The 57,671-nt window shown below is 51.9% G+C and carries 59 protein-coding genes (2 of these 59 cut by a window edge); 27 read left to right on the forward strand and 32 right to left on the reverse strand.

The annotated features are described in order from the left end of the window. From WCS52_04720 to WCS52_04745, 6 genes are all read right to left on the reverse strand, one after another. Nucleotides 1-22, reverse strand: partial view of a penicillin-binding protein 2 gene (locus WCS52_04720; protein ID MEI6166476.1) — the 5' end (the start) only. 1,667 nt of this gene lie to the left of the window's left edge; only the first 22 of its 1,689 coding nucleotides appear in the window; the start codon lies at nt 20-22; the stop codon falls past the left edge of the window. Between the two features lie 342 nt (nt 23-364). Further along, nucleotides 365-2,785: an Hsp70 family protein gene (locus WCS52_04725; GenBank protein MEI6166477.1), complete on the reverse strand. Its 2,421-nt coding sequence runs from the start codon at nt 2,783-2,785 to the stop codon at nt 365-367. Further along, nucleotides 2,782-4,512 carry a dynamin family protein gene (locus tag WCS52_04730; GenBank protein ID MEI6166478.1) on the reverse strand — a complete coding sequence of 577 codons (1,731 nt, stop codon included), beginning with the start codon at nt 4,510-4,512 and terminating at the stop codon, nt 2,782-2,784. The genes WCS52_04725 and WCS52_04730 overlap by 4 nt, the downstream gene beginning before the upstream one ends. Then, a complete protein-coding gene (locus tag WCS52_04735; GenBank protein ID MEI6166479.1) occupies nt 4,512-4,769 on the reverse strand; it encodes a hypothetical protein in 258 nt (85 codons plus the stop codon). Before WCS52_04735 ends, WCS52_04730 begins: the two co-directional genes overlap by 1 nt. A 210-nt stretch (nt 4,770-4,979) precedes the next feature. Then, complete coding sequence (locus WCS52_04740; protein ID MEI6166480.1) at nt 4,980-6,884, reverse strand: dynamin family protein; 1,905 nt, start codon at nt 6,882-6,884, stop codon at nt 4,980-4,982. A gap of 11 nt (nt 6,885-6,895) precedes the next feature. Then, entirely contained in the window at nt 6,896-8,014 is a 1,119-nt protein-coding gene (locus WCS52_04745) for a hypothetical protein (protein MEI6166481.1), read from the reverse strand. A 460-nt stretch (nt 8,015-8,474) separates the two neighbouring features. On the opposite strand from WCS52_04745, the gene WCS52_04750 reads away from it, so the two are divergent. Further along, the gene (locus WCS52_04750; protein MEI6166482.1) at nt 8,475-9,476 is read left to right on the forward strand and encodes a DUF3150 domain-containing protein; all 1,002 of its coding nucleotides are present in this window, start codon (nt 8,475-8,477) and stop codon (nt 9,474-9,476) included. Between the two features lie 111 nt (nt 9,477-9,587). On the opposite strand, the gene lepB is transcribed toward WCS52_04750, so the two are convergent. The 4 genes from lepB to WCS52_04770 form a co-directional block, all read right to left on the reverse strand. Continuing rightward, complete coding sequence (gene lepB, locus WCS52_04755) at nt 9,588-10,127, reverse strand: signal peptidase I (protein ID MEI6166483.1); 540 nt, start codon at nt 10,125-10,127, stop codon at nt 9,588-9,590. Nucleotides 10,128-10,271: 144 nt separating this feature from the next. Next, nucleotides 10,272-10,769, reverse strand: coding sequence for a cupin domain-containing protein (locus WCS52_04760; GenBank protein MEI6166484.1), 498 nt, complete (start codon nt 10,767-10,769; stop codon nt 10,272-10,274). Then, nucleotides 10,766-11,236, reverse strand: a complete 471-nt coding sequence (locus WCS52_04765; GenBank protein MEI6166485.1) for a DUF4190 domain-containing protein — start codon at nt 11,234-11,236, stop codon at nt 10,766-10,768. Before WCS52_04765 ends, WCS52_04760 begins: the two co-directional genes overlap by 4 nt. A 158-nt stretch (nt 11,237-11,394) precedes the next feature. Then, nucleotides 11,395-11,676: an HU family DNA-binding protein gene (locus WCS52_04770; GenBank protein ID MEI6166486.1), complete on the reverse strand. Its 282-nt coding sequence runs from the start codon at nt 11,674-11,676 to the stop codon at nt 11,395-11,397. 169 nt (nt 11,677-11,845) lie between these two features. Between WCS52_04770 and WCS52_04775 the strand changes: the two genes are divergently transcribed. Then, nucleotides 11,846-12,316 (forward strand): hypothetical protein, encoded by a 471-nt coding sequence (locus WCS52_04775; GenBank protein ID MEI6166487.1) that lies wholly within the window; start codon nt 11,846-11,848, stop codon nt 12,314-12,316. A gap of 15 nt (nt 12,317-12,331) precedes the next feature. Then, complete coding sequence (locus WCS52_04780; protein ID MEI6166488.1) at nt 12,332-13,195, forward strand: DUF72 domain-containing protein; 864 nt, start codon at nt 12,332-12,334, stop codon at nt 13,193-13,195. A 1-nt stretch (nt 13,196) separates the two neighbouring features. Here the strand turns inward: WCS52_04780 and WCS52_04785 are convergent, their stop codons facing one another. The 7 genes from WCS52_04785 to WCS52_04815 form a co-directional block, all read right to left on the reverse strand. Beyond that, nucleotides 13,197-13,958: a M90 family metallopeptidase gene (locus tag WCS52_04785; GenBank protein MEI6166489.1), complete on the reverse strand. Its 762-nt coding sequence runs from the start codon at nt 13,956-13,958 to the stop codon at nt 13,197-13,199. Beyond that, nucleotides 13,959-14,459, reverse strand: coding sequence for an O-acetyl-ADP-ribose deacetylase (locus WCS52_04790; protein ID MEI6166490.1), 501 nt, complete (start codon nt 14,457-14,459; stop codon nt 13,959-13,961). 369 nt (nt 14,460-14,828) lie between these two features. Beyond that, nucleotides 14,829-15,149, reverse strand: a complete 321-nt coding sequence (locus tag WCS52_04795; protein ID MEI6166491.1) for an Imm74 family immunity protein — start codon at nt 15,147-15,149, stop codon at nt 14,829-14,831. Nucleotides 15,150-15,156: 7 nt separating this feature from the next. Beyond that, the gene (locus WCS52_04800; GenBank protein MEI6166492.1) at nt 15,157-16,896 is read right to left on the reverse strand and encodes an RHS repeat-associated core domain-containing protein; all 1,740 of its coding nucleotides are present in this window, start codon (nt 16,894-16,896) and stop codon (nt 15,157-15,159) included. Then, nucleotides 16,880-17,218 (reverse strand): hypothetical protein, encoded by a 339-nt coding sequence (locus WCS52_04805; protein ID MEI6166493.1) that lies wholly within the window; start codon nt 17,216-17,218, stop codon nt 16,880-16,882. Before WCS52_04805 ends, WCS52_04800 begins: the two co-directional genes overlap by 17 nt. Next, the gene (locus tag WCS52_04810) at nt 17,215-25,731 is read right to left on the reverse strand and encodes a LamG-like jellyroll fold domain-containing protein (protein MEI6166494.1); all 8,517 of its coding nucleotides are present in this window, start codon (nt 25,729-25,731) and stop codon (nt 17,215-17,217) included. Before WCS52_04810 ends, WCS52_04805 begins: the two co-directional genes overlap by 4 nt. A gap of 796 nt (nt 25,732-26,527) precedes the next feature. Continuing rightward, nucleotides 26,528-26,953 carry a hypothetical protein gene (locus WCS52_04815; GenBank protein MEI6166495.1) on the reverse strand — a complete coding sequence of 142 codons (426 nt, stop codon included), beginning with the start codon at nt 26,951-26,953 and terminating at the stop codon, nt 26,528-26,530. 283 nt (nt 26,954-27,236) lie between these two features. Between WCS52_04815 and WCS52_04820 the strand changes: the two genes are divergently transcribed. From WCS52_04820 to WCS52_04905, 18 genes are all read left to right on the forward strand, one after another. Further along, entirely contained in the window at nt 27,237-27,614 is a 378-nt protein-coding gene (locus tag WCS52_04820; GenBank protein MEI6166496.1) for a DUF1257 domain-containing protein, read from the forward strand. Then, nucleotides 27,611-27,796, forward strand: coding sequence for a DUF2997 domain-containing protein (locus tag WCS52_04825; GenBank protein MEI6166497.1), 186 nt, complete (start codon nt 27,611-27,613; stop codon nt 27,794-27,796). The genes WCS52_04820 and WCS52_04825 overlap by 4 nt, the downstream gene beginning before the upstream one ends. After that, entirely contained in the window at nt 27,793-28,035 is a 243-nt protein-coding gene (locus WCS52_04830) for a hypothetical protein (protein ID MEI6166498.1), read from the forward strand. The genes WCS52_04825 and WCS52_04830 overlap by 4 nt, the downstream gene beginning before the upstream one ends. 180 nt (nt 28,036-28,215) lie before the next feature. After that, the gene (locus tag WCS52_04835) at nt 28,216-28,440 is read left to right on the forward strand and encodes a hypothetical protein (GenBank protein ID MEI6166499.1); all 225 of its coding nucleotides are present in this window, start codon (nt 28,216-28,218) and stop codon (nt 28,438-28,440) included. After that, entirely contained in the window at nt 28,437-28,712 is a 276-nt protein-coding gene (locus WCS52_04840) for a hypothetical protein (protein ID MEI6166500.1), read from the forward strand. Before WCS52_04835 ends, WCS52_04840 begins: the two co-directional genes overlap by 4 nt. A 130-nt stretch (nt 28,713-28,842) precedes the next feature. Then, the gene (locus tag WCS52_04845; GenBank protein ID MEI6166501.1) at nt 28,843-29,658 is read left to right on the forward strand and encodes a hypothetical protein; all 816 of its coding nucleotides are present in this window, start codon (nt 28,843-28,845) and stop codon (nt 29,656-29,658) included. Between the two features lie 49 nt (nt 29,659-29,707). Next, nucleotides 29,708-30,151, forward strand: a complete 444-nt coding sequence (locus WCS52_04850) for a hypothetical protein (GenBank protein MEI6166502.1) — start codon at nt 29,708-29,710, stop codon at nt 30,149-30,151. Between the two features lie 2 nt (nt 30,152-30,153). After that, complete coding sequence (locus tag WCS52_04855) at nt 30,154-30,384, forward strand: hypothetical protein (protein MEI6166503.1); 231 nt, start codon at nt 30,154-30,156, stop codon at nt 30,382-30,384. 8 nt (nt 30,385-30,392) lie between these two features. Next, nucleotides 30,393-30,560, forward strand: coding sequence for a hypothetical protein (locus WCS52_04860; GenBank protein MEI6166504.1), 168 nt, complete (start codon nt 30,393-30,395; stop codon nt 30,558-30,560). A gap of 263 nt (nt 30,561-30,823) precedes the next feature. Beyond that, nucleotides 30,824-31,138, forward strand: coding sequence for a hypothetical protein (locus WCS52_04865; protein ID MEI6166505.1), 315 nt, complete (start codon nt 30,824-30,826; stop codon nt 31,136-31,138). Beyond that, nucleotides 31,135-31,326 (forward strand): hypothetical protein, encoded by a 192-nt coding sequence (locus WCS52_04870; GenBank protein MEI6166506.1) that lies wholly within the window; start codon nt 31,135-31,137, stop codon nt 31,324-31,326. The genes WCS52_04865 and WCS52_04870 overlap by 4 nt, the downstream gene beginning before the upstream one ends. Then, on the forward strand, nt 31,323-31,712 hold the full coding sequence (locus tag WCS52_04875) for a hypothetical protein (GenBank protein MEI6166507.1): 390 nt from the start codon (nt 31,323-31,325) through the stop codon (nt 31,710-31,712). The genes WCS52_04870 and WCS52_04875 overlap by 4 nt, the downstream gene beginning before the upstream one ends. Then, nucleotides 31,709-31,921, forward strand: coding sequence for a hypothetical protein (locus tag WCS52_04880; GenBank protein MEI6166508.1), 213 nt, complete (start codon nt 31,709-31,711; stop codon nt 31,919-31,921). The genes WCS52_04875 and WCS52_04880 overlap by 4 nt, the downstream gene beginning before the upstream one ends. Beyond that, nucleotides 31,918-33,414, forward strand: a complete 1,497-nt coding sequence (locus WCS52_04885) for an AAA family ATPase (GenBank protein MEI6166509.1) — start codon at nt 31,918-31,920, stop codon at nt 33,412-33,414. Before WCS52_04880 ends, WCS52_04885 begins: the two co-directional genes overlap by 4 nt. A 72-nt stretch (nt 33,415-33,486) precedes the next feature. Continuing rightward, complete coding sequence (locus WCS52_04890) at nt 33,487-34,017, forward strand: hypothetical protein (protein ID MEI6166510.1); 531 nt, start codon at nt 33,487-33,489, stop codon at nt 34,015-34,017. A gap of 225 nt (nt 34,018-34,242) precedes the next feature. Further along, nucleotides 34,243-34,704 (forward strand): JAB domain-containing protein, encoded by a 462-nt coding sequence (locus WCS52_04895; protein ID MEI6166511.1) that lies wholly within the window; start codon nt 34,243-34,245, stop codon nt 34,702-34,704. Between the two features lie 15 nt (nt 34,705-34,719). Continuing rightward, nucleotides 34,720-34,905 carry a hypothetical protein gene (locus WCS52_04900; protein ID MEI6166512.1) on the forward strand — a complete coding sequence of 62 codons (186 nt, stop codon included), beginning with the start codon at nt 34,720-34,722 and terminating at the stop codon, nt 34,903-34,905. A gap of 53 nt (nt 34,906-34,958) precedes the next feature. Beyond that, nucleotides 34,959-35,534, forward strand: coding sequence for a hypothetical protein (locus tag WCS52_04905; protein ID MEI6166513.1), 576 nt, complete (start codon nt 34,959-34,961; stop codon nt 35,532-35,534). 97 nt (nt 35,535-35,631) lie between these two features. On the opposite strand, the gene WCS52_04910 is transcribed toward WCS52_04905, so the two are convergent. After that, nucleotides 35,632-35,802 (reverse strand): hypothetical protein, encoded by a 171-nt coding sequence (locus WCS52_04910; GenBank protein ID MEI6166514.1) that lies wholly within the window; start codon nt 35,800-35,802, stop codon nt 35,632-35,634. A 15-nt stretch (nt 35,803-35,817) separates the two neighbouring features. After that, nucleotides 35,818-36,309, reverse strand: a complete 492-nt coding sequence (locus tag WCS52_04915; GenBank protein MEI6166515.1) for a hypothetical protein — start codon at nt 36,307-36,309, stop codon at nt 35,818-35,820. A gap of 160 nt (nt 36,310-36,469) precedes the next feature. Here WCS52_04915 and WCS52_04920 point away from each other — a divergent pair, with 160 nt between their 5' ends. The 3 genes from WCS52_04920 to WCS52_04930 all read left to right on the forward strand — a co-directional run bounded on the left by WCS52_04920 (nt 36,470) and on the right by WCS52_04930 (nt 37,928). Beyond that, a complete protein-coding gene (locus WCS52_04920; protein MEI6166516.1) occupies nt 36,470-36,985 on the forward strand; it encodes a hypothetical protein in 516 nt (171 codons plus the stop codon). 6 nt (nt 36,986-36,991) lie between these two features. After that, the gene (locus tag WCS52_04925) at nt 36,992-37,294 is read left to right on the forward strand and encodes a polyhydroxyalkanoic acid system family protein (protein ID MEI6166517.1); all 303 of its coding nucleotides are present in this window, start codon (nt 36,992-36,994) and stop codon (nt 37,292-37,294) included. 61 nt (nt 37,295-37,355) lie between these two features. Continuing rightward, complete coding sequence (locus WCS52_04930; GenBank protein MEI6166518.1) at nt 37,356-37,928, forward strand: DUF2585 family protein; 573 nt, start codon at nt 37,356-37,358, stop codon at nt 37,926-37,928. 119 nt (nt 37,929-38,047) lie between these two features. On the opposite strand, the gene WCS52_04935 is transcribed toward WCS52_04930, so the two are convergent. After that, a complete protein-coding gene (locus tag WCS52_04935; GenBank protein MEI6166519.1) occupies nt 38,048-38,455 on the reverse strand; it encodes a hypothetical protein in 408 nt (135 codons plus the stop codon). A gap of 16 nt (nt 38,456-38,471) precedes the next feature. After that, the gene (locus WCS52_04940; GenBank protein MEI6166520.1) at nt 38,472-38,843 is read right to left on the reverse strand and encodes a calcium-binding protein; all 372 of its coding nucleotides are present in this window, start codon (nt 38,841-38,843) and stop codon (nt 38,472-38,474) included. Nucleotides 38,844-39,041: 198 nt separating this feature from the next. Here WCS52_04940 and WCS52_04945 point away from each other — a divergent pair, with 198 nt between their 5' ends. Then, complete coding sequence (locus WCS52_04945; GenBank protein MEI6166521.1) at nt 39,042-39,926, forward strand: DNA/RNA non-specific endonuclease; 885 nt, start codon at nt 39,042-39,044, stop codon at nt 39,924-39,926. A 75-nt stretch (nt 39,927-40,001) separates the two neighbouring features. Beyond that, nucleotides 40,002-40,184, forward strand: a complete 183-nt coding sequence (locus tag WCS52_04950) for a hypothetical protein (GenBank protein ID MEI6166522.1) — start codon at nt 40,002-40,004, stop codon at nt 40,182-40,184. Nucleotides 40,185-40,192: 8 nt separating this feature from the next. Here the strand turns inward: WCS52_04950 and WCS52_04955 are convergent, their stop codons facing one another. From WCS52_04955 to WCS52_04970, 4 genes are all read right to left on the reverse strand, one after another. After that, the gene (locus tag WCS52_04955) at nt 40,193-42,598 is read right to left on the reverse strand and encodes a UvrD-helicase domain-containing protein (protein ID MEI6166523.1); all 2,406 of its coding nucleotides are present in this window, start codon (nt 42,596-42,598) and stop codon (nt 40,193-40,195) included. Nucleotides 42,599-42,845: 247 nt separating this feature from the next. Continuing rightward, nucleotides 42,846-43,445 carry a hypothetical protein gene (locus WCS52_04960; protein MEI6166524.1) on the reverse strand — a complete coding sequence of 200 codons (600 nt, stop codon included), beginning with the start codon at nt 43,443-43,445 and terminating at the stop codon, nt 42,846-42,848. A 23-nt stretch (nt 43,446-43,468) separates the two neighbouring features. Next, complete coding sequence (locus WCS52_04965) at nt 43,469-43,759, reverse strand: hypothetical protein (protein MEI6166525.1); 291 nt, start codon at nt 43,757-43,759, stop codon at nt 43,469-43,471. 820 nt (nt 43,760-44,579) lie between these two features. Next, nucleotides 44,580-45,386, reverse strand: coding sequence for a hypothetical protein (locus WCS52_04970; protein MEI6166526.1), 807 nt, complete (start codon nt 45,384-45,386; stop codon nt 44,580-44,582). Nucleotides 45,387-46,540: 1,154 nt separating this feature from the next. Here WCS52_04970 and WCS52_04975 point away from each other — a divergent pair. Continuing rightward, the gene (locus tag WCS52_04975) at nt 46,541-47,869 is read left to right on the forward strand and encodes a hypothetical protein (GenBank protein ID MEI6166527.1); all 1,329 of its coding nucleotides are present in this window, start codon (nt 46,541-46,543) and stop codon (nt 47,867-47,869) included. A 63-nt stretch (nt 47,870-47,932) separates the two neighbouring features. On the opposite strand, the gene WCS52_04980 is transcribed toward WCS52_04975, so the two are convergent. The 7 genes from WCS52_04980 to WCS52_05010 all read right to left on the reverse strand — a co-directional run. After that, the gene (locus WCS52_04980) at nt 47,933-48,433 is read right to left on the reverse strand and encodes a hypothetical protein (GenBank protein ID MEI6166528.1); all 501 of its coding nucleotides are present in this window, start codon (nt 48,431-48,433) and stop codon (nt 47,933-47,935) included. Continuing rightward, on the reverse strand, nt 48,426-48,566 hold the full coding sequence (locus tag WCS52_04985) for a hypothetical protein (GenBank protein MEI6166529.1): 141 nt from the start codon (nt 48,564-48,566) through the stop codon (nt 48,426-48,428). Before WCS52_04985 ends, WCS52_04980 begins: the two co-directional genes overlap by 8 nt. 58 nt (nt 48,567-48,624) lie before the next feature. Then, nucleotides 48,625-50,712: a DNA polymerase gene (locus WCS52_04990; GenBank protein ID MEI6166530.1), complete on the reverse strand. Its 2,088-nt coding sequence runs from the start codon at nt 50,710-50,712 to the stop codon at nt 48,625-48,627. Beyond that, complete coding sequence (locus WCS52_04995) at nt 50,709-52,895, reverse strand: hypothetical protein (protein ID MEI6166531.1); 2,187 nt, start codon at nt 52,893-52,895, stop codon at nt 50,709-50,711. The genes WCS52_04990 and WCS52_04995 overlap by 4 nt, the downstream gene beginning before the upstream one ends. Then, nucleotides 52,892-53,530: a DUF3854 domain-containing protein gene (locus tag WCS52_05000; protein MEI6166532.1), complete on the reverse strand. Its 639-nt coding sequence runs from the start codon at nt 53,528-53,530 to the stop codon at nt 52,892-52,894. Before WCS52_05000 ends, WCS52_04995 begins: the two co-directional genes overlap by 4 nt. Next, nucleotides 53,527-53,817 carry a hypothetical protein gene (locus WCS52_05005; protein MEI6166533.1) on the reverse strand — a complete coding sequence of 97 codons (291 nt, stop codon included), beginning with the start codon at nt 53,815-53,817 and terminating at the stop codon, nt 53,527-53,529. Before WCS52_05005 ends, WCS52_05000 begins: the two co-directional genes overlap by 4 nt. 425 nt (nt 53,818-54,242) lie before the next feature. Then, on the reverse strand, nt 54,243-57,671 hold the 3' portion of the coding sequence (locus tag WCS52_05010; GenBank protein MEI6166534.1) for a hypothetical protein. 2,604 nt of this gene lie beyond the right edge of the window; only the last 3,429 of its 6,033 coding nucleotides appear in the window; its start codon lies off the right edge, out of view; the stop codon is at nt 54,243-54,245.

The following is a 57,671-nucleotide window of genomic DNA, read 5'->3' on the forward strand; positions in this document are numbered from 1 at the left end:
GGCGTACGATCAGTCCAATCATTGCCAAGCCCAACAGAACCACAATGATCAAAAACCTAGTTAAAGAACGGTCATTCATTTATCAACGGCCTGTCCGCCCGGGCCAAACACAAGGCCGGAGGCAATTCGGAACAACAGAGGAAATGCAGTGAACCATCATCCCAGAACCGCACAGTTGCGCCTCTGCGTCGGGAAAACGAACCTACGTGACAGTAGAGGCACTGATTATGACTTGTACAGGATCGGGAAATAGACCGCACGTCAGTTCCAAAGGAGGGCTGTACGGGGTGGGGATGACGGGCGCACCAAGCCTGAACAACAAAAACATTCCTGAAAGAAAACATATGAGTCGTTTTGATCATCATCATTTACCTGATAGCTGCTGGTCACGTAAGCCGTCTTTCATCGCAGCAAAAATGGGAGATTTCAATATGCTGACAAAATGCATCTTTAAATCGAGAACCTGACAACCATCAGGAACATCAATTGGTGATATATTCGCAAGAAATCCTTTAGAACTGGCAGAAAGAGCAAGAGGTTCACATCCACAAGGAATTGAGAGAAGTGAATATAAACGAGGAAGATCAACACCATCAAACAAAGGGAAATATTTCCCAAATATTCTTTCGATTAATTTCATTTGTTCATCGATAATCGACTGCATCGTTTTACTTTGCGCAACAACACTCAGTAGCAATTTCTGCCAAGCATCCGTAATGGGCTCGGGCACTCCGCAAGAAGTTTCGCTATATGCGTAATCTCTAGCAGCAAGGGCTATCGCTTTATTGCCAGTAGCTAAAGCTCCGACAACACCCGCTGCAATCAACCCACCTTTCAACCATGGGCTACGAACAGCTGGTTTTGGCTGAATAGCCTCATTGAGGCGCTGATAGTCCTGACTAATGGCGTCAAGTGCGGCCTGCAAAACGCACATTTCCTTGCGAATTTCATTACGCCCTTGGTCAATACAATTCAAAAGAGGACCGCGATATTTCGCACATACCCAATTATTAATTACAGCTATTAAGAATTTATCTGCATTATCAACAAGATAATTATTACATCGTGCAATGATAACTTTGGCCGTATCGCCCTGACCGAATACAGACGTAATGGGCAATAACTGACAAGCCAGCAAAGATCGACAAAAGTCTTTTTGCAATAATTCTTCGGCATAAAATTTCGGTGTCCGATAAGACTTATGAATTTTATCCAGTGATTCATACAGGATTAAACTATGTTCCTTGGCAAGGCAGTATTCGACTTGGTCGAAACTGATTTTATTTCGGCCAGCGCAAAGCCATCTAATACATTTCCATTCAGCACTCCATCGTCCAGAAGAGGAGTCCGAGAGACAAACTCGCGAAGCTGACGCCAGCAATCCCTTCTTACCAGTGCCAAACCATGTATCATCATGCTGGACGAGCGCATCTGACACGGGGATTGCTCGCGCATATTCACTCCACGCATTAATTATATTTGAACCCGAGATGGCATCTCCAACTGCTATTTTTCCCGCTGCCAGTTTGCCTGCATTCAACGAAAGAAGTTTTTGCGCGAGCCTTTCTTTCGAAATGTCAATGAAGCTTGGCTCTAACTGAACAGTCGTTGACTTGTATGCATCAGATTCTATTTCTTTACACGACAGATCGTTTGATTGTTGAAGGCTAGTAGTATTTTGAATAATACAATTCGGCAACTCAGTCCCTCCGCTCAATGTCACATTAGCTAACGCCCCCAACACCGTCGCATATTCAGAACGCTCCCACCAAACGGCATTGCACTTACATTGCTCTGTAATAGCTTCCTTAAATCCGCGCAACTTCGCACTACCACCAACAAGAAGTACAGCTGGAGTATCGAGATTGATTTTAGTTCGAACCTTTTCCAGATAGGAACTCAAGGTCAAGCAAGCTTGAACGATGTATCGTTTGTTAACAATATCGCCAAGAATTTCAGAAGATATCTCAACATGTTGATTGCCAATACTAATCCTTCCGCCCGAGCCAGTCCGGGAAAACCTTTCTTTAATTAAACGAATTTGATCTAGGACAAGTGAGTGTTTTGACTGAAGTTCGGCCCGCACAGCCTTATCACTGATCGCATCGTCAATTAAAGCGTAGATGGCCTCGTCAATGTCAAATCCCCCAAGTCGATTATCTCCTCCAGGCGGAAGGTCAGGTATAATCGAAAAAGAGTTGCCATCGGTACGATGCAGGCATGCCCAATCCAAAGTGCCACCGCCACAGTCCAAAACAATGACATGCTCTTCTTGCCCACCTAACTCAGTCAGCCATGCCTGGGCTGCGGCTATCGGTTCATCCACAAAGCTAATTCGATCCTCGGTAAAACCTGCATTGCGGGCTGCCTCCGCGAGGATTTGCTTAGCGGGCGGTCCATACTGTGCCGGAATCGTGAGGGACAATCCGACCGGCAAAGTGTCTCTAAAATGCGGAATTTCCTTTGTGCGGTTACGAAGACCCGCAAAAAGTAGAGAAAGAAGTTCGATCGGTGTTGCTTTCTCCCTATTTCCAGCGCGTACCCATTGCTCCTGCAAATCCCTTTTTAATGGGCGACGCAAGAAAGCCTGCGGGTCTGAATCACGGTACTCAGCTGCTTCGTCACCGCACAGTCGGCGCCCGTCTTCGCCTAGAAAGAATATAGAAGGAATAAAAGAACGTTCATCCTGTCCCAAGCGCATAAGTTCGACGGAGTTGCGTTGGGGGTCAAGGTATGAAAGTTTAGTGCGCATGGTTCCAAAATCAATGGCTATCGTGTCATTCATTGGGCTTCTGCCTCCAGAAGATTAAGAATATTATCCAGAATATCGCCAGCGTGCGTGCAAATTGCAGCCTTATCACCGTAGTTGCGCTGTTTCTGAAGTGACCAAAAAGCAAAGCGCTCTCTGGCCTTGGTGATGGCCGCCGTGTTGTCTGATGTGGTGACGACCAGCCCGAGGCGTGACCACAAATCAGGACCTTGTTGCCCGAAGAGACGGTCGAGTTCGACGGCCTCTTCCGGGGCGAATGTTGCACGTTTTGTTTCCAGTACTTTTAACGATTCGATGTCCGCATCGAAAAGCTCAAAATTCCGTGTAACTCGATATTTCAAGGCGTCCACCTCACGATGGATTTCTGTCAAGGCCGAGATATCCCGCTCTAGAACGCAAAGCGAATCCTCTATATATTTCTTTGCGTCGATTAATCCTGCATCGCTGGCACAACGCGCGGTGACTGCGTCTGCCGCTTCACGGCCTTTTTCCACCATTGCAGTTTGCATTTCGGATTCCCTGCGGAGGGTTTGCAGCGAGATCTCACATGGCTCCCATGCCTTTCGAAGTATCGTACTGGCTTTGATCAAACGAGCACGAGAAAACAAGTTCTTCTGGAGCAGATCACGGAGTGCTGGGATGCCGCTGGCTGTATGGAGTCTGGCGCGAAGCGTCTCGCCGTCTGTCGTTTTGTGTTGGCACGCAAGCCTGATACAAATCGGGAGAATATCCCATTTGAGTGCTTGTCGAATTCGACTTCTTTGCTCCACCGAAAGCGGAATATCAGATGCTTCTTCAAGGAAGTCGTCTTTGTCACCGAGAAGTCGGTTCACCGTATTTACCGGTGTTTCTTGCGCAAATCTTACGACCAGATTCAATATATCCGAGGGTGTGCTAATACTCTTGATCGCCAGTAATCCGCTCGTTGGGATTATCGCCGCCACTTGACCGTCAAGATGCACCTTTAATCGCTCGCACTTTTTATAGGCGTTACCAACCGGATCCCAGTCATCAAAATTGGCTGCAACCCCCTCTTGATTCATGTCCCACTTTTGAATTATCCCGATGCTATTGTACGCTGACGCACCCGGCAGACGGGAATCCTGCCCATATTTAGTCAACAACTTAAGATCGTCCTCACGACCTACGGGATTCACCACGTATAAGACCGCGTCAGCACTTCCACCATATCGCAGTGTGTCTTCCTCTAACTTCGCAGCAAGGAATCCCTGAGTCGCCTCCTCATGCGCTTGGATCACGCTTCTTGTTCCAGGGGTATCCACGACGTTGGCGACACGCAAGAAATCCGTATCGGCGAAAAAATCGAGACAACGAGTCTTGGACGCGTTCTCGTCCGTGCCGATCCATTCGGAAGCTTTTTGAAGAGGAAAGTCGGAGGTGCTACCATCCATCCAATGAACTCTAAAATTGTGACATTGGTCTCCCTGACCATGCCGAAACCAATTAATCGTTGCTGTAGTCTCGGTTACGCCGGTGGGTGCAAGATTCTCCCCAATAAGCGCATTCAACAGCGTTGATTTCCCGACGCGCATTTGCCCCACAATAGCAACTGTAAAGCGCATATCTAATGATTCAAGAAGTCGGAGCCGCTGAAGTTCAAAGGCAAGCGGGGCAGTTGACTTGTGCCGGAGCAGGAATTCCGGCATGGAGGTTGCGAACCGCTTTACAACATCATCGAACTGCTCATAAGAGAAGACTGTATTATTCTGTAAAGCAGTCATTAGTCTGCTTCTTCCGCCGCTACGCAAATTCGAACCGTTTCCAGAATTTGATCTCCTGATTCGATATGTGTGTAGTCGCCGCGAACCACCATAATACCGAAGATTTTCAGCTCTTTTTCTAGCGTTACTACATTTCCATTGCCGTAAAACGAAAGATAATCCTCTTCACACATAACAAACCGCCGTGGCTTTACACCCCGGTGCTTTCTTTTGAAAGTTTTCAGAATATCATGTATTCGATTTCGAAAATCATTCACGAGAAAGCCTCACCTCTTTTGTGCTCGGACAGTATATCGCTGACATATTTACAGGTCAGACATTCCATTTTAAATGTTGCCGGCCGTAAAATATCCCTTGTTTGGCCTCCAATCGCGGGGATTTCTTCATCATTATTCTTCCAGACTATCACGGCAGTTTCTGTACTGCCGCATTTAGGGCATTGATCCCCGACCTTTCGCCACTCTTTATTACACATGCGGCAACTCCGTCTGTTCAGAGGTTAGTCTCGCAAGATTTCGAAGAACGATATCTGCTTGCTCCAACATTCGGCGCAAGCCATCTGCCTTTTGTTTAGCCTCATCACGGGATCTTTGCCGCTGCTCAGAAATGGACTCCATTTTGCCTGCAATTTCCTGTTCGACTTCCGCGGTGGCCTTGCGGAGTGCGTCGCGAACACCTTTTTCGTACTCTGCGGCAATGTTCTCAAACTGACGGATAGACTGTGACTGTGCACGGCGTACAGTATCGGATAACACCTTCTCGAGTTGGGCAAGTGCTTCCACTTGCCGACGGGTCTTCAAACCGTCGCTGGCCTTCCACCCACCCACGGCCGCACCTACAAGAGCTGCAATCCCGGCGGCGGCGGCCAGTGGCGGAAACACCAGGCCGAGTATGCTGACCCCGATATTTGCCATCATTGCACCTGCCATTCCGCCATATAGTGAATTTCGCGCTTCCTCAAATCCGCTGAACTGCATATTCAGACTGTCTATGTGCATCCGCGTACCTCCAGAAATCGGAGTATGAATCTGCACGGGAAGGCTCTTGCCGAGAGCGGACGAGAAGTCATTGACAATAACGAACATCTGATCGTTGTAGTGACCTTGTACATCCAGCACGATCTGTGAGCACTTATCAACGCAAGAAGCCAAAACCGAATCCGCTTGCTCGTTCATCTGCTGCGGGTCAAAACTCACCCCTCTCAGGGGACTCACGATTTCAGAAACAAGCGGACTGAACGGGGAAGGATCTAATTGTTCCTGCAGATTTTCGCGTGTCTTGCGTTTGAGTTCCGCTACCTTGTCTTGAAAAGTCGTCACGGCGTTTTGGAAATCGCTATTTTTCCACTGTCCATACTTAGTCTTCGTCTCGATGAAGGTTCTTTCGAGATTATCCAACCCTTCTTTAGTCTCGGTTGCGGCAATTTGTACACTGTCAGTGAGTTTGCGGTGTATGCCAGCAGCCTCGACCGAAAGGGCCGAGAGTAGCCGCCGCCCTAATTGGTCTTCTTTTTTTGCAAGTAGTTTATTGTACAAGAAATAGATGAGTGCCGAATATCCGCTACGATCCAGATGTTTTGATGAATGGTTCGCATCAGCAGCGAATTTGAGTTTCGCGCTGACAGGGAAATAGATGAGTTTTTCTGTCGGCACATTCAATTTGTCAGATATGATCTGCAGATTACGTTCCCGCCACTTCTTCCATTGAGTTTCCTCGACAAGGTCAATCTTCGTTTGCACGAAGAAAATGAGCGGGTTCTTCTTTCGAAGATCAAGCAGCATGTCCACTTCAGCTTGACTAATGACCGCTTCGACGGAATCCAGAACAAAGAATACAGCGTCGGCGTTAGGAATGTACCGCCATGTGATGTCACGGTGTTTCCTGAATAGGCCGCCAAGACCCGGGGTATCGATGATGGCAACCCCGTCCTTGAGTAATGGATGAGGCAACTGCATTCCGATAAAATCAACACACTTTGTGTTGTTTGGGTTACCCGCTTCTGTACCGAAGTCAGGAAGTTGCGCTTCAGTAATTTCAATTGGCGGAGGTGTGGTCTTGGCACTTTCTATATCAGCGGCCGATGGAAACACCTTTATTTTTTTCGGTGTGCCATACATTAATTTGTATACAGTTGAGGTAGCAACATCGCTCGCTGTTGGCAAAAGCCCGGGCTCACTGAGCAGAGCGTTGATAAATGATGACTTACCCTTTTTCACCTCGCCGACAACCACGATACGGAAGAGTCCTAATCTATATTGGGCAATTTGCGCCTGAACATGTTCAATTGCAGCCGTATCCTTCACATCTCCGGCAAGACCGATAAACTTTGTAGCGACATCCAGAACTTGGTCTTTCGTAATGAGATTTGCCATTATTTTCTCCTTCAAATGATTCGAAATAGTGTGTCTGTTGCTGACTCATTAAGTGATGCCATTCGACTTTTGGGTAAATTTTCGATGAAAGCCCGGACAGCGGCATCTGTTAGTAAAGAGGTTGTTTCCCCAGGCCCCACCTGAGTACTATCAGCAAGACGCTCCTGTAGATGTGACCTGAAGTCATCGTAAACACCGCCAAAATACGACGAGATGGCTGGGAATACACCTGTTGCTTCGTCAAAACCATGCCCTGCGGCAAAGCTCATGTCAGATGGCGCATTGTCAGTCGCAACATAAAAGAATCCGGAGTCTTGCCACGCATCCTTGAACTGTTCTAAATCATACGCTTTACCGGCCCCACCTGTGGTATCTCCAGAATCATTGATGATAACCTGCGGGTGATTTGGATCTGTTGCGTCAACACCTGTTACCCAGATCGCATGATCAGCAGATTGGTGAAAGAAGTCTTTAAGTGGTGACGCGTCATGCCAGAGCTCATCAGAATCAACACCTACAATGACTTTGTGCCCTTGAGCCAATTCGGCCATTAAATCCTGTATGGACGCCCCCATTTCCGAATGACAAGGGATGCCATGAAGCTGGAGTAAATCCCCCACATCTGAAGGGGCCATACCACGGTCCGTAAGCCAGCCATTGGACGTTGCTTCATAAACAAGAGCGGCTTCAGACACATCGTTGCCCGTATATTCCTCAATTATGCCTCTCTGGGCTTGCACTGCACATGTGAAGGGCGTCGTCTGGGGCTGCCAATAATACGCATCGGTATCGGGTGAACCAACAATCCCGGCAGTTGCATCCGGAGAATCATGGGCACTCCAAGGCATATGCACATCATTGATCTTAAAATCAAAACTATCGAGCACATCGCCCATATTTACATCCCGCGAACTCCCAAATGATTGCATATGATAACCACCTGGAATGGCGAGGTTAGGAGCGATTGTGGCTATTCTGTTCCCGCCTTCGAAAATCCCCCCTCCCGGCCCGAACTGACTTGGAACAAAATCCATGGATGCACCATAGGAACTTTGCTCCATGTTAACTTGCCCCTCATCAGGAATGTCATTCTGTATATCCAATGCAGTATCAAATATGTCGTCACTCATTTCTACCTCCATCCCGGGTTTCAATACAAAAAAGAAGGCGCGAACTCCAAGTTCATGCCGTCCTGAAGGCCCGCCAAGGCCCGTGAAACGAACATGCACAAGAAGCCGCGCCCCACACGGGACGCGACTCTCGGCAGTGTTGTTCATTTCACGTAAAAAACTTGGCGGTTTTCAGGACAACATCAACTGCACAGAATCGCAGAAATTAAATTGTAAGAGAATTTACGTTATATCGATCATTCCTCCATTAGCGGCATTAGCGCCGCTTTTGCCTGCAACTATACGCCGTCTTATTGAGCGCGCAACCTGAAACATTCAAATATTTACCGGCATCCTCGCATAACCGAACGGTCAAAACGTGTCCGTGCGGTTAATACTTCCAAGTAAAGGGTTATAACTCTTGTGGAGCGTTTACGCTTCATCTTTTTCCCATGAGTTACCCCACCACAGAAAGGATCCGATGAGCAACCAACTATTAGACGTACTGACCCGCGAAGGAGTTTTGATTAACGTCAGCATCCGTTACTGGCGCGCAGCCAAAAAGCTCCGTGCTGAAGACCTCGGCCTCGATGCCGCCAACGTCACCGACCTAATCAGCCTGGGCCACAAGAAACTACTGCCGAGGCAGGCCCTTCAGCGTTTCTCCCTGATAGAGTCGAGGGCCCACGCCCTGGTTGAAGCCGCCACCTTCCCGTTCCTGAACGGCCTGGGCCACTTCCTGCCCAACCAGAAGCTTAGCGAAACCACCCAAGCACTCAGAAGGCTCGAGCAGGAGTTCGATGCAGCGAGACAGGACTTCATGTCCGAATACGCTGATCTACGCGTAGAGGCCGCCCGGGAGTGGTACGAGGCCGCCCGGAAGCTCGTCCAGGATCCTGACCGGCTGGTAGCGACCATTGAGGACGCGTTCCCCCAGCCCTCCAGGATGGACCGATATTTCGGCTTCACCACGGATCTGTTCCAGATCGCACTACCAAAACGGCTGGAGACCCAGTTGGTGGATATGGCGGAGCATCAGGGCATAATCAGCGCCCGTCAGGCGGCCGCCTCGGAATCGAAACGTAAGATCACGGCCGGCGTTGATCGGTTTGTCCAGGACTGCGTCGCCAGTCTGAGGGAGCAAACCGCGCAGTTGTGCCAGGAGATGCTCCAGAGCATGCGTGACGGGAAGGCGGGCGTACACCAGAAGACGCTGAACCGCTTGAAGGGGTTCATTGACCAGTTCCGGCAGTTGAACTTCGCCGGTGACCAGGAACTGGATGCGCAACTGGAGAAGGTCCGGAGTCAGTTCCTCGGCAGCACTGCTGAACATTACCGGGATGACGCCACCGCCCGGACCCGTATGACGGAGGGGATCCAGCGGCTGGCGGAGACTGCGCGTGTTATGGCGCGGCAGGATACCCGCGAAGTCGTTGAGCGATTTGGCCAGTTGGGCGTAAGGCGTTTCAACCTGGCAGCATAATGTCCCGCGAAGAACCTGGCCTCGTATCGTTCCTGCTTAGGCGGGGCGGTACGGGGCCATCTTTTACGAAGAACAAAAAGAGGGCATTTCTTTAGCTAATGAAGACCATTTCTACCAGATCCACAAACGCCCTACCAGTTGGTCGCGCCCCACGGCCCCGAACGTACGGCTGTCGGCACTGATGGGACGGTTGTCGCCTAATACAAAATACGCATTGTCGGACACCCTGAATGCATTCGTGCCAAGCGACTTCCCTTCAGTGGTCATCCCCTTTGGCAGATAGGGTTCCACTCGCACCTTGCCATTCACAATGACATGCCCATCCTTAATCTGGACCACATCCCCTGGAGAGGCGATGATCCGCTTCACGGAAAAGTCCCCCGAGCCAGGCATGTTGATCTCGACAATTTCGTCCGGCTGCGGGTCACGGAAGCGGTAGACCATCCTATTGATCAAATGGCGTTCGCCATCATGAAGCGCGGGCAGCATGCTGGTGCCTTCAACTTCCCCAATCATAATGACATATCGTACGAGAAGGAAATAGCTGAGGACAGAACCAAACAGCATTGAGGCAAGAATAAGCGTCCTTTTCTCTCGAGGCACCGCCCTGTAGTCAAACAGGCGGCGTGTTCTGCCATTATTTTTAAACATCCGCCCTCCAACCTGTGCAGCATTGAGGCGCGAGCGGCTCAGCAGTTCGAGAAATGGCGCCAAAACCCAATCACTTAACCATCAATACTGCATCCCTGTTCAGTTTGAATGTATTCCTCGCGGCTGAGTCGAACAAGCGAATATTCATGTCAGCCGCTTGATAAGGGAGCTCTTCGTGGGACATAGGGCGACAAGAGTATCCTGATCAGCCAGCTCAAAGTCCGCAAAATCAAATCCAGGGGCCACCGTACATCCCATGAGGGTGTATTGCCGGGGATTATCCACTGTTGCAGCAAACCAATCCCCTCTCGTTATGACCTGTTGAGGCTGTTGCCTCCGGTGACCCTCAACGCCTAGATGAACCGCCTGATAGCACCCCTGTGGGTCAATGACATGCAAAGTCAACGGACTCCCCGCATAGAAATGCCAGATTTCATCGGAGGCAATACGGTGAAACCTGGAAACATCCTGACTGCGTAACAGGTAATAGATAGATGTCGAGAACGCTCTGGGACCGTTATAGCGGGCAGGCAGGGCTTTACCACCCACCCCTTCATCGGAACGATATACCTCACGATAAAAGCCGCCCTCGGGATGAGGGATGAGCTGAAGACGTCGAATCCAATACCGTGCAGATTTCATTGGGGCATACCAGCCATCAGCGCCTTGAAGATCGCCACTAAGAAAGCCAAGCCAATACCTGCAATGGCGCCAAAGATCAGGATCACGAAAACCGACAAGCTGAGGCCAATAATTCCCGTAACGAGCCCTGCCGTGGCAAGTCCCTGACCGTTGACACCTGGCTGGGCCTTGATACGCGTCACAGCCATTCTGGAGAACACTATGGCAAGAATACCCATGACGATGCCACCCAAGTACACACCGGGCACAATCGAAAGTATCCCGAGCACCAGGCTGGCGATGGCGAATCCGCTCGTTTGGACCTCAGTTGTGACCGGTGCAGGAAGGGAAGACGGAAGGGCCGGAGGAATGTCACGCCCCATACTGACCAAGATAGGCGCACCGCAACCCGGACATTCCCCAGTCCGGCCGGCATCAATAGGCTTTGCCTTAATGATTTCCCCGCACTTATCGCATTTCTGCGTCATATCATGTGCATCTTGCATACTGGTAGAGTGCCGAAACCGGGGCGAAAGTTCAAGCGCGTTACGGGGAGCGCGAGGTGAGCGTACGGTTTTGCTATTGCCGCCTAAAACAAAAAAGGCCGCCAACCTTTCGGCAGCGGCCTTCTGAATCATGGTTCCGATTAACCCAGGATCGCATCCTTGCAAGCCTTAGCAACGCGGAACTTCACCACGCGCTTAGCCTTGATCTTGATCGTCTCGCCCGTCGCGGGATTACGACCCATGCGTGCCTTGCGGTTCACCAACACCAGCTTGCCCAAGCCGGGAAGCGTGAAGCTGTTCTTGGCATTCTTGTACGCCAAACCAACCAATGCCGCAATCACCTCTGCGGCCTGCTTCTTGGTGATTTCGGTCGCCTCTGCCACTGCGGTTACGATCTGCCCCTTCGTCATTGCTTTTGCCATACGATATCTCCTGTCGAGTTTATGGGGCAGACCGTTGTGGTACGCCCTCAATGCGTCACAATATCACATATATACGCAGGAATAGGCCACAGGAATAATGTAATGATCAGAATCTTTTTAACTGCCAGTGAGCTCCTCTATGATAGACTGAATCAAACAGGAGGACGTCATGACATCATCACATCCATGGAAACAGTCACTCGATCACCAGGCCAAAGCCTTGCAAGAATTGATGAAGCCCCACAGGCTGTCCGATGCTTCACTGGTCAAACTGGAGGAAACCACCGTGCTCGGCTGTTACACGATACGCCGCCTGATCAACGGGTTTCTCCTTCCTGAATCACATCGCAACCTACCCATTCCCATGAGCGCTTTCCCGAGACGCCCTCACAGTGTACCGCCCGGTGAGGAACCGCTTACGGTGTGCTATGTCATGGATGTGGGCCAATCAGTTCAGCATGACCCTCTGTTCCTATGCCATCAAGTGCTGCAGAACTGCATTTTCGAGCCCTGGCTGACCGCAGATCATCAGCTTAAGGGCATTTACGTGACCTCCGATCATCAGCGTAAAATCGCGCTCTACGGAGTCACTCTTAGCACCCTCCACGATCTGTTCCACCATCTGAGCACCAACGAATGACCCTTAGAGGCCGGAATGAGCGGTAATCTCCACCTCGGTACCTGTAGTTGGAAGTACGATTCCTGGCGCGGCCTGGTTTACTCCGGGGCCACCCACCCCAACTATCTGGCCGAGTACGCCCAAAAGTTCGACTGCGTTGAAATCGACCAATGGTTCTGGAGCCTGTTTGGGCCAGGCAAGGTCATATTGCCTCAGCCTAAAACAGTAGCCGAATACGCCGCCGCTATTCCGCCTGGATTCCGGTTCGGGGTCAAAATGCCCAATTCACTCACATTGACCCACTACCGCCCAAAGGCCAAGGGCGACCCGCTGGTCACGAATCCCCACTTCCTGTCAGTGGACCTGCTCAAGGCCTTCCTGGATCAACTTGCGCCCCTGAAACCATACTTAGGACCGATGATGTTCCAGTTCGAGTACCTGAACCGGGATAAGATGCCCTCGCAGGTGGAATTCCAGGACCGACTGGGCGCATTTGTCAGCCAATTGCCGCAGGACTACTGCTGGTGTGTCGAGTCACGCAACCCCAACTACCTGAACGAGCGATACTTCAACTTCCTCCATGCCAACGGACTGGCCCACGTGTTTGAGCAGGGCTACTACATGCCTCCGGTTCCGGAGATCTACCAGCGCCACGCAGACCAGTTGAGCGAGACCACTGTAATCCGGCTACATGGCCCAGACCGGGGAGCGATTGAGGAACGTACGGGGAAAGATTGGAACCGTATCGCCGAACCCCGGGATGCCGACCTCAACGCGCTGGCCGAGGTGGTTAAGGGTCTTCAGAAACGTAAACGTGACATCTGGGTGTTTGCCAACAACCACTTTGAGGGTTGCGCGCTACTGACCGTAGACCGGCTCAAGCAGCGGATTGATGAGTAAGTTACCTGCCCGCCGGATCCTGCTGATAGTCAAGCATCAACTCCGCGTATAACTTGGGATGGCTGGATCGAAGTTTGACTGGCGTCTCAAAGAACGCCTCAGTGGCGACGGCAAAGAACTCGGCCGGATTCGTCGCCCCGTACTGATCAAGAAATGAAGGCTTCCCTTCCTCGGCCGCCTGTACCAACTCGGCATAATCTGCCCCCAATATCCGGGCCCAGGCGCCATACATGCCCCGTTGAGGCAGTACGGGTGCCCCATTGGCCGTTCCGTCCTCCTCGTCAAGCTGGTGGGCAAACTCATGAAACACCACATTATGCCCATCGTGAAGATCAAAGGCATTGTGCTTCACAGAATCCCACGCCAGCACAACGTTCCCGTGACGCCAGCTTTCGCCCACCAGGTTTTCATCGGTCTCAAGTAGCTGACCGGCCGGTCCAGCCTGATATCGTGAAACCACGAAGGTGTGGGGATATACAAGAACGGTAATCAGTAAGGGGTAATAGTCTGTGGCGCGATGAAGTAACAGGACGCAGGCGTACGTGGCAATGGTTACCCGAATCTCATCAGAAATAGTCAGATCGGCGCATCCCTCAAACCGCTTTTCAGCCAGGAATACTTGAATGTGGCCCTGAAGCTCCCGCTGATCCTCCGGCGACAGGCGGCTATAAAACGGGACGTTACGCTGAATGATACTGGTCCATTCGGCCTGAAACGGTTGCGCTATCAGCCGTTGTCGCCGCCTATGCGTTAGCCCGAACACCTACTGCCCCCCAAGCAATTCACGGTACAACGCCAGATCAGACTCCAAGAAGCAACAGAACGTAACCGCAATCTCATTGTCGGCCTGCTGGTGATCAAGGACCGCCGATACAGCCACCTTGGCCGCTTGATCTGGCGGGTAACCATAAACACCAGTACTGATGCAAGGGAATGCGATAGATTTCAGCTTGTACTGCTGGGCCAATTCCAGGGACCGCAGGTAGCAGTTACGGAGCAATTCAGCCTCCCCATGACGCCCATCCCTCCAAACTGGTCCCACCGTGTGAATGACATACCGGGCCGGTAACCTATGGCCAGCCGTAATGCGGGCCTCACCGGTCGGGCAACAGCCCAACCCCCGACATTCTGCCAGCAGCCCAGGCCCAGCCGCCCTATGGATGGCACCATCCACCCCACCCCCACCCAGCAGGGTCTCATTAGCAGCATTGACGATCGCCTCTACCTTGAGGGTGGTGATATCAGCCTGGACTACAGTGATCATGAGTTGAATATATGATTGGCCGGTTATCGTGTCGAGAGGGTTTGTCTCTTAAGCGACACGGTGCCGCAACTGGTGCCCCATGAGCGCACGGTGGGCGTACGGGGTAAGTTCAACAACGATGCGCCGCCATGTCCCTGGCCAGGCAACTAAAAGGATAACAGGCAGTCCCGGCGGCGCTCCGGTAGCGTAGCCGCTGGCGAGCGCCGTGGCCTTTTCCAGCACGGCTCATAACAGCGGCGGAGCGATAGTATGGAGTCAATAAATGGATAGAAGGTCACAGCGACCGAAAATTCCACGAAAAAAGCCAGCCGCATATCTCTTGCTAAAGCTTATGAATATTAGGGTTTGTGATTATCCGGACGCCATAAATCAAGTTGATGGCGGATCGCCCTCAAGCAGATCGTATGCGATACGTTTCTTATCGAAATAGGAGCGGAGACAACAAAGAATTGCATCCTTATCTTCCTTTGTCATTTCTTCAGTTTCGTGCGGCGGATGCCACTTGCGTATGCTCCAGACACAGATTCTACGCTTGATGTGGCCTGTCAGCAGTTCCACATAAACAGTTGCTTGCCAGTCACCACGAATATAATCGAACGTGTCACGACCGCTGACTCGAATTTGTCCATTGCTATCGGCTTCGGCCTTATTCGCAAGGCGCTTCCACAATATTTTCAGTTGTTGCAACATGGGTGTCCTATTTGAATAGAAGTCCTGCGTTCCGCATGAACAACAATATGGGTTGCTCAACAGTTGACCATACACTGGAGGCGCTGGGATTATTAAGAAACACTTGAGCTGTGCCCGTGGCATTTGCGGCGAAGATGGCCGAAGCTATGCGCCATGCCTTATCCGAATTGACGCCCATCCACACCATAGCGCGACCACCCAACGTTTCCGTTATCAACATTCCAGAACCCTTTCCGGCAAGCGCCGCTTCGTATGCCAGAGGATAACTTCCTGAACAGAATGTGCTGGCCGCACCCGCATTAAAAAGATTCGCAGCACCCGCTCCGGAAACGCCAACAGCCGAAAGACCGATTGCACCCCAGTATGCGGCCTTCGCGCCCTTGCCAGCGCACTCACTATCCATCTGTCCCATGCCGCTAAGTTGTTCGGCTGTCGCACGATCACCCATTGCAGCGGCAAATCCAGCGGCGATCTGTGAATTAGCCGATCCGTCCATATTCCATGGATTCATTTGGTGAATAAAACCAAGAACAGGATTCGCCGTCGTGTACGTGTACAGTCCGAACGCATCGGTAAAGTTGATTGGGTTGGATCCGAATGCCTCATAGAGATTGTGACCACCAGCAATACCGATCCGATCCTTCGAAAGCCATCTCCCGAGCGACGCCGAATAAAACCGACTACGGAAAAATAACAGCCCTGTTTCCCACGACACCTCGCGTCCCTGAAATGTAAACCTATTCCCATAAGCCGACGCGGCCAGCACGGTTCCGTTACTGCTCAGCACCGTCACCTCGCCCCAAGCGGTGTACTTGTATTGTTCGACAACCGCACCGTTGGTGTTGACCAGCGCGTGAACGCTACCGAGGGCGTCTTTGAGGTAGAAATACGTGTTCGTCGCCGCCCCGTAGGTGGTCATCGATAAAAAATTATCAACCCCAGGGCCATGGGAATAAGATCGCGCCAGCACATTGTTGCTCCACTCGGCTACCACATGTGGGCCGCTGTAGACAAACGTGTTCGTCACCGCGCCGGCAATGATCCGGGCGCGCCTACCTAACGCATCATAATCATATTTCTCCACAGTCACGCCGTTACTGCGGGCTTCAATCAATTCATATCGCCCATTCCAGTAAAGGCTCAATTTCTTGCTGGTGTTGTATTGTAGGTTCGTAATGTTCCCGGCTAAATCATGTTGCACCAACGTACCAGAACCGAAGTTCGTTAGGATATTCCCCGCCGCATAACTGTAGAGGTTCGTCACATTATTGGTGATGGCCCTTGTCCGGTTTCCGGCAAGGTCATACGTCCATGCTGCGGAGTAGGTCAGCCCGGTGCTCGCATATTGTTTCTCGGAAAGAAGCCGATCCAGCGAATCATACGTGTAGGCCGTCCACCCACCGTTTTCGCGACTCATGTTAGTAATCATGCCAGCGGCATTGAATGCATACCCAAAAGAGCGATTCGTTGTACCGCTCGCGGTCTTCCACATGATATTCGTGGCGCGGTCCAGAATATCGTACCCCATCGATTCCGTGATGGCGGCATTCGTTACCGAGGCCACCAGCCCGTTATTCGTGTTGTAAGTCCACTGGAAGACCGAGACCCGGTTGGGTGCGGCCTGCGCCGTAAGCATCAATGGCCTTTCTGCCGCATCATAAGTCCAGCCAGACCGAACTAGGGTGTTGGACACCGCGATGTTCGTTACATTGCCGACCGGATCAAGGATTTCATTCTTTAGGTTCATGGCTCATGCGCATACCGCCATCAGCTGGTTGGGCCTCAATGACCTTCCCTGTAAGCGAGACATTAACGAATGGCAGATGGGTCCAAAGAGCATGAGTATCCCGCCTGAAATAGGTGACATTCCAAAATGGCAAATGATATGGCCCTTTTACCGAGAACGTAGGTATTAGAGAAATATGGCAGTATTGCAAAACGTCCGATCCGGGCGACATAAAATTATCAGCAACCTTACGAGCCATACTTCGCGAAATTACGAGCCCCCCCCCCAGCAACCCAAGCAAAACGACCATAGAAAGCGCCTGTTTTAAACGTTGAGTCATCATTGTTCGTACCCCCATCTTGGCAGCATACCCATGCGTTCCCGCATGGGGTTTGAACGATCGACCGCTTTCAATCCTAATTCGTGTACTGCATCCGCAGACAGAGCGAAATGATCATACTGAGTATACCTCTCATTTTGAGAATGGGCATATGCTCTTGCTAACTCGTGAGCCAAAATACTCGCCTGCGTCTCCTTCTGTCCCGGTTGTGGCAACCAGCCTTTGGCACCCAAATATGTGTCGGCAACAACTCTGTCGAGCTTAATCGTGCCTCCAGAGCCATTGGGTTTAAATGAGCCACCACCTGTGCCAGCAGATTCAACAAGCATAATGACGTAGTCATTCTTGGATGCCAGAATATCGCTTATCATATCATCGTACTTCTCGTCTTTGGAACAACGTTGCCGGTAAACACCTCCGCCCTCTCCCATACCAAGTTGCCCCCGGATAAACTGTTGCAAGATGGATAGCAACGATGATTGTTCTTCCGGTGTACCGAGCAAACGCATTCTTAATCCAAACGCATCGGTAAAGTTGATTGGATCCGAGCCGAAGGCCTCATACAAGTTATGCCCGCCAGAAATGCCGATCCTGTCCTTGCTCAGCCATCTCCCGAGCGCGGCCGAATAATACCGGCTGCGGAAGAACAGTAGCCCTGCCGAATACGACGCCTCACGCCCCTGGAACGTAAACCTATTCCCATAAGCCGACGCGGCCAGCACGGTTCCGTTACTGCTCAGCACCGTCACCTCGCCCCAAGCGGTGTACTTGTATTGTTCGACAACCGCACCGTTGGTGTTGACCAGCGCGTGAACGCTACCGAGGGCGTCTTTGAGGTAGAAATACGTGTTCGTCGCCGCCCCGTAGGTGGTCATCGATAAAAAATTATCAACCCCAGGGCCATGGGAATAAGATCGCGCCAGCACATTGTTGCTCCACTCGGCTACCACATGTGGGCCGCTGTAGACAAACGTGTTCGTCACCGCGCCGGCAATGATCCGGGCGCGCCTACCTAACGCATCATAATCATATTTCTCCACAGTCACGCCGTTACTGCGGGCTTCAATCAATTCATATCGCCCATTCCAGTAAAGGCTCAATTTCTTGCTGGTGTTGTATTGTAGGTTCGTAATGTTCCCGGCTAAATCATGTTGCACCAACGTACCAGAACCGAAGTTCGTTAGGATATTCCCCGCCGCATAACTGTAGAGGTTCGTCACATTATTGGTGATGGCCCTTGTCCGGTTTCCGGCAAGGTCATACGTCCATGCTGCGGAGTAGGTCAGCCCGGTGCTCGCATATTGTTTCTCGGAAAGAAGCCGATCCAGCGAATCATACGTGTAGGCCGTCCACCCACCGTTTTCGCGACTCATGTTAGTAATCATGCCAGCGGCATTGAATGCATACCCAAAAGAGCGATTCGTTGTACCGCTCGCGGTCTTCCACATGATATTCGTGGCGCGGTCCAGAATATCGTACCCCATCGATTCCGTGATGGCGGCATTCGTTACCGAGGCCACCAGCCCGTTATTCGTGTTGTAAGTCCACTGGAAGACCGAGACCCGGTTGGGTGCGGCCTGCGCCGTAAGCATCAATGGCCTTTCTGCCGCATCATAAGTCCAGCCAGACCGAACTAGGGTGTTGGACACCGCGATGTTCGTTACATTGCCGACCGGATCAAACTGGTAGGCCACCGTGTTTGTACTGGCTCCCGCAGTCATCTGTTGAGCGGTCAGTCGTCCGGCAGGATCGAAGGTATTTGCCACGGTACTGTCTCCGTTGGCCACAGTCTTTAAGGCGCCGTTTCGATAATAGGTGTAGCCATTGGTGAAGGAGGGACCGGTGACTTGGGTCAGGAGCCCATCGGTATTATACGAGTTGCTCACCACCGAACCATCGAACCGCATAAGGCTCCGGATATAATTCCCCAAGCCCCAGTTGATAGACATGACGCGGCCTTCCAGATTCGTCACAGCAATAGGGCGATCTTGAATATCCAACTTATAACTCTCAACCGCCCGCCCCATGGGATCGGTGATCTTCATGGTATTAAACTGGTTGTCGTACGCGAAATAGATTGTCACGTTAGTGGGGCTCACGCCATCCAACCAACGACTCACCGATGCTGGTTTCCCGGTCGGCAGCCACGTCAGGCGGTTCGTCCGCCCCGCCGTGTCCACATGGTTTGTCAGGTTTCCCAGTGAATCGTATTTGAACGTCTCAACCAGCCCGTTCGGGTAGACAACGTTTGTTGACCAGCCCAACTCATTTACCCCGATGCGGGTAGCTCGGCTCCCCGAACTCCACGGCGTCACGATATTGGTGACAAACCCCATGCGATTATACTCCAAGCAGGCTGAGGGCCCCAGTTGCGGCACGGCAGAGGTCATGAACCCATAGGAATCATAGGCAAATCCCTGCCAATGGCCGTTGGCATTGGTGACCGCAGAAATCAGGCCATTCCCAGTATAGGTATATCGGGTGGCAAAATATTGATTACTATCAATATAGGCTTTTTCTGCATTCACTAACCCATTGGTGTACTCAAAGTCAACCCGAACGCCTTCGGCATCCTTCACTGAAGCCAGCAGGTTATTGTTCCATGTTAACCCTGTCCAGTTGGTGGTAGTGCTCGCATTGTGCGCAAAGCCGGTGAAAGTTACATTGTGGTTGGTGTCGTAACTCCTCAGGATTTTAGCGTATTCCCCGAGGGAGTCATCAAACTGCGTGACCTGAGTTACATCCTGATTCCCGTTAATGCCATATCGGACACCCAGGTTCGTTCCGCCGGGGCCAAGCTGGGCCTTAATCATATTAATCACTGGGTCATATTTATAGACATACATCTGGGCCGTGCCATTGCGGGTGTAGGTCACCTCAGTGGCATTGGACCCGCGATTGGTGTAGTTCACCGAATGCTGGTAGTAATCCGGGGCAAGCGCCATGGAAATGCCACGCGAAATCACATGACCAGCATTTGTGGTATAACCGTAGTCGTAATTAAACATATCCCCAGCCGCATTGACACGCTGGATCAGGCTGTGCGTCCCGACATCATAGAAGTAACAATTGGTATAACTTGCTCCGCCGGCATTCCTGATGGAATATGCCAGTTCGTTGTTGGAATTATAGCCGAACTGAACCGAGAGCGACGCGACGGGCGTGTCGATCCGGGTGAGCGACGCGCCGGTATAGCTGAAGGCTAGGAATTGCCCGTTAAGGTGCTCAACCCGAGATAGCTTATGATTCGGGAATGCCCCGGTATAGGTCAACGTGACACGGTTGGAGAACGCATCCATAATCCCGTTCAAAACCCCGTTTGTGTCGAATGCCCACTGCGCTTCACCTGCTTGCGTGATGGCCCAGCCACTTCCCGCCAAACCGAGCCGGAGATTGCTGTCCTTCGGGTTTTTGTAAGTCCCATTCCCATTGTCCTGGAACCAGAACTCCTGTCCCTGCGGCAGGGAGAGCATCCGCCAGTTGCCCGAAGTCCCTTTGTACATCGTATTACTGCGCGATTGCAGGAACATTTCATAAGAATGCGCCCAGCAGGGGCCGAGAATGCCGTTGGTGACGGCCGCCCGCGAATTATAATCCCGCCCAAATGAAAGCGAAAAACCGGGACAAGGGATCACAATATCCGTCTCAGAGAGCGTGACATTCCCGTTTTGGGTATTGATGGGGTCTTTCGTGCATCCTTTTCCGGGATCAGCATTGGCCGCCGTGTTTGTATTGGCGGCGGTACTGCCCAGGGAAATATGGAAATACCTGCGCCCCGAATTGAAGCCGGTATCCTCATGATGGCCACCCAGATACCCGCTGGGATCAATGACGCTGAACCCCGGTTCCTCGCTCGTCACGTCCGCATCATAATCCCCGTCATTATCACTGTCTCCCAGTGCCTCGATATAACCCTCGTAAGTGTTTCCTCTGGGTAGCCTGATCGTCTTGGTGAAGATGAATTCAGATTCATTCACATGGGACATGAAAAGCCGGTATGACCCCAACTGCATCCCGTATAGCTCCGTATGGCTGCCACTGGAGTCACCAACCATCAGGGTCACGTTACAGGAATTTTCCGGCGTCGCCACATCCGAATTCCCAGGGTCAAGAGGATCCACATCAATAGAGTCCGGCACCTCATCCCCATCGGTGTCCTCATGTTGCGGGTCGGTGCCCTGATCCGCCTCCTGGCCGTCCGTCCAGCCATCGTTATCAGAATCGATATTCGGGTCGTTCGGAGAAAGTGGATTGAGACCATACTTATCTTCCCATCCATCAGACATGCCGTCGCCATCGGAATCCCAATAGCCTGGATCCGTGCCAATGTGGATTTCATAGTCATCACTCAGGGAATCATGATCAGTGTCAACATTGGATGTTGGATCTGTCCATTGAGCATATTCCTGTGCATCGGTCACTCTATCCATGTCATAGTCGCCAGTTCCGTCGCGGGACAGTGAATGAAAGAACCAATTTTCCCAGTCATCAAACATCCCGTCAGTATCCGTATCGATCATCACAAATTCATCACAGCCAATGTCTGGTGCAATACCCGACAACCGTGGTTTGCCGCTGAGGTCTTCCTCTGACAGGCCATTGGTGGTGCCCGCATCCACGCAGGGCGAGTCTTGACTGATTAACCTATAACCGGCAAATAATCGCGGGTTATTTGTTATCACCGCTGTTCCGCCTGCAAAACCACCTTGAACGCAATCCGATACCACAACCACCGTTCCTGATACTACGCCGATCTGGCTTCCTGAATTACCCCAGAGGATTGTATTCCTCACGATTGTATTGGAAGATTGTGAAACATGGAGGCCGCCCCCCATTAATGCAGCATTGGAAACAATTGTGCAGTTTTGGAGGACCAGAGACGGCGACGAATCGGACGAATAAACAGCCCCACCGAAACGACCTGCAGTATTCCCGGCCAGATAGGTATTCTGTACATTCGCGGTAATAGGCCCGCAATAGAAGTAGCCCCCGCCTCCAAGATACAGTCCACCACCGTCCATTGGTGAACCATTCCCCGTAATGCGGCACCTTTGTATTATAACTGGCTGTTTATCACCATTCACGGAACTGTTATTGATGACTACGCCGCCACCGAAACCCCGTGTTGCTACCTTATTGCCATAAATCGCGCAGTCCACCAGCAAGGGGCTTGCATTGGTGCCAGGCGATAAAAATATCCCCCCACCCAGACCACCCTCGAGCACGTTGCTATAAATGGAACATCCGACAATTTCGACCCCGCCGCCACACGCAAGCCCCGCCCCACTTCCCATGTCGGGATATCCGGAAGAGGCGGCCAATCCATCCGCATGGTTGAAAGCAATTATCGTATTACTTACGATCACAGACCCATTCACATCAAGCCCCGCACAGGAGCCATACCAGCCTAGCGCTTGGTTTGATACAATCTGTCCGCCAATCCACTTCCCCCCAACCTCAGAAGTCTGCCATCCCCCTGAATATTGGCTTCCCCAATAAACCCCAGCACTGTCCTGGCCATAATTATTGGCAGATACGCAATTACTGAATACAGGGCTTCCCCCAGCAATATAGACGCCACAACCAAAGGGGGTGTAGAGACCAGATTGCGCAACGATGTTATTCCATGCAAATAAGCAATCCGTAAACTCTGGAGAACTTCCCAAAACGGCGATTCCAGAACCAGCATACGCATAGTGGTTACTGACGATTCGGCAATTGATCAACCTCGCTTGACTGCCCGCAAAGAATGCGGCTCCCCCTCCATAGTAGGCATCATTACGTTCAAGAACGCAGTTGGCGATTGTGGGGCTTGCATTACTACAGGCGATTCCTCCACCTGGACCGGCAAGCGAAAACGCATTTGCGTTGCGAATGGTAAAGCCACGCAATACAGAGGCGCGTGTCTCCATATTATTGAAGAAAAAGCCACGGTGATAGGCTCCGGCAGCCTGGCAGTCAATCACGGTGTTCGAATTCCCTGTCTCCGAAACAAGCATCAATTTCTTCCCGCCATAGTTGATGTCCCAATTTCCCGAGTTCGTGTATATTCCAGCCTTTACCAGCACTACAGCGTAATCCTGCGTGACACTGTTGACTGCCCCTTGGATCGTGCTTACACCGTTTGTCACAATAATCGTGGGCAAGGGGTAACTGCTTAAAGAAGCGGGATCGGTATTCCATTTAGTCTCGTAAATATTTAGATACCCATCGCCATCCTTGTCTTCCGTGGCGTCGGCGGCAGAAAGCGGATTAAGCCCGTATTTCACCTCCCAGCCGTCAAGCATTCCATCCGCATCACTGTCACTGTTGGTCGGGTTTGTGCCGTGTTTATATTCTTCCGCATTACTCAGCCCATCCTGATCGGGGTCAACGCCTTGTTCCCACATTGCCCGTACCTGGTTGGTCGTCCACTCACCGGGATATACCCGCACGTCATCAAGAAGACCGGCAAAGCAGTTCGTCTGCGTTGCACCAGAAGCCGCCCCCAGCCGCAGGACATTGGTATCCTGCGAAATCGTTCCAAATCCAAGCCCCCAATCGTAATTGGTGGTGGCCACTCGCGTGCCGTTAATATAGAGCGATTGAGCGGTGCTTCCAAAGGTCCCAACAACGTGAATCGGTACATCGGCGGTGAGCGCGCAGGCATACCGCAAGGATTTCACACCCGATGCGGCAACCGCAAAGGCGACCGCACCCGTCTCGTACCCGAGGCTGTACCCCGCCGCGCCATTCGGCACGCGCTTGCTCAGGAACATAGCCATTCCGTTCGTATAGAGGCGGCCCGGCTTGATCCAGAGTCCAACACTCACATTACCGGGCTTCAGCGAAACACTATCCGGCACTTCCACATAACCAGTCGTCCCATTCAACGCTAACCCATTGCTGATGATGCCTGTCACCCAGGCATTCGAACCGTTCATCAGCACCCCATGATTAGCAGTGGCCGTGGCATCAAGAATATTGGTCCCGACTCCCTCATCGAGTTTCCACCAGGCAGCCAGCCCATCGCCGCCGCCTCGTGCCGGATCCAGCCCGTAGAGAATTTCCCACCAGTCGGAAATCCCATCACCATCGGCATCCGGGTCAGTCAGGGTAATATCCTGCCCCGTACGATTAGCATCAAGGAATACAGGATTGCTGTTGTGACTGCCACATGCTTCCCAACTGGTCGGCAGGCTGTCCTGATTGCTGTCCCGCCATGCCCGCACCCAGTAATGGGTGTTAGGCGGCAGATGGGTGATGGTGTAAGGCCCCGGATTGGTAAGTGTGTCGGCATGCCCCCAGGCCCAATCGGTTCCATTGGTGCAGGCCACTACATGGATCACCCCCGTCTGTGGGCCAGTATAAATAATCGTGCCGCTGAGGTCCCAGGGATGACTTGAAATGTTCGCAGGGTCTGTATCCGCCTCGTATTCTTCCTGATTCGTGTACTCGTCACCATCGACGTCAATGCCGCCTGTGGTATTGGTGGTACTGCCAAAATGCGCGATTTCCCACCAGTCGGGGAGGCCGTCGCCGTCATCATCAGGATCCACCAGAGCGAAATCCTGTGCGGTTACACGGTTAGTCACAGTGATGGCGATGTTGGTTAAGATTCCACGGGCCTCGATCGTATTGGTGTTTCCATTCAAATTGCTGTCCAACCAGGCTTTCACCCAGTAGTTGGTTTGCTCCAGGTCGGGAATCAGGTAAGAAAACGTATTCGGGGAAGCCGACGGCGAAGAGGTCGAGCAGTGACTGGTGGACCAACTATTTGAACTGGTCACCGCAATGACCCAGACCGTGCCAGTTTGACGACCGGAATAAACCACTGTCCCGGACACATTTGGAGGATCATTTGGATCAAGGGGATTATGTTGATGAGCTACTTCCCAGCCATCACCCATACCATCAGAATCAGTATCAAATTTGGCGGGATCCGTCCCCCAGGACATTTCTCCCTCTACATAGAAACACCCATTGGTTGCAACACCGGCGGGGTATGTATTTGTCAAAACTTTTCCACTAAATCCATCCACCAGACCATCATTATCAGAATCAATGGAATCAGGATTGGTATGGTAAATAATAGCTTCCCTGCCATCAGCGACTCCATCTCCATCTGAATCTACCGAATTACCAATCCAGTAAAACTTTTTACCATCCGATGGGCCGTTCGTTGCGCTCGTATCCACCCACTCAAGTGAGTTTGTACCCGCTGTCACCAGATTGGTCGCCACAACCCACCAGTGCCGATCCAGCAGATTCGTACTAACCATCACTTCAAGCCGGTTTGTCAATGTATCAGGGTAATCCACCCGAAGAAGTGTACCTGTGCCCCCAACCTCAATCTTAGCTACTACAATATTGGTATCTGAACCCGCCATCCGCATCATGGTCATTCCGCCCAATATTGATGACTTGGATGAAGTGGCCATCTGTCGCTCCTCTAACAGCATCACATCCAATAACGATGCAACCTTTTCCTCTGCATAGATTTCCACATAGGTATTCGGGATCAACGCTATGTTCATCTCTACATGGGAGGGCTCCATACATTCTATCACAAATGCACGTTGAGAGGGGGTACAGTCTTCCTTGAAAATCTCAGGGTGTATTCGCCGTGCCAACCAAAGGGGATCATATTCCGCATTAGGTTTGAACACATAGAAAACCTTGCCATCTGAATCAAGAACCTCAATCTCCCGGGTTGCTCTTACCTCCCGGAGTCTCAGATGATAAACAGGACTTCCATGCTCAACCTCATACACCAACCCCTTGAGAAATGATTTTGGGAACGTTGCGGGGTTAAATGAGAATAAGCCTGAGGAGAAGCAGACCGGGTTAGGCATGCCGGGTAAAAACAGCTGGATCGATCTCTCCTGCATCTCGAGTAGCTTTTCCACCAGGAAAGAAGGACTATCGGCAACGTTACTCCGAAGGTCTTCAATTAATTGAGCCTGACGCTCTGAAATTATCTTTTTGGTTAATCCAGTACCCGCCCAAACTACCAGCCCCGTTACCAGCACACCCATTGTTGCAAACAATGAAATTGTGCGAATTCGTTTCCGTCCCGTCGTCTTTATTCCAAGCATGATTAACCCTCTTGATTTCAGGTTTGGGTCGCTGATCATTGACACAATAGTTTGTCAAAGTTTTGAAATGGCTGACAGAGCCACGCTTTTTCAAAGTATAAGGTCAAGATCGCATTGTCTATCGGCAGAACCCTGATCTTACCATCAGGGATTCCCTGATGCCGATTTATTGGGATGATTTCCTGCATTCAAGTGGACATTGCCAGGCTACTATCAGCCGATAATATGCTGCACATCACTTCGCAGGTCCATCAGGGAGAACGGTTAAGATCAATTTAATGGGACAAACCTCAGGATGCTTCGCCCGGTATTCTTCAACCTTTTTACCGTATACGTCCGCTTCTGACTGTTTCATGTCACCGAATATTTCAACTTCAACATAACGGGATCTCGGCTTCACGACCATGTATCGCTTATCCGACCCCATCATCTCCGGCAAATTTTTCCGAACATAGTCTGCATACTGAATATCTTGCCTAGTCACCAGGCCACCTCGCGCCATTGAATGCCCATCAGCCCCATAACACATACTCACCGTTCGCGCGGTAACACAACCCACCCCGAACAAGCACAGGATTCCCAACAGCACGGCGCTGACGTTAGTTTTACGCATATTCAAAAGCTCTCCCATTTGCATGAGTTTTAGATGAATTATTGGCATGCCGCCATCTCAAAAGCTGCCTATATCGCACCCACCCCACCGCTCCCCCGTTGAACATTATCCCCGGCCCTCCGGCCCCACATAACGATCAACCACCATCAGTTTCGGACGCCCCGGACGGCTTTTTCTAATTCCTTACGTGTAGACGGTGGGTCTCATATGTATTAAGGAGTTGCGGGATACCGTCCGAAGCGTCCATACGTTCCAATCGCGCTAACCGCTTAATCCCTTCCCTTTGGCGGTTATAACCTATGTGAAGTTTTAACCATCAACGAAAGGACGTATGAGTCATTTTACTACCATTGAGACGCAGATCAGGGATATCTCGGCATTACAGGCCGCTTGTCGTGAGCTAAACGTAGAACTACTGGAATCCACCCTAGCGCGTGGCTATTCCAGCAATACGCTTAAGGGCGATTACATCATTAGGCTCCGGGGCCCCTATGACGTGGCGCTCAACCGCCAACCGGACGGCAGTTACGGGCTAACCACTGATTGGTGGGCTGGCCATGTGGAGCGCGAGCTTGGCGCTGGCTACGGGAAGCTATTGCAGCTCTACGGCGTCCACAAGGCCCAGGCAGAAGCTAAAAGAAAAGGATATACCACCCGCCGACAACAGCTCGGTGATGGCTCCATCAAACTTACGATTGGAGGCGTATGAAAAGCATTGAAGTCATTGTCGGACCGGATGGATCGCTGAAGATCGACGCCGTGGGCTTCCAGGGTGCCGATTGCGAGCGCGCTACTGCATTCCTAGAGAAGGCGTTGGGTCGGGTATCGACTAAACACAAGAAACCTGAACATTATCGCCGTACCCTTACACAACAGCAGGTCGGAGGATGAACATCATCTTTACCACGGAAGGAGTCGGGCGTTGCCTTTACACGGAGGCGATCCTGCTGGAACGGCTTGGCAAGCTCTCCGTTGAGCGTGCCAGTCAGGTGGAGTTCGATAACCGGTTACAGGCATGGCGGGTCAGCGTGGAGGGCTCGGTGCTCTTCTGCGCCCCTACCCGCCAGCAATGTCTGGACTGGGAACGACAGTATTTCGAAAGGCAGGAGGAACTAAGACATGGAGGGTAAATCGAGAGGATTGGTGAATCGCCGGTGTATTCGCCGGTTTCTACTGGAATACGCCCAGCGTAGCCGGACACACCGATATACGCGGGTAGCTGAGTCGGTATTCGACCAGGTTGAGGCGATAGTGAGGGATCGTTGCCGTGCTATCGTTCACAACCAACCAAGTGCAGGAAAAACCATAAAATGACACATCCCCTGAAGGAACTAGAGATCGTGTTGAATGCCGGCGTCTTCCATCTGGATTCAGGTGAGGACACGGGGACGGATGATGCTTGCGAGTGTTTGAGAACGGCTACGGAGATCCTGAACGGGTATTTCGCAGAACTTGGGTTTGACGACAGCGGGCGGGCGCCCGTTGGGTTCGTGGAGATGGAGAAGTTGATAATGAAACGAAAGGGAACGACATGAAATTGAACGACTTAGTATTCCGTGCGGCAGTGGCATATCCGGAGGCGGCAGTGTTGGATTGCTGGAATTCTGACAGGGAGCAGCCACGACGGGATAATGGCGGCGACACACTGGCGCTGTTCGTAGCAAGGGAACTGTTCGGGACGTTTGATCCTGCAGCGAATGAAGGGACTCAGATCGCCACCGCAGTCTCGGCGATGCAGACCGCAGCCGATGAGCTGCAGGCAGTTGCTCATGCGCTTAGTGATCTGGCGGTCAAGAGGGCCGCGTAACCGATAGTCGGAACCATAAGCCCGGCTTCCCCTTGGGAGGTCGGGCTTTTCGTTTATGGAACGTATCGGCTCAATACTGGATTGTTTCCAGCGAATCAGCAGGGAACTGAAACTAAAATAAAGGAGTTATATGAATCCAAGGAAGGCAATTGATCCGGCGCTCATCGGCCCCACCCTGCTGGAATGCGGGGCAAGGTTTGATCTGACGCCTGATTATCACATCTGCTTCGAGCCCGATGCCCACCTCGTCATTGATGCTGGCGGCTGGGTGGATGGCGGGACGGCACGATTCAATCATCCTAACCTCTGGCATTCGAGGTGCCGGGTATATGAGCTCAAATCATATCTGCAGGGCGGCGGCAAGCGGTGGCGTGCCAGGGCTGGCATCAGCCATTACTTCGTAGTACCCAAGGAGCACATCAAACTCTACCGCGAACAGGGGTACAGCTATGTGCGGGTTCTGATCAATGGCGTGGCCGCGAGACTCAATGTCAGCGGGGGTGGTAGCGAGGGATGGACCGATTACGTCGGTTCAGCGGCCAGTATAAGCCTGTGTCACAGCCGGGGCGATCTGATGAAAATTGCTGAGGTGGCGTGCAGTCCCGTGCAGATAGCGTCGCTTGGCCTTCAACTACCGGGACCGCTTGACGCAGATGAGCATACGCGGTTCATCGGACTGGCGGCTGCGGCCATTGTGCCAGGGATGCTAAAGGCGGCGCATAGTCGTACCGGAGAGGCTGTCATTCATCTGGCTGATGGGTACAGCTACGGTCTCTCAAAGGAGTTGAAGGTCTCGGCATTCAAGAAACGTGGGCGCAAACTCTATTGTCATGGCGTCATTGCCACCTACAGCCAGGTTGACTGGGTCAGGACGGCAGAACTGAACGGCATCACGTTTCTGGACCCGGCGTGGGAGAAAGAGCTGACGGGCAGAAAGGCAGCATAACAACAGAGTCCGGTCTCCGCAGGGGGATCGGGCTTTTCAAAGGAGATTCATGAAAGTTAAACGATTGAAACCGGGGTTTTATACCGTGGAGGCCCCGGCAGCCGATATGTCGGACCGGGATCCCATCTTTGTTGTATTTCAGTGGACTAAAGCGGATCAGGCTTTCGTTGACCGCTGTCGGCGGCATATCAGGCCGCTTCAACAGAACGGCCGGTGGTGCACTTTGAAGATAGGGCCAGGGCCTCAGGCTCAGTATTTGAAATCGTTACCCGGTTGGGTTGACGAGATCAAAGGCCTACGGGAAGCGCTCGATACCGGACTGCCCGTGCAGATCAGTCAACGAGATGGGGAGCGACTGCTGGCCGTTGAGGATGACAGCGTAGCAAGGGTTGACTGCACCCACATCACTGTCACCGATGCCAGCCTCTATGTGGGGGCGTATGGCAAGCACAGCGGTACTCATTGGGAAACCGGAGATCTAACGCAGGAGTGACGATGAAACGTTACACAGTATTGCTGCTACGGCCCGATTATGTGGCCAATAGCTTTGGCGAGGACACGTATCTGGCACTTGTGAGAGCCGTGACGCCAACTGCGGCCATCACGTCAGCGCAGCAGGAGGTTGCACGACTTGATGATCTTGATGGCATCCAGGCGGCTGACTACTACCCGCTCATCACCATGAAGGGGTGGCATAATGACATGACCCCGGAGGCTTACCGATGAAAAGGAATATGATACGTGTTCGTTGGGAGATCGATGTGGATGCCCGGACGGCAAGGGAGGCCGCCCGGAAGGCACTGGAGATCCAGAGGGATCCGGGATCCATTGCAACGGTGTTTGATGTGCAGCACAAGGGCAAGACGGTCAGGGTGGATCTGCTGAGCGAACAACGGGATTGAAAGGATGAGGGGGATGGTACTTCCGTTTATGGATAAATACCTAAGGTTTCCGCACGATTGCGAGCCGCGACAGCTTTTCATCCGCCGATTTTGCGGTGTTTGCGGTGATTGAAAAGCTGTTTCCGGTAAACCCCTCACGTAGAGATTATATTAAAAGTCTACCCCAAGTGCCTCTGAAACACCGCAATCACCGCAAATCAAGATAGGTCACCGTAACAGGCTGGTTCCAGAAGGATGCCGGCCTTTTCAATTAAAGGATCACCATGCAGATTACATTCAAATCACCTCAAATGGGCAATATCGTGGTCAGGCTATTCTGGAGCACCTACCGGGCAAATAATCGGACGGTACTTGAGTTGATCGACCCCAGGACCGGCGAACCCTTCACCACGGCGACCGTCAACCTGCCCGGCGTTGAACTGGCAGATGACGAGATCATCCTAAAGGATTACAGCGAGAACGAGGGGATGCTCAGGTCACTTGTTGATGCTGGGGTCGTTCAGGATACGGGGCGCCGGGAGAGAACTGGGGTCGTTACCTGCCCTGTAGTCAGGGTACTGAGGAGGTGCCCTACGTGAATTGGATCCGTAGACCGTTTATCGAATACCTCAACGCCGTCGATCGCGAACTGGAGCGCCGTTATGGCGTTACCAGTGATGATACCGGCATGGAGATGATCGCATCAGCGCAGGAGTCCCTGGAGACGCCAGAACGATGTGCCGACGAAATAGCACGTAAATATGAGTTGGAGGAAATATCGCGATGAAATACTGGGAAGACTTTCAAACCAAATGGGGATTCGGGGATGGCGACTCGGTTCCACCGGATGCACTGATGCTGCGCCAGGTTTATGTCAGGGAACTGAACAACCTGCTGCGCAAGCGCCAGTCAGCAGTACGCCTGCTCTCCTATGACCGGCCTGGAATACATAACTCGCTGATGATCGTCAGGGTGGATGCCCAACTGGTATGCAAAGTACCCGAAAGACGTTTGTGGCTGGGGCAAGAGATCGGCGGATGGGAGCCCCCTGGCGATTGGAGCGAGCCAGAAACGGATGCCGCTTATGATGCCGTACTGGATGAAGCTGAAGATATGGAGTTGGACAGTATGGTCGAAACCACCGTTCGCATCAAAAGAAGGAGGGCGGCATGAATACAGGACGCTGGCTCGATATCGCAGATGCTCACATCAGGCATCGATGGGATCTGGACTGCCAGTGCCTGCAACACGCTGATCCAAGCATGGAATTAAAACGGATCATCTACATTGAACCCGACTACTACCAGAACGGTATACCGATCTGCGAGGAGTGTGGCCGGGATCGAAAATACGTGAAAACCCAAACGAAAGGACGACGATGAAAACCAAGATTACGAATTACGTGAGAGCCGGCTACCCAGGTCTATACCTTGTGAGCCATGAGGAATCCCGTGTGGAAGCGGAGCTACGAGCAATAGCGGCAACGCTACAGTACCGCCTCTACGCCTGGTCTACCACCGAGGGGCTTACGGATACCGGTGATGGCAGCGTGCGAGCCGCCACGGACCCCCTGGAGGCCCTGCAGGCCATCTCGGAACTGCCCGATAACGCGCTGATCCTAATGAGGGATCTGCACATGTTTCTAGCCGATAACAACCCAGTACTCGTAAGGGCGTTAAAAGACGCATTGGCGGCGGGCAAAACGAAGGGGAAAGTTCTGATCATTCTGGGATGTCGCTCGGTACTGCCACCGGAGCTGGAGCGGGAATTCACCGTCCTGGACTTCAGCCTGCCGGATAAAGCAGCGCTGGGTGCGGTGCTCGATGGGATCTGTCAGTCGGCAAAGCTCAAGAAACCGGCTGGTGATGAGCGTGACCAGATCCTCGATGCAGCCAGCGGCCTAACCACGGTGGAAGCGGAGAATGCCTTTGCGCTATCGGTGGTGACGGCAAAGACCATACACGCAGGACTGGTAGCCACCGAGAAAGCCTCGACGGTTAAACGGAATGGGCTGCTGGAACTGGTGGAGGTACGGGAAGGATTGAAGGATATCGGCGGGCTGGATCAGCTTAAGGATTGGCTGGTAAAGCGCCGGGATGCCTTCTCAGCGAAAGCGACAGCGTACGGCCTACCATCGCCTAAGGGACTGCTGATCGTCGGTATCCCCGGGACCGGCAAGTCGCTAACCGCCAAGGCAACCGCCAGTGTGTTCGGCCGCCCGCTGCTGAAGTTGGACGCCGGGAAGCTGTATGGCTCGTTGGTGGGCCAGAGTGAGCAGAATCTCCGTTCAGTCATCCAGACCGCAGAGGCGATAGCGCCCTGTGTGTTGTGGGTCGACGAGATCGAGAAGGGATTGGCGGGCAGCAAAAGCTCTGGATCAACGGATGGTGGTACGTCAGCGAGGGTACTGGGGAGCCTACTGAGTTGGCTCCAGGAGAAGCGGTCACAGGTATTTGTGGTCGCCACCGCCAATGACGTCACCCAGCTGCCACCCGAGCTATTACGCAAGGGGCGCCTGGATGAGATGTTCTTCGTGGATCTGCCCAACCAAGCCGAGAGGGAAACGATCTGGGGAATCCAGATAGCGAAGTACGGACGGAAAGCGGATCAGTACGATACTGGTGCCCTGGCGATGGCCAGTGAGGGCTATACGGGCAGTGAGATTGAGCAAGCGGTCGTGGATAGCTTGTACGGCGCCTTTGCCGAATCAAGGGAGCCCGGCATGCTGGATATCAGTAAAGCCCTAGGCGAGACAGTGCCTCTCAGCAAGCTGATGGCGGAACAGATCACGGGCTTACGCCGTTGGGCCTCGGGGCGGTGCCGCATGGCAACTTCCCCGGTAAGAGAAACAAGGGGGCGAAAGATCGCCGCATAACGCTACCCAATATAAACACAAACCAATGCCCCTGACCGGTCGCCGGCAGGGGTTTTTCATTTAAGGAGGACGATGAAAATCATCTATGCAGAAAAGTACGTAAGTCCACGAGAGCGGCCGCTCACGCCTGCTGAACAGGAAGTACGCCGGATCAGCTACGCGCTGAAACAACCCAATGACGAGGCCAACTTGTTAGCCAGCACGGCGTTAGCTCCACTCGTAGACAGCCACGCCTACCCCGGTGCCGTCATCATCTTGATGCCAGTACCGTCTAGTACGAATACGACGCAGGTGAACTGGATATTCGCTAACCGTTTGGCCGAACAGATTAAGGCCATATCGAGCAGACGTGTGTTTGTCATGGAGACGGTAGCGCGCCGCCACCCAGTCCAAAGCTCCTGCGTAAGGCGCCGGCATGGACTGCTGGGGCTGACAGTAGAGGAGCACGCGATGATAAGAATCGCCGGGCCATTACGCATAACCAATACCGTCTATTACTTTGTCGACAATGTAGCGACAACAGGCAGTACGTTGGAAGCCTGCCGCCTCGCATTAGGCTTTGGCGACGGCATCGTATATGCAGATCAGGGGAGGAATCCGTGAGTAACTCATGGTGGCGAAAACGACCGCACAGCCGGTTCATCTACTCTTGCTTAGGAGGGTGTGGCGGCTTTTTGAAGGCAAAAAGGCCTCACTGTTATGGCTGTGCGCTGGATCTACTTTCAGGCCGTCCAGCAGGCACATGGCGGAAGGATAACCTGAAAGAGTTAAAAAGGAAAAGAGAAGAAGCGGCCTTCCTTTCAATTGCAATGAACATATGAGGAAACTATGAAAAGAAATGAGTTCTTTCTGGGATTCTGTATGCAACCGGCACCCAGTGTGACCGACGTGTATGTCAGAACACCGGAGGATTGCTACCGGGCCTGCGAGGAGCAGGCAGGATACGGACAGGAGGCGTTCACAGTCTTGTGCCTGAACACGAGGAACCGTTTGATCGCTGGCGGCATTATCTCCATCGGCGTAATTGACGCCACTCTCGTGCATGCAAGGGAGGTATTCCGTAAAGCCATTGAGATCCGGGCAAGCGCCGTCGTGTTGATTCATAATCATCCCTCGGGCGAAACAACCCCGTCAGCAGAGGATATTCGACTGACCAAGCAGTTGGTGCAGGCCGGGCAGGTCATCGGCATCAAGGTGCTGGACCACGTCATTATCGGCACACGGAGACCTGAGTACCTGCGCCCCTACACCTCGATCCGGGAAAACGGATTAGTAGAGTTCGACACATAAACGAAAGGAGAACGTATGAGCATTGAAGCAAAGATCGAAGGAAAGAAACTGATCGTGACGATTGATACCCAAACGCCCACGCCAAGCGCGACCGGCAAGACACTGGTGGTCGCAAGCTCAAGGGGGAATATAGCGACTACCTGCACGGTGAACGGCAAGCCGGTTGTCGTTGGGCTGAACGCCTACATCAGGAACGGTTGAACGATGCCCCCGTGCGCTGGTTTGGCGTACGGGGGTTTAAACGGAAGGAGATCATGAACATCATTGGAATACTGACAGAGCAGACTTGCGGTGAAGCCTGCTGGCATGCCCACGAAACGGTGTGCCGGTGTAGTTGTGGCGGACGGAACCACGGGATCCTCAATACGCCTGATGGCCAGCGTCCGGACCGGATGTGCCGGATGAACGGCCATGTCTATAAACTGGCAGCCGTTGGCGGACACAACGATCTTTACGCGAAGGCCTGTGAGATCAACCGTCAGGCCGGGTACAGCTACATCGAGCCTGCAAGCCTGGTTGTGGATGGCCAACCCAGGGAGGCAACGCTGGAGATTGCCGCCCAGCTTCGCGCTGAAGGCAGGGATGTCTGGTGGAGTCAGTACTATGGGTGCTGGAAGACGACCGATGAAGGCGCCCCAGCCCGCGTCCGGTATGTCACTACGGCCCAGCTTAGCGGCTGGACGGAGGTGATGGCGTATCAGGGGCCAACCGATGGCGGGCATGCGCTACTGTGGGTCAGGGAAGCAATGCCCGATCGACCCGCAATACTGAAGGTGGATAAACAAACAGGCCTCCCACTGGAGGACCAGAACCCGACGCGGTGTTGGTAAACATCGAAGGAGCGCCCATGGCTCCTTTTTTAGCTGTTAGGGTTGAATATGATTAGGGCACGGAGGGGCACTCATAACGTTCATGCGTTATCTTCCCCTACTTCCTGACCGTCACTTCAATCTCTGTTGCATTCCCGGCAAACCATTTCTGAACATACAAGGTACCGATAATGGGCGGCTGTCCCTCTGCTGGCACCTCATTGTATTTGACGGTGTTTTTGGTTTCCTTCTCAACCCTGAACTTCACAGTCTTTTCAACCTTTTCCATGATCTTTCCTTTTGATTACCGCTTCGCACGTCCTCGTCCCTTTGAAACAACCTTCTTCACAACCATCTCGTCCAGCCGCTTCCGGGCCTCAACCTTACCGATACCCCTGACCGCCATAACCGCTACTTTGGTCTTATCCCGGAACTTCAACATCCCCGGCTTGCCTTCCCATAACATTACTGCATGCGAAGTCACCCCGGTTAGTTTGCCAAATTCCTTCTGAGACAGCCCCAGCTTCCGGCGTAGCGTCTTGATCCCCTTCCCGGATATCCACGCCCTACCCTCTTCAGGAGCTTCAGCGGGGGCCGGCTGAGTTGAGGCTAAATTGATTGCCAGCAAGGTGAGCCGCTTGAGTTCCTTTTCCAGCAGGAGTACGCGACCCTTCAGATCAGCGACATCCAGACGTATTTTGGCGGCCGGTTTACGCATGGGCACTACAGACGATTTAACCTCTTTACGGGCAATACGAATGATTTCTTCCCTCAATACCTTGACGATGTTTGGCATAATGACTCCTATTTGATGTTCTTCATAAAATACGCTTATGGGTCAGGAGTTCCAGCGAAATGTAAATGGCACCTGCAGATGATGGGATCATGCAATAGCAGCGATATGCATTGAGAAACGATCTCGTCAGGGTCATAATAAGCTCATGGGAGGAGATGCCATGAAACGTATCGTCTTGATTTTATTCGCCTCTATCTACGTAGCTGGCGTTTATGCCCAATCCTATACCGTTCAGGAGCCCGGCAAGCTTCCGACCTATATCCGCCCCACCTCGGGCGGCGGCGTCACCATCAACAAGCCAGGGCAACTGCCCACCACCGTAAGCCCAACCTTCGGGGGAGGCTCTACGATCAGTACGCCAGGTCAGTTGCCCGTTTACGTGAGGCCGACCTACGGTTGCGGATCCACGGTATCGATCCCCGGACAGCTGCCGGTCACCATCAGCCCCACGTATGGCGGGGGTGCCACCATCCTCACGCCCGGCCAGCTACCCACCCGCATCCGCTCCACCTATGGGGGCGGCTACACCGTTGAACGGCCCGGCGAATTACCCGTAATGATCAGGCCTTCCTGCGGCTCAACTACGCCAACGGCAGTTCAAGCGGCCACATACCTCTTTCCGGCTACCCAGGCCAAGGAAACGGTTAAAAAGAGCGCGGACAAAGGAAAGCGCTAGCCGGTTATGCCCAAACTCAATCTTACTATCCCCCACACGCTCACACCCGATGTAGCCACCTCGCGTATCCGGGGCCTACTCAACGATCTGAAAGCGGAACACGGCGACAAGATCAGCGATCTTCAAGAGGAATGGGTCAAGGATACGGGTAAATTCGCCTGCACGGTGATGGGATTCAGGGTTGCGGGCGTGCTGGCGATAGAACCCTCACATGTGGCGATCACCGGTACTCTCCCACTTGCCGCCATGCTGTTCAAAAGCCAGCTTGAAACGTTGATCAAAAAGCACGCCGCCGAACTGCTCGCTTGAGCGGCCAACGGTTACGCCCACTGGGTTTGACTCTACAATCCCGTTTCTGCACACTCACCCCATGAAAGTTCAAATAATGAAGGGTTGCCGGCCTGGCTGGGTGGTGGCCTTGTTCCTAGTCGCAACCACATGCCAGCTCATCGTACAGGGGCGGGTATGGTGGTGCACCTGTGGGCGGTGGAATCTCTGGGCAGGGGACATCTGGAGCGCCCATAATTCCCAGCATGTCTTCGACCCCTACAGTTTCACACACCTCCTGCACGGGGTGGCCTTTTTCTGGATCCTGACCTGGTTGTTCAAGCGGCTAACATTCCCCTGGATGCTGACGCTGACCATCCTCATGGAGTCAGTCTGGGAGGTGGCAGAAAACACCGCCTTTATCATTCAGCGCTATCGGGAAGCGACCATCGGGCTAGGATACGAGGGGGATTCCATTATCAACTCCCTATCCGATATCCTTTGCTGCACGGCCGGTTTTATTCTGGCCCGTCACCTTGGCTTTCGCATCGCCATCACTATGTTTGTGTTGATCGAGGTATTTTTAGCCATCATCGTGAGGGACAACCTCACCCTCAACGTACTCATGCTCATATGTCCGATCGATGCCATCAAGCAATGGCAGATGGTTCATTAGGCCGCTTAATCAAAATCCCCCGACACCAGTAGAACTGAAAGGCACCCATGCTGCCGAACTGTTCGCTTGAGCGGCCAACGGTTGATGATTATTAGTGCCCGGAGGGCTGCATATAACGTTCAAGCGGTAGGCGGGTGGTACGGGGCAACAACCTCCTCGTCCTGAGGATACGTCTCCCCCAGTTCTTCCCACGTAACTCCATATGGGAAGCCGCCCGGCGTATAACCGGCGATAAACGCAAACGTATCATCGGAATCACTCAAATTACGCGGCGTTTCAACTTTCTTTTTCTTGCGGGCTACGGATACACTAATTGCGCTCCGCCGGAGTTGCACCTCACGCTCTGCGCTGATCGCCACGCCCAGCGAGCGCAACTCAATTACGGCGCATAACGGATCCACACCATACCACTTACAATAGCCCCGGATGACATTCTTACCCTTATAGGTCTCGACCCACCGGACCGACTTGGCTGATTGAAGCCGGGCCTCTCTCGACATATGCTTACGGCGCGGGCAATGGCTCATAGCGGTTCCCCGTCCATCAGTGATTGGCCATCCAGACTACATACTCGCGTACCGGCCAGAAGTTGGAATCACGCTTATCGGCAACCTGAACATCTGCCAGAGGGATGCTACCTTTCGCCTTCTTGGATTCGACGCAAACGAGAAAGCCCAACGGGAAGTCCTCCTCCCTAAGATCAGTGACCTGCATGCGACGCCCCACCGAAAAGGGGCCATCATCAGGATCATAGGGATTCTCCACCATGTCTTCCATTCGCTTGACCTCAAAGGGGAATGACAGATGTTCCTTGAGCCAGATGCACCAATCGCGCTTTTCCCACTCCTCGCATTTCCGCAAAAAAATATCAACGTCTTTGCTCCTATCCCAAGAGCTGTCGTACGGTTGTGTCATACGCCTCCAATTTGCAGGCAAATGTACTGCCAGTGATGCCATAATTCATCAAAAACGCCTTAAAATGACAAGTCCAACGCGCTCACGATTATCGTCATGGCCTCATAGTCGTTTGATTCACAACCCCTCCCCTATCAGCGCACCCGTGATCATGAAGTCACAGTTTCCCTGATACGCCGAAGGTGCTAATGTCCCTTGATGGATCACGGGCGGCCACAAATTCAACTCGATAATCGTAACCAGCAGGATCGCCGTCGTCAGATTTGGTTGTGGGTCTTGTTCTTCGTCCTCGTCGTTTCGATCAGCGTAATCGCCTATCTACTGATCCCCACTGTTGAACGTCCGATTCAACCCGCCCCTACCCCGCCGGAAGCCGTCTCGGATCATTGGGGTGACCGATACAGCTATGCCGGCCTTCCCAAAACCACCCCAAGCTATCCCGTCACCGTACTGACCAATACCGGTTACCTGGTCGGCTACAGCGAAAGCCGCAAGGACCCCGTGTGGGTATGTTACCGGCTATTCCGGCCGGATAGCTTCCAAGCCCCTCCCCGGCCACAGGGGTTTCAGACGGACTACCGGACGGCTGCCCGCGCCAACTCCCATGACTACAGCGGTAGCGGCTATGACCGGGGCCACATGGCACCCAATTATGCGATTGCGGTCTGTTATGGCCCAAAGGCACAACAGGAGACCTTCCTGATGTCCAATATCCTCCCGCAACGCCCTGCCCTGAACCGGCAGGTATGGGAACGGCTGGAGCAGACCGAAATCAAGGAGTATGCCCCACGTTACCGGCAGATCTGGGTCATTGACGGGCCTATATTCCATAATCGCAATCGGTTGAGTGGCGGCGAGGACATCCCGGATGCCTGCTTCAAGATCATCGTCAGGGAGGATGACGGACGGCCCAGCGTACTGGCGTTCATCATGCCACAAACCGTCACGGGGACTGAGTCAGCGCAACAGTATCTGACCAGTATTGATGAAATAGAAGAGGAAACCGGGCTGGACTTCTTCTCCGCGATGCCATCAGACCTACAACAGCGGTTCGAAGCTGAGGCTGCGCGGGCAATGTGGTGAACTGCGGCGTCAAGCCCGGCCACAATAGCGCCCCAACTAATCGCCAAACCCTGCCTTCACCTTGATCTAGATGAGATGACCCGTGAGGAATCAGTCGAAACAACGGTGAGTTGGCTCGGGGAATCCTGTCCCGATGGCTGCACGCTCAATGTGGCGGGTTCAAGAGGTTCCAAGGCCCCTACCCTGCAGAGCGCCGTAATGGTCAGGATGGTGGATATCATCAGAATAGTGAATGGTACCCCGTCCCCGGCCGGGTAACGGGGCCATTATTCAGGTATCGTCGTCATATCTTCCCATGACAATTCTTCACGCATCACATTCATAAATTGAGAAGGTTCTCCCTCATATAATAGTGCTACCTGATCGCGTCCCCGGGTCATGGCAACGTACAATCGTAAAGCATGGCGCCATGCTTCTTCTGAACAACCGTCCCGCGGAGGCAATTGTGACGCCCCACAACCGACAATAATGATCATTGAAAACTCAAACCCCTTCACATCTGAAATACCACCCACCGTCATGGTGTCTCTGTTCCGATTGTAGTCACCCGTCAATGCCTCAACAGGTGCTGGAAAATCCACTGGTTTCTGAGAAAGAATTCGCGCAATTGACATCACATCAGGCGCTGCCGTAGCAATGCATATAGTCCAGGGAACAGCCTCTCCATCTCCCAAACATTCTCGCGCGAGATTATAGGCTGCCTCTATTGCATTACCATCCTTGACCTTAATCGCCAAAGGTTTAGCTGTTTCCCGCTCTGCTAGTTCTGGGTCTAGTATTTCAATCTCTTCCCCTTGCTGCTTCGCATGTTTTGCATAAATATTAGCTAACTGGCTAGCTGCTTTCAGGATTTGTTTGCTATTACGGTAATTCTTTCTGATTTTTTCCCATTTACTGTTAACCAAGTCTAATCCAACAGCCTTCATCCGCAAATCCTTCACTAGGATTCGCTGAACTGTGTCACCAGCCACGATAAAACTGTTTTCCTTGTGACCAGCAATTCGTCTTAATAATGCGAGATCCCGCGTAGATAAATCCTGAAACTCATCAACAAGGAGACAACGAAATCCCAGTTGCGGAGGCAAATTCTGCAACTTAGACAGATGCGGCAGTAAAGCCGGAGTCAAGGACAACTCATCCAACATGCCCCCAGCAAGCATTGTTTCTTCATATAAAAGCAGCAAGTCCAGAACATATTGCCGCGTCTTCCCATCAAATCGAATAGCGCGACCAGCGCGCTTTAGATGCATATATTCTTCTTTCCGTCGCGTGGTAATAGTAGCACTTCTAACGAAGCTAAACTCTTCTCGAAGGTACTCCTCAACGTCGACTTGCCGATCATATACCCGAACCCATTCTGTCAGGTATGTAAGAAGGGTTTTGACATAGGCCTGCTCTAGAAACACCTCCCACGTGTCTTCCAACGTTTCATTACTTAGCGGGTCAAACTCACGAGCAAACGTCGAAGGATCAACACGATCTATAGTTGCCTGAATTTCTTTAGATTGCGGGTGATCCGCAGCTAGTTGACGTAGTTGTTTGAGATAATCACTAGGACCAAAATGACAAACTAACTGTTCAAAATAGTCATAAAACGCCAAAACCTTGATCGTCTTCATCTCTTCGGAGTCGCACAACGCTGCAACAAGGTTTTGCAGCAGACGGCACAAACTCCGATTGAGTGTTAGCAGAAGAATGGATTCACCGGGGTACTTCTTTGCCAGGTATTTAGCTCTATGCACGAGTACACATGTTTTTCCACTACCCGAAACGCCGGTCAATACCACTGGCTTGTCGCAATCCTGCTCTGCTATCCGTTTTTGTTCCGGATGCGGAAAGAGCATCCACTCCTGAAAATGCTCCGGCACGAACAGGTTCCGAATACCCTCGCTATCCATTCCAGAAAGGATCATAAGCCTATCGGAATTGACGGAACTTTTGACAGCCTCAGCCTCTAACCCTGGATCCACAGTTACATCAATAGCTTTGCCTTGATACTGTTCTATACGCGTCAATGCACCTTCTTTTCGACCATCACGAAGCTCCAGGAAAACATCGAGCAACAAATAACTTATGGACGGATCTGCTTCCGCTACCTGCCCAATAATATTAAGAATATCCTCCTCAGTACTATTCTCGTTGAGCGCTTCTAGCTTTGTTACAAGCAGTTCATCAAAGATGTATTTATGGACATCGAATTTTTTTAGTCGTTTTAAGTAAGGGATATTATCATCAGTCCATGCAGCGCAAGATCGCCCGGAAGATTCACGATATACCTTTTCGCCAGGACTCGTAACATATGTCATGCCAATTCTTTTTGATTCTTTATTCGCGGCTACGGTAAGTCCCTTATTGGCATCCAGCCATCTATCAACCTCTGCGTGTGTTCCCACATATAAAAGATAGATGCACCCCTGGGTGTGTAACGTAACCAGCCTATGTGACCCATGAGTCAAATCGTATTTGTTGCAGTATTCAATCCGACTCTCACCCCAGTGGGTGAGTTTTCTCGAATCTTCCGTTCCACAACTGAATTCCCCGATAAGCTCACAAGCTGCATCATATGCTCGACCGTGCACACCACCACGCTGCCGCAATTTCAACATTGCCTCACGAAATTTTGTTTCGTTCAAATATAGCAATTTAGGCCTATTTTCAGCATAGATATTCATAGGAAGACCTTTACCCGCTTTTGACTATTACAACTTTCCCAGGCAATTAAACTCGTACTTGTTTTGGCGCGCCCTGAAACTCAAATCCACACCCTAATCAGGACACTCACTTCAAATAACATGCATTTTGGGTTCTACCATATAACCAAACTTCTTTTTAAACTCCATGCCAACTGGCAGTATCGCGCAAGCTTTTGTCCACTCTGGTTTCGACTACCATTTGGTCTTGTGTGCCTATAAGTATCACTTAAGGTTGAGGTTTTGACTTCGGCTTCCGCCTCGCTTTATGATATCGATCTGCCCGTGCAAGGGCACGTGGGCTCATCTTCGCAAGCCCTTCCTTGTACCACTTCGGTATCTTCCCCTCTGGCCATTTCGCGAACATGTGCTTATCGAGGATGTAGTACCGTCGATAAATCTTTACCGGATCTTTCTCTTTCCCTGCGTAAAAGTCCTTATGCTCACGTTCAGTGGCGGGGATCATTGCGGTCGGAGCATTGAAATCCGGCTCGTGATCACGAAGCCACCGGAGAACAGGTAAACATTTCCAAGGCGCCGGCTTCGTTACTCCTTTTGCTCGGCCACGACGGACATGTTCTGCGCAAAGTTCGAGCGCCATGGTGACAGTCCATCGGTAATTGCTGCGGCTTTCCATTATCCATACCAATGGCCCAAGGGACTTTGATATTGTTTTAGATTCCCGGTAAATCTCGTTGCCCCGGTAACCTCTCCTGCGATGAGCAATTGAAAGAAGCATCGCCGCCTCAGTCGCCATTCGCGGGATATGCTTATCGCAATGCATCCGGGCGGCTTTCTTTGGGTCTCGATCAAGGTAAAATATATTCATTAATCCGCCTTAGAACTGAGACTTCACTTTTCGAACTTCGCGTTGATCAATCCAAGGACCCGTGCCTTTTCTTTGACAACACGAAGCGCAGCAGCATCAAATCCATCAACAACTTTGGCTTCAATCTGCAAATGAAGCTGCACCACCGCCCCAAGCTCACCAGTAAGATACTGGACAAGGTCTTTCACAATCTTTGAGAAATCCAGATCTGCTGTGACAGGTTTCAATTTGGCGTTTCCATGAAAACGGCTACAGACAATCTCTGAAGCAGGTTTTGGAGCTTTTTCCAGTATCGCAGACTTATCATAACCCATTTCACGAGCCTGTTTGAAAATGTTTTCTGCATGTTCCGTGCGACCTGCCCGAATCATCTGAGAATAGTATGTAGGCAGAAGAACCTTTCTTTTGCCAGAGCGTCCCCTCGTCCAGACATACCACCTACGGGGACTATCAGGATCACCAGGCCTGCTGTTCGCGAACGAGATTTTTACGCTGGACATATCGCCTCTCGATTTGTGTTTGTTATTCTTGGGTTTATACGCCTCACACCAATAGCTGTCGAGTGGCATAATAGAGGCATAATAGATACTCGATTGCCCGTCTCAAACGACCTCCACTTTATAGGGTTTGCGGTGATTGCGGTGTTTCAGAGGCACTTGGGGTAGACTTTTAATATAATCTCTACGTGAGGGGTTTACCGGAAACGGCTTTTCAATCACCGCAATCACCGCAAAACTGTCCTCTTGCTGGTTCTGTACCGGGTGTGCCGGCCGGATAAGTCGCTCCCATATAACCTGAATAATAAGAATACCCTCATATTATTCAGGTTTCTCACGCGTATATAGGTACATGTTTAGGTTATGTATGGACGAGTTTTCCACCTGGTACACCCGGTACACGATTGAATCTGGCCTCAAGCGACCGCCGTACGTTTCCGCTAACCCGCCGTACGTTTCCGCTAACCCGCCGTACGTTTCCGCTAACCCGTTGAACGTTATCCCGGCCCTCCGGCCCACGATAACCATCAACCGCCAACCCGTTGATGACATTGAACGCGCTATTCAAGTTTTGAAATTCACCAATATCACCACTCTCCTCTCCCTGGGCGCCGATTCATTTCAAACAGTTTCTCCACTACACCCGCTTCAACATCGAATCCAGCCTTCGTTCCCCACCCGCATCGACGACACCAATCCCCGTCGCCTGTCGCTGGGAATCAATCCTACCCCTCAGAAGCACATCGGCCGCCCGGAGTTGTTCAGCAGTCTGATCGACGGGTTTCATACGTGGCGCGGTCTGTCCAAGCAGATCCAGCAACAACCGGGTGGCGTCCTGATCCTGCTGCTGTCCATCACGAGAATCCAACTCAATCTTCCGAAGCATCAGGTCATGCGAGCGTAGACGGATCAGGTCTCCGGTCTTCATCTCTCCCGCCACCACACGACGGGTTAATTCTGCAGTTACTAGGGCGCTGAGATCACTGTGATCACGAGCACCAGTCTGCCCCCTGAGGCCTTCCAGCCCACCCAGGAGGGCTGCACGGATCAAGCGGTCATCTTCACCCGGCTCACGTGGTAATGCCGCCCTGAGGCGCATCAGAACCCCTCGCAGCGGTCGATCCTGTGCATCCCTAAGGGCCCAGAATACTTGGCCGTAAAGACGGACATCCTGGGCCTCCAACCCCAACTCTACCGCAATCGCCTCTACTGGTGATCCTGTGACTAGATACGCTTCCACGAGCTGGCCCGTTATGGTGCCGTGCCACCCCGTTATGCGCTCTACAGCGGGGTTGGGGCGCTGGTGTAAATGCTGGTAAACGGCCTTCAAATCGGGGTCACGTCCCATCAGTGGCAGCATGCGTTCGGCCGCAGTGGCAACACGGTGGCGCCAGTCGAGCTGGAAGCCAATCGGGTCATCCACGGGGGTGATTATGTCGTTCATCTATTCTCCATAGCGCGCTCGATCTTCCCGATGGACGCTTCTGTTGCCTTAAGCGCTCTTCGAAGGCCCCTTAACGTAGCCACAGTCCGGCGCTGCGAACGGGCAGAGATCCTCGCAAGACGGTCGGTATGAAGCCGTACTAGTTGCACGTCGTTCTCCCGAAGCTCCCCCAGCAACGCGAGCAACTCCAACGTTCGTTCAGGCCGGCAGGGGTAACCCATATAGTGCCTCGGATTCAAGATTCCTGCGGATTGCTGTGGCGACCCAATCGCGAGCGCGCTCCGCCGTTAGTCCCAACTCATACTGGAGGTAATCCCCCAGTTTCTCATAACCGAATGCGATCCATGATCTGGTGATCAAAACCTTCTACAGATATGAATCCTCGATCGTTGCGGTCCTCGCCCGGAGAACCAGGTCCGTACGAAATTCATGAATCGGATCCAATACTCGATTAAACATCATCGTCTCCTGTACATATTATGGCCACGAATCCGATACCCCAGACTGATCGCCAACTCAGCGATCTTCTGCCGGAGCCGTTTCCGAACGCCTGTTCTTTCACGTATCTGAAAGCATGATTCATCCTGTGGCCAATGGGTCTGGATGTAACTGGAGAGCAGTTGAATTTCAAATAGGGATGGCCTACCAAGATAGAAATAGATTTGCTGATGAGGACTGGGACAGCACTTAAGCAATCGGTAAGGTTCCCCACGACCATTATGGTTCTGCCCGAGCCAAGGCCGTGACTTCAAACAGCCTATCGCATTAAACACGATAGCGAGTCGAGGTGAGATCTGTCGCAACAGATCTGGCACCGCTGCACACGGCTGAGCCGACTGAACTTCTAGGTTTTTCTGGAACATGCGCACCACCTCGACATAACGACCCCGGGAATGATTATTGGGATTCGGAGTGGTGCTTTGATGTAAATAACAGGATAGCAAATGGTTATGCGCAAGTCAAGGTAAGCGTACGCCAACCGTGCGCCACCCGTTATCAGCTACCGCCCTGATTTTTGCCGTTCCAACACCTGAACAGACATGCTTTGTAAACATGATTACTATGCCTAATCTTTTATACCTTATCCTGAAATACTTGGTAAGGTAATTCCAGTTGAAACAAAATGTCTTCATTTGATGAAGGAATATTTTCCCGTGAAACATACCCCGAAAAATACCCTCTTTACTATCCTGTCTATAGTGACCGTCATTATCTCGACTTCAGTCAATGCTGATGAAGTTAATATTGTAAAAACACTCAGGGGGAAGTACGACCTAGAAAAGAATAGAATCGAAAGCTCCACTTTCGAGAAATACACAAATGCCCTGGTCAATCTGATGCACGACTATAAAACTAAGGGGGATATGGACGCTTACCTAGTCCTACAGAAAGAGCAGCAAACCTTCTCCTACCCCATGATTCCTGACAATCAGGCTCAACAAGCCTCGACCGAGAAAGTTTCTGGATATCAAAAATTAATTCAGATCATTGAGTCTGAACGGAATCAACGGATGACCCTCCTGCAGAAGCAATACATAGTGCGACTAGATATGTTAATGAAAGAATTGACGGCGACCGATAAAATCGAAGACGCCCAGCTAGTCAAAAACGAGATAGACCTCATTTCTCAACTTATCCCAAAGGCTAAACCTATCGAAAACAAGGGGGATGTATTAATCACGGAAAAACAGGGTAAAGACCGACCAGTCGTCAACGACCCTAACCTAAAACCAGAAATTCAGAACCAGAAAGTGCGAAGATTAATTGAGCACTGGAAGACTGTTCTTGATTCAAAGCCCCGACGAATTCAAGGTCGAATTGAACATGACCTGAAAGTTGAGGGTCTCTGCATTTTCGACAAAGATTGCGTTATACAGGGAGGTGTTAAAGTAATCCCGACAGCAGGGTCTATCGCCATCAATCTCGGGCGTATTTCATACACTCCGACATCTATAGTCGGTCTCCCATTTCTTTCGATAGATAAAGGAGGGTCCTGTCACACATATAGCGGCCCTGATCAGAACACTAAGTGTTTTCAGAATACTATCTTCTATGGTCCCGTAGATATATGCTCCACACCACAATTCAAAGATTGTGTCTTTATTAGGCCGCATGAGAATTCAAGAAATAATCTCAGGGAGATACAGGGCTATACATCTTCTGGAGGCAATCCCGGAAAATATGTTGACTGCGGGTTTGCTGGCTACAAGTTATCAAAAATGGGAACGTTTTTACTCAGAAGCTCGGAGCGTTGCGCATTCTTGAGTTGTACCGTTCAATGGTTAATAGTAGACAAGGAGTCTGTGATATCGTTTTTTGACTTAGACTCACAACTTGCTCCTTCAATAGCAAATGCGCTATACAATTCGACAAAACGGTTTAAGGTAAACACACTTAAAGGCAAACCTGCAAATGACTATGTGGCGGGGATGCCTCAACTAGTCGAATTCCTAGATAAGATCTGGACTGATTTACCAGAATGAACCTCTATCCACCATAACACCGGAGGCGCCAAACGATTCTGGTCGATTGGCGCCCACCCCGGCTTACACGAGATCCGACGGCCTCGGATGCTGCCAGCGTTTTGCACTGGGTGACGCACGCCATCTGCGCTCCGCTAGGATCGCCTCGGCCCACTCCGCCAGCACACGGTTGGGGCCCAGATCGATCGTCTGATTCCGCCCATCTGGATCGGCATAAGTGACCAGGTAGGTATCGGTTCCATCGGTGCCATCAACACCCATTACCATGGTGTCCCGCGGTATCTCCAAGATCTGGATCATATTCAACATGTCAGCCACGTTCAGGGCGGACGATTTTATCACCTGCGCCATCAAGAGCTGACCAATCGCGCCCGGAGCCACTTCCCGTGATGTACCGGTCATCTGAATTACTGAGTCGGGCGCCCTGGGTGGCGCATCGGGGTCAGCGTAGGCTACACGCAAACTTTCAGCATACGCAAGCGCGGCCCGCCGCTCGTCTTCCCGCTCTTGGCGTTCAAGTTCGGCTTCCCACGTTTCCTCCATAATACTGGTGGAATCACTCATCGCACACCTCCGTCTCATTCTGGCCCCTGGATGCCTTGAGCCACTCCTCCGGGATCGGCGGCGCCTCGCTGTCAGGGAAGTCGGTTAATTGTTCAGTCAAATCATCCAATCGTTTCGTTGCATCACTTTGCATACTATCTCCTCTCCTATTATTAAAAAGGGGCTGCTCACACGAGCAGCCCCGGTATCACTCACCCGAACGGAATCAGCCGTCCCTGGGCATCATAAACAGCCTTCGCCGCCTTGTCCCAACGCCGCATCACCGCGAATTCGGTCCGGATTTCCACGTCCGGACACACCTGTTTCATAGCCGCAATCATGATCCTGGAGATGTCTTCAGCCGGCTCCCGATAATCATCGCGTTCCGGCACCTCCACAAGGACCTCATCATGGATGAAGGCAACCACCCGGTAGCCGGCGCGGTTCAATTCGTATAAGGCCAACTTGGCGCCATCACTAGCGAGGCCTTGGAATGGCATGTTCAATTCCTGGTTGCGACGACAGTTGGACTTCACCCGCCCCGTGGGAATCGACACGGTTGTGCCTGGGACAATCAAGCGCTGAAGTAGCCGGGAACCCTGACGAGTCTTGATGGCCTCACGCGTGATTTTATACCGATTAGCTGGACTATTTTCGATCTGCTCCCAGGCCCAATTGATTTCCTCAGGACTGAACTCACGTCCCATTGAGGACTCAGACTTCCCGCCAGCGACCCGCATCATGATGGCAGCTGCAGCTTCTGACCTGAGATGACCACCAGGGAAGGAGTCCAAGTCGAGTTCAGCGCCCAGTTGATCCAGCGTGTTGCCTGTGTCCAGATAAAGCTCCATTTCGGGGAATAGATCCACCCACTTGGTTTGCCAGCTTTCAGCTTCCTCCACAGTCAGGTGGACACCATAGGCCGAAGCCGCGTAACCACCCAAACTCTTGGCACTCATGCCGCCAGGCAGGGCAAAGTTAACCGCTTTTGCTTTCTGCCTGTCTTCCTTTGAGATTTGATCCGCAGGCTTCCCCAAGATCATTGCTGCGACATGCCGGTGAAGATCCACCCCCGCATTTATCAGCTCACGCATATGAGACTGGCCATACCGGCTGAAGCATATCTGAGCCAATGTGCATAATTCCAAAGTCGAATAATCACACGCAATAAGCACATGACCGGGTGACGGGATCAGACATTCACGAACACCACCCTTGCGCGGGAGGTTTTGAATGTTGGGTTTTGAGCAGGATGTCCTCCCGGTTCGCACCAGGAGATTATACCTCGGAAAGATATGCCCCCCTGATTCGCGCAAATGATCGACATATGTCGACCTCAATTTGTCCTGCTCCTTGAATTCGAGGAAGGCCCCAACGAATTCGTGATCGGCCATCGGGGCGAGGGCATCGGCGGACTGGCATGCATCCCTGGATTTCGGGGTTACGTATAAAACTAACCCTCGTTCCTTTGCCAGCGGGGCAACAATCCCATTGAAAACCTTTTTGGTACCAGGCCGGCCAGGGACATAACCATACTGAGCCAACACGGTTTTGCTTTTATCAATCCCTGCAACCAACTCTTGGTCGAGTTTTTCGACAACGCCGAGGTCAACACACATTCCACGATGCTCAATGGCACGTAACGCAACATCGCCTTTCAGTTGGATGTCGTGCCCCAGGTCGCCAAACCCAATATTCTGCGTGGGGTTGTAGGGCATTTGAAGCGAATTGACGTCCAATTCCATACGACAACCCAACACGAAGGTCGCCGTGGCGTCCAGCGCCGCATACACAAGGTATTCTGGAGGGATTGCTTGATAATTAACGCTACCCCCCTCAAGGAATTGTCCGAATCCCTTGCGAACTGTTTCATCTTTATCCAATTCCACCCCGAGCAATTCCTTTGTCATCCAATCGAGGCTATATCGATGGGCAACATCTCCCGTTTTAGCCGTCTTAAGCAGCCGGTAGAGGATGCTAATATCGATAATACGCCCAGTATCCACCATTGGGAGGAAGTCGAACCCACAAGCCTTGGTGGTGACTTCCAAATCAAAGGAAGCCGTGTGCATGAACACACGGCAGTCTTGATGCACCTCCCAGAACGCCTGGAGGTCCTGCCGCCGAACGAAATAAGCGTTCTCCCCGTCACAAACAGAACCAACCACATAATCCTGGATAATCTGAGGATCGTCCACGGCCGTGGTTTCGGTGTCATAGGAGAAGCAATCTGCAACCCGTCCCACAGACGGTTTCCAGACGGATGTATTGATTTTTAAATCATTGAAATCAATCTTCATGCGACCCTCACTTTCTCATCATTCCAATCCAGTTCAGATGCGCAAACACAGGCCTGAGATGAATCTACACCCTCTGACGGCATCCCATTGGTTTGCGGTGATTGCGGTGATTCAGAGGGCACTTCTGGCAGACTTTTAATATAATTCTTACGTGAGGGGTTTACCGGAAACGGCTTTTCAATCACCGCAATCACCGCAGATTCGGGTGGTTGAAGAGTATATTTCAGCATTTTCGTATGGGTGTCCCGCTCCTGCGTGACTTTAAAGACCCGTTCGAGATGGGGCCACAGTTTTGACATGCGCTTTGAAAGCGTTTTTGGCGAAAGTTTACCCACAAAGGATGGATCCACTCTAGTGATGGCGACCACAAGCTCCGCCGCAGTTCCTTTAAACGACCCTGCGCGGACGAGTTCCAGCAAGGCGGCACCAACATTATCATTTTCGATGCTGAACATCCCCTTGTCAGCCTCAGCCGCCCTCAACGCCATCACGGCCTCATCGCCACGCCCTACGGCACGCCCGATCCTGATAGCCATCTCGGCAAAGTCGGGGTGGCGACTATTTAGACCGCCCGGAACCGACTCATGGTCCGCCAACGCACGCAACAAGGAATGGGCGATAAAGGATAATCCTGCATCGCGATTCTGGGCAATCTCGTCAGACAGTATGGACTCCGCGGTGTCCCCCTTCCGACGGTCCAGGCGCACCACCAAAAGGCGATCCGCTAGACCTGCATCAGAAGCGAAGGACGGGTTCGCCGACGTCACACAGACCCACGCCCGCGCCTTGAGGATCACATTATCGGAGTCTGTGTAGAGTTTTCGTTTTTCACGCGAACCACCAGTCGAGGCGATCGCCAAGGCATCCGGGAACCACTCTACTTTGGTGTCGGCGTTGTCAGCGCAGGACAACCCACCCACGTTTACTCCCGACCAAAAGTCGTCTTCCTTGTCCTTCAGAACCGCGTTGATCCGGTCCGGAATGCCAAAGAGCTCGAACACCCCCCGAATCAAACGCGTTTTACCACTACCCACGTCACCCGAGATCACCAGGGGTGGTTTTGTTCGTTGGTTGGTCGGTAGGCTCATCACCCAGATCTTGAACAGGTCACGTCCGTGAGGGGCCGTCGTCGACATGTCGCTGAATAGCCGGCATCTTTCAAAGGGATCCTGTGGTTCGACCAGACTCCATGACGCAAGGGTTGCGCCGCAGGGAAACAAGACCCCATCTGTCCCGTTATTGACCATGGTCACCCCCTCGGCAGAGACACGCGCCATATGGCCGGGCCCTGATGAAAGATAAATCACACCCGGCCTAACGGCCCAAAAGGTTGATGGCTCAATTGGTGTGGCACGCTCTGATAATCCCTCAGTCTCCACTGCAGACTGGATGAAACTAAAGGTTCGGTCAGCCCGGTTGATCCCCAGACAGTCCGATAACCAAGCTAGAAATGAATCACTCTGCGCAGGCAGGAGCAGCTTCCGCTCTGCATCGAAGAACATAACACTGGCGAAGTCCGGGTGGTCGACATGGAAATAAAAGCTTCCACGCCCGTGCAGCCACTCGAGAACCTCCGCAGCAATCTGTTGGCTTCGTTCAGGCGCCGACAACTTCGGAATCTGCGCGACCCCCCAGAGTTTGGCGCGAATATCCGCATTTGCACCAGACACTCCTGATGCTGAGGCTTTTTCCGTTGTCTCGAGATGGTTCTTAAAGAATGGCCGGCTGGAATAGACCGAGCCGGGCTCGAAACAGAACACCACATCGCCTTCGATGGAATCCACCCTGCCGGGCAGATCAAACCCTGGGAGTTTGACATGGGCGCCATTCGTGATGCCTTCCCCGCCATTCTCAGGCACGACCACCGCAGCGAATTCGGCATCCATCTTGGCCCGGATGGCCACCCTGATGGTCACAACCAATTCTGGCCAGGCCGCTTCCAACTGCTTGATAATCGTGCGCCGTGTGGTCGAAGTAACATGATCGTAGAACCCCTTCCGGATGATTTCCTGGGCCAACGACTGCGGCTCGACGCCAGCGGCCTTACACTGCCCGCAGAACCGGAGCATCCAGACTGTATAGACTTCAGCCACGGTCCCGTTCAGCGGCACAGCCCCCGCCAGGACCTCTCTCAGCCGCACGGCGCCATCACGAACGAGAACATCGTCCATGCCAGCTTTCATGAAAGTCTCCCTTCAAAATGAGATGGCAATACCACCACTTTAATTTGGCAGCCTTTTTTCAAGGCCGCCGCGTTGAACCGGTGCGCAGCAAGCGCGATGTTCACATTTACAGCAGCGTCGCTGTCCAGGACAAACGTCAATTCGGAACCCGGCTTCAGGTAGGGAGCGAGGTCGGGATGAATGTCCCGCGTTGCCGAATCCTGGCCACCGAATACTCCAGTGAGCCCGAAGGTCGGGATGCCGGCCAGAGTGGCACTCAACGCCTTTTTCTCGCCCTCGGTAATGACCAGTGGCGCCCCAGCCAACACAGCCTGATGCGCGGCCTGTGGGATGTAGACATGCGTTCCGCCAGCTCGCGGTGATAGGTATTTTGCCTCCCCCTCACCCATCCGGATCGGGCTCCGAAGCTTGACCCGAACGAAAGGTTTCCCGTCGGGCGTCATCATCGCCAGCCCAGTGGCCGGGTCCATGAACGGAATCGTATATGCTTCGGGCATGTCCGCCGGACAGAATCCTAATAACCCGCGAACTTGATCTGGATTCACACCGTGGAATCCCGCTTCAAGGGCCTCCTCCAAAGGGATCCCCGACCGGCAGAGATCCGCAATCGCCCACTCTGGTAGTGCCCCATTCACGCCGCCACCGCCTTGCCTGTGGCTTTCAAGAATTCTTGTATCTCGTTCCAGACGAAGCGCTTGCGCTGTCCTACCCGGATAAATGGCGGTTGCATGCGCCACAGCGATGTTTGACTAACACCCAACCTTTTGCCGAGTTGGATAGGTGTAAGCAAGGGTTCCTCCACCCCCTCCTGGTGACCTGGTAGTGGGTCACCTTGTAGTGCGGCTAGTGCCCTATCAATGCGCTCCTTTTCGAACCCGAATGCCGCAATAACGCCACGAATTGAACTAATTTTACTCTCCATACGAATATTCCTCTCCGGCAATATGCCGGTTGCACCGATTTCCAGATGCCTGGTTCGGTGTTGTTAACAGATCGAAGTATCGCAACGCATGCCAAAGGCACGCGAAGGGTCGGCATGCCAAAAATGGCAAGACCGGAATGATTTATTTGGTAAACTGCAACCTGTTGCTGTTGAATGTGTTGGCAGGATATTTTTGAGGAAATGTTTTCTGTAATATGGGTGTGGTGTGCAAAATATTTGGGCATGGTTTTCCTGCAATAAGAGTGGCAAACTCGCAAATAACTACTAACAGTATTCGACGTATACTGCTCTTCCACAATAGCTTACATAGTTATTTGACGATTAGTATATTGCCTCTCGCATGTTGCGGTTCGCATGTTGCGGAGGAGTCAATCGGGAGGGGTAATATCCGGCAATTGCCGGATCTATGCTCCGCAGAAGAGGCTAGAAACAGGTAGGCAGCGGTCTGGAAGGAACAACCAGGCATGCTTCACAAACTCAGACATATTTGACTCTGTGAGGCTAGATAGAGTGGAATTCTTCGATTTCAGGATTTCCAACAGAGTCTTGCGATCGCCTAATGAAGGGTTTGCCGAAGCTCCCTCATCTAAAAACTGTGGGTATTCGGCGGCAAGGTGCGCACAGAACGAATTCGCCAGTAGAACAATATTCGAACCAGATTGGCGCTGGGACGGTATTTCAACCCTACACTGTTTACCTTTTCCAGTAACCAAACTGACTACACCGCTAATAGCATCCAAGGTAGGTGTATTCTTATTTTTGTTCCCACTTCCAACCAGCCCATCATTGTCATCATGCGGCCCATCATCAGTCTCTTCAGGCTCGATATCATATTCACCTTCGTTAGCCCAGAGAGGATACTCAGATTCATAATCCTCGTCGTAAGACACGGGCGCATCTTCATTTGGATCACCGGAGGTATTATTGTCATCATCAGCATCTCTGAGGGTGGAAAGCATTGCATTCAGATGACCTGGCGTAGCTACCTGCGGGATGCCGCCAACTGGAACTACAAATGGTAAAACGGGCAGACCTACAAGTGATCCGGTTTGGATAGCCGTACTGCTCGCTGGCTTCAATTCATACTTGCCTGGAAATCCTCTGATTACTTTGGTCAACGCACTAGATTCATCTGCTTTGAAACCCTTAAAAATTGCTCGTGATATGTAATGCCAGAGATCTTTACCGACCAATCCGGCGAATACATTTGATTTTGTTTCCTGCGTAAAGGTTGAATTAAAGGTATGATTATCAGACGAAGCTATAATTCGCCACAACAAGAGACGGTGCCGCATCTCAATATTTCCAAGGGCTTTGAAATTTTTATCAAGGTAGGAGAGTAACTCTTCCGGGCCGGATTTAAGTTTAAAGTTTTCTTTCCCTCTTAATACCTTTTCAAATTCCTCAATCTCCATTTCCCGAGCGCCACTGTGCGAGACTTTCAGGGCAAGTTGAGTGCCACGCTCCCCTATACTTTGAGCAGCAATTAACCCGGCAGGATACCCATCGGGCGGGATGGTTTTATCAGGAAGCAGGCCATAACAACTTGAGCAAATAAGTTTATCTACACCCCATTTACAGGTAGCAGGGGACCGGGGGTCTTGTGATTGCTCGCATGAGCCTGTCTTCACACGCCAATTCCAAAAGGTTAGGGCAAGTCGCTTTGCAAAACCACCCGCCTTACCGGTTTCAATCTTCTTGTCCACCATGGAAGACCGGCCATTCATTGCAGCAAGGAATGATGTATGGGGATCCATACCGTCAACAAGGGACGCGGGAAAGAAGAAATCCACTGGATCAGCCAGGAACCGAACATCCCCGGGTGCAAGATAACCTCTTGCACCGATCAATTGGCGTGCTTGTTTGTCCCCTCGCGCCTTGCTGATCACCATAGCTGCCCAGCTGTAACCTGGCTCTTGACTGCCTCGACTGACAATACCATGTAGGTGTCTTTCGATCTCCCCATTCAGTTCGACATTACGCTTTCCTAGTTCATCAGAACCGTCGACCGCAATAGATATCGGGTTATTCTGCAGTTTTTCAATCCGTTCGCTGATGGCCTGAGGTTTACACGACAGCAAATCCAAGAAACCGAAAGAGACGCCTTTAAGGGTGATCACTTTGAAAGCCATCTGCATCCAGGCGGTCACACGACACGAAATGTCTGAACTGTGAGCGGAACAGAAATGTGAAAGCAGTGTCTTACAGACATCGGCATCCCAGTCAGGCGCGCCAGACAAGTCTGCGCAATCAGAACAATCCTTTTGAAGAATTTTGTTGGTGAATTCCTCCCGCAAGACTTGATCCTGTGAAATCAAGTAGGATCCCAGAACCAGGTCCTGATCGAATTCCATTACAGGGGTGCCTGTGGCGACAGAGAGTAGGTTACCACACGCTGAAGGCATGAGTTTGCTGGCCTCACCAGCTAATGCGGAGGGAACGGTGAATACACTGATGGTATCACCATCATAATCGAGCCCCGTTGACACACAGATCAAAGGGTTGACGAATATGACAAGCGGCGGTACGACACTCCACCCTTGGTTACTGATCCTATCATCAAGTGATGGTTTCGCTTTCGCAAAGATGACTGGTCGCAGCGCCTTGACGTTATAACGGTGGAGCGAAGGCTGCCTGTTTACAAGAATAAGGGGTTTGGATTTTTCCAAGAAATGGCGAACAACCGCTTGAATTGGGGTAATCAGTTTTTGAGAGATCCTTGTCGGCCAGATATAACCTTCCAAACATCTCGATACTTCACGGAGCATGTCGGCCTGATCCGTGAATTCACTACAAGGGATCTTCTCCAAAACCTGCTTCAAATCATTGGGCCGGCAATCAAACAAACTGATCATAGCCTCAATGGGTAATTCACATTCATCCCACCCCAGGGCAGGATTAGGCACAGCCACAAACCGCGCAGAATTGTTAACACGCCGGCCCAATCCTTCATACTGAATCAATCCATCTTTACCTTGCAGTTGTTTGCGCAGATTCCAAAATAGTTTTTGGACATTCTTGGTTAATTCATCACTTTTATCTGACAACAAGGCTCCCGCGATACATTGATATATTAGTGTCAGTTTGTAGGGTATCGTGGGGCCATCTACTAGCGTAATACCTTTGCGGTATCGCCATGGCAATACCGGCAGTTTAGTCAGAGGGGGGCGCTTAATCCTTTTCCCGTAACAGGTCGCGGCATCAATAACTTTGGAATTTTCACCTGAAGCGGCAGAATTACCCTCTGGATTGGCAATAGGAAAAGGTAGACTTATATAACCCCAATCGCACGATTCATTTTTGAAGGTACTTGGATCAGCGAGACCACCGAAAGTCTGAATCATACACCGGCCGGGATGCTTGGTAGAAGTGGCTTGCTTGTCCTCAGCGGGGGGCGTCCATTCAAGCTGTTTATTTTTATGTTCGACGCATGTCAGCGGTAATCCGAGCAGTTCATCGAGACTAAGTGATGGGCCGAATTTCCCTTGCCCGACGAAATCGCGCCTATAAGCATGGTACTTTGAACCATCGATCTTGAACTTAACATGCAAACTTCCTTGAGGGGATAACTTATATGCAGCATCAACACGTGTTGAGTCGGGCGACAAAGGTAGTTGCATCACCCCAAAACGCTCACGAGGTTTGAGTTTAATCTCCCATTTAACAGCGTTGAGTCGGACTTTCTTATGACGTAGTAGATCCTCTACCCTCACGCCATATTCTGTCGATCTTTGCCCCAGCCATGCACCTTCGAATACCTGACCTTCGTCTAGGCACTCGCCACACTCCGGACATTTGAAGGCACCTCGCATCGCCGGTTTGAGCGCTTCCGT

This window comes from bacterium (assembly GCA_037128595.1).
Taxonomy (GTDB): Bacteria; Verrucomicrobiota; Kiritimatiellia; order CAIKKV01; family CAITUY01; genus JAABPW01.

Coding starts and splice junctions, on each gene's coding strand:
- WCS52_04950 (MEI6166522.1), top strand. CDS start 40,002: ATGACCCGTGAGGAATCAGTCGAAACAACGGTGAGTTGGCTCGGGGAA.
- WCS52_04940 (MEI6166520.1), bottom strand. CDS start 38,843: ATGACACAACCGTACGACAGCTCTTGGGATAGGAGCAAAGACGTTGAT.
- WCS52_04765 (MEI6166485.1), bottom strand. CDS start 11,236: ATGACGCAGAAATGCGATAAGTGCGGGGAAATCATTAAGGCAAAGCCT.
- WCS52_04915 (MEI6166515.1), bottom strand. CDS start 36,309: ATGCCAAACATCGTCAAGGTATTGAGGGAAGAAATCATTCGTATTGCC.
- WCS52_04995 (MEI6166531.1), bottom strand. CDS start 52,895: ATGAAAGCTGGCATGGACGATGTTCTCGTTCGTGATGGCGCCGTGCGG.
- WCS52_04910 (MEI6166514.1), bottom strand. CDS start 35,802: ATGGAAAAGGTTGAAAAGACTGTGAAGTTCAGGGTTGAGAAGGAAACC.
- WCS52_04750 (MEI6166482.1), top strand. CDS start 8,475: ATGAGCAACCAACTATTAGACGTACTGACCCGCGAAGGAGTTTTGATT.
- WCS52_04955 (MEI6166523.1), bottom strand. CDS start 42,598: ATGAATATCTATGCTGAAAATAGGCCTAAATTGCTATATTTGAACGAA.
- WCS52_04925 (MEI6166517.1), top strand. CDS start 36,992: ATGCCCAAACTCAATCTTACTATCCCCCACACGCTCACACCCGATGTA.
- WCS52_04850 (MEI6166502.1), top strand. CDS start 29,708: ATGAAAGTTAAACGATTGAAACCGGGGTTTTATACCGTGGAGGCCCCG.
- WCS52_04770 (MEI6166486.1), bottom strand. CDS start 11,676: ATGGCAAAAGCAATGACGAAGGGGCAGATCGTAACCGCAGTGGCAGAG.
- WCS52_04935 (MEI6166519.1), bottom strand. CDS start 38,455: ATGAGCCATTGCCCGCGCCGTAAGCATATGTCGAGAGAGGCCCGGCTT.
- WCS52_04875 (MEI6166507.1), top strand. CDS start 31,323: ATGAAATACTGGGAAGACTTTCAAACCAAATGGGGATTCGGGGATGGC.
- WCS52_04730 (MEI6166478.1), bottom strand. CDS start 4,512: ATGACTGCTTTACAGAATAATACAGTCTTCTCTTATGAGCAGTTCGAT.
- WCS52_04890 (MEI6166510.1), top strand. CDS start 33,487: ATGAAAATCATCTATGCAGAAAAGTACGTAAGTCCACGAGAGCGGCCG.
- WCS52_04885 (MEI6166509.1), top strand. CDS start 31,918: ATGAAAACCAAGATTACGAATTACGTGAGAGCCGGCTACCCAGGTCTA.
- WCS52_04900 (MEI6166512.1), top strand. CDS start 34,720: ATGAGCATTGAAGCAAAGATCGAAGGAAAGAAACTGATCGTGACGATT.
- WCS52_04855 (MEI6166503.1), top strand. CDS start 30,154: ATGAAACGTTACACAGTATTGCTGCTACGGCCCGATTATGTGGCCAAT.
- WCS52_04930 (MEI6166518.1), top strand. CDS start 37,356: ATGAAAGTTCAAATAATGAAGGGTTGCCGGCCTGGCTGGGTGGTGGCC.
- WCS52_04805 (MEI6166493.1), bottom strand. CDS start 17,218: ATGATGACTCAACGTTTAAAACAGGCGCTTTCTATGGTCGTTTTGCTT.
- WCS52_04860 (MEI6166504.1), top strand. CDS start 30,393: ATGATACGTGTTCGTTGGGAGATCGATGTGGATGCCCGGACGGCAAGG.
- WCS52_04820 (MEI6166496.1), top strand. CDS start 27,237: ATGAGTCATTTTACTACCATTGAGACGCAGATCAGGGATATCTCGGCA.
- WCS52_04780 (MEI6166488.1), top strand. CDS start 12,332: ATGAGCGGTAATCTCCACCTCGGTACCTGTAGTTGGAAGTACGATTCC.
- WCS52_04965 (MEI6166525.1), bottom strand. CDS start 43,759: ATGGGTTATGATAAGTCTGCGATACTGGAAAAAGCTCCAAAACCTGCT.
- WCS52_04920 (MEI6166516.1), top strand. CDS start 36,470: ATGAAACGTATCGTCTTGATTTTATTCGCCTCTATCTACGTAGCTGGC.
- WCS52_04970 (MEI6166526.1), bottom strand. CDS start 45,386: ATGAACGACATAATCACCCCCGTGGATGACCCGATTGGCTTCCAGCTC.
- WCS52_04815 (MEI6166495.1), bottom strand. CDS start 26,953: ATGCCAATAATTCATCTAAAACTCATGCAAATGGGAGAGCTTTTGAAT.
- WCS52_04825 (MEI6166497.1), top strand. CDS start 27,611: ATGAAAAGCATTGAAGTCATTGTCGGACCGGATGGATCGCTGAAGATC.
- WCS52_04740 (MEI6166480.1), bottom strand. CDS start 6,884: ATGGCAAATCTCATTACGAAAGACCAAGTTCTGGATGTCGCTACAAAG.
- WCS52_04945 (MEI6166521.1), top strand. CDS start 39,042: ATGGATCACGGGCGGCCACAAATTCAACTCGATAATCGTAACCAGCAG.
- WCS52_04795 (MEI6166491.1), bottom strand. CDS start 15,149: ATGTTGCAACAACTGAAAATATTGTGGAAGCGCCTTGCGAATAAGGCC.
- WCS52_04980 (MEI6166528.1), bottom strand. CDS start 48,433: ATGAGTGATTCCACCAGTATTATGGAGGAAACGTGGGAAGCCGAACTT.
- lepB (MEI6166483.1), bottom strand. CDS start 10,127: ATGTTTAAAAATAATGGCAGAACACGCCGCCTGTTTGACTACAGGGCG.
- WCS52_04905 (MEI6166513.1), top strand. CDS start 34,959: ATGAACATCATTGGAATACTGACAGAGCAGACTTGCGGTGAAGCCTGC.
- WCS52_04990 (MEI6166530.1), bottom strand. CDS start 50,712: ATGAAGATTGATTTCAATGATTTAAAAATCAATACATCCGTCTGGAAA.
- WCS52_04830 (MEI6166498.1), top strand. CDS start 27,793: ATGAACATCATCTTTACCACGGAAGGAGTCGGGCGTTGCCTTTACACG.
- WCS52_04985 (MEI6166529.1), bottom strand. CDS start 48,566: ATGCAAAGTGATGCAACGAAACGATTGGATGATTTGACTGAACAATTA.
- WCS52_04880 (MEI6166508.1), top strand. CDS start 31,709: ATGAATACAGGACGCTGGCTCGATATCGCAGATGCTCACATCAGGCAT.
- WCS52_04845 (MEI6166501.1), top strand. CDS start 28,843: ATGAATCCAAGGAAGGCAATTGATCCGGCGCTCATCGGCCCCACCCTG.
- WCS52_04745 (MEI6166481.1), bottom strand. CDS start 8,014: ATGAGTGACGACATATTTGATACTGCATTGGATATACAGAATGACATT.
- WCS52_04775 (MEI6166487.1), top strand. CDS start 11,846: ATGACATCATCACATCCATGGAAACAGTCACTCGATCACCAGGCCAAA.
- WCS52_04810 (MEI6166494.1), bottom strand. CDS start 25,731: ATGAACATAGCGTTGATCCCGAATACCTATGTGGAAATCTATGCAGAG.
- WCS52_04895 (MEI6166511.1), top strand. CDS start 34,243: ATGAAAAGAAATGAGTTCTTTCTGGGATTCTGTATGCAACCGGCACCC.
- WCS52_05005 (MEI6166533.1), bottom strand. CDS start 53,817: ATGGAGAGTAAAATTAGTTCAATTCGTGGCGTTATTGCGGCATTCGGG.
- WCS52_04840 (MEI6166500.1), top strand. CDS start 28,437: ATGAAATTGAACGACTTAGTATTCCGTGCGGCAGTGGCATATCCGGAG.
- WCS52_04790 (MEI6166490.1), bottom strand. CDS start 14,459: ATGATCACTGTAGTCCAGGCTGATATCACCACCCTCAAGGTAGAGGCG.
- WCS52_04835 (MEI6166499.1), top strand. CDS start 28,216: ATGACACATCCCCTGAAGGAACTAGAGATCGTGTTGAATGCCGGCGTC.
- WCS52_04960 (MEI6166524.1), bottom strand. CDS start 43,445: ATGAATATATTTTACCTTGATCGAGACCCAAAGAAAGCCGCCCGGATG.
- WCS52_04800 (MEI6166492.1), bottom strand. CDS start 16,896: ATGAACCTAAAGAATGAAATCCTTGATCCGGTCGGCAATGTAACGAAC.
- WCS52_04865 (MEI6166505.1), top strand. CDS start 30,824: ATGCAGATTACATTCAAATCACCTCAAATGGGCAATATCGTGGTCAGG.
- WCS52_04725 (MEI6166477.1), bottom strand. CDS start 2,785: ATGAATGACACGATAGCCATTGATTTTGGAACCATGCGCACTAAACTT.
- WCS52_04760 (MEI6166484.1), bottom strand. CDS start 10,769: ATGAAATCTGCACGGTATTGGATTCGACGTCTTCAGCTCATCCCTCAT.